This is a genomic window from Crossiella sp. NPDC003009, assembly GCF_053591555.1.
Genome location: NZ_JBSFUA010000061.1, coordinates 1 through 44432, shown reverse-complemented (window position 1 = coordinate 44432; position 44432 = coordinate 1). Strand labels below are relative to the sequence as shown.

The 44432-nt window shown below is 68.6% G+C and carries 53 protein-coding genes; 47 read left to right on the top strand and 6 right to left on the bottom strand.

Features of this window, described 5'->3' with window-relative positions:
* From ACWDY5_RS37380 to ACWDY5_RS37365, 4 genes are all read left to right on the top strand, one after another.
* The coding region (locus ACWDY5_RS37380) for a recombinase family protein (protein ID WP_449726860.1) at positions 1–1868 on the top strand (1868 nt) is incomplete at its 5' end.
* 265 nt (positions 1869–2133) lie between these two features.
* Complete coding sequence (locus ACWDY5_RS37375; RefSeq protein ID WP_449726859.1) at positions 2134–2448, top strand: HNH endonuclease; 315 nt, start codon at positions 2134–2136, stop codon at positions 2446–2448.
* 389 nt (positions 2449–2837) lie between these two features.
* A complete protein-coding gene (locus tag ACWDY5_RS37370) occupies positions 2838–3368 on the top strand; it encodes a VUT family protein (protein ID WP_449726858.1) in 531 nt (176 codons plus the stop codon).
* Positions 3328–3915 (top strand): hypothetical protein, encoded by a 588-nt coding sequence (locus ACWDY5_RS37365; RefSeq protein WP_449726857.1) that lies wholly within the window; start codon positions 3328–3330, stop codon positions 3913–3915. The genes ACWDY5_RS37370 and ACWDY5_RS37365 overlap by 41 nt, the downstream gene beginning before the upstream one ends.
* 74 nt (positions 3916–3989) lie before the next feature.
* Here the strand turns inward: ACWDY5_RS37365 and ACWDY5_RS37360 are convergent, their stop codons facing one another.
* The 3 genes from ACWDY5_RS37360 to ACWDY5_RS37350 all read right to left on the bottom strand — a co-directional run bounded on the left by ACWDY5_RS37360 (position 3990) and on the right by ACWDY5_RS37350 (position 5661).
* Entirely contained in the window at positions 3990–4508 is a 519-nt protein-coding gene (locus tag ACWDY5_RS37360) for a GntR family transcriptional regulator (RefSeq protein ID WP_449726856.1), read from the bottom strand.
* 125 nt (positions 4509–4633) lie between these two features.
* Positions 4634–5077 carry a hypothetical protein gene (locus tag ACWDY5_RS37355; protein ID WP_449726855.1) on the bottom strand — a complete coding sequence of 148 codons (444 nt, stop codon included), beginning with the start codon at positions 5075–5077 and terminating at the stop codon, positions 4634–4636.
* 59 nt (positions 5078–5136) lie between these two features.
* Positions 5137–5661, bottom strand: coding sequence for a GntR family transcriptional regulator (locus tag ACWDY5_RS37350; protein WP_449726854.1), 525 nt, complete (start codon positions 5659–5661; stop codon positions 5137–5139).
* 107 nt (positions 5662–5768) lie between these two features.
* Between ACWDY5_RS37350 and ACWDY5_RS37345 the strand changes: the two genes are divergently transcribed.
* The 33 genes from ACWDY5_RS37345 (at position 5769) to ACWDY5_RS37185 (ending at position 35992) form a co-directional block, all read left to right on the top strand.
* The gene (locus ACWDY5_RS37345) at positions 5769–6215 is read left to right on the top strand and encodes a phage terminase small subunit P27 family (RefSeq protein WP_449726853.1); all 447 of its coding nucleotides are present in this window, start codon (positions 5769–5771) and stop codon (positions 6213–6215) included.
* A gap of 98 nt (positions 6216–6313) precedes the next feature.
* Entirely contained in the window at positions 6314–7696 is a 1383-nt protein-coding gene (locus ACWDY5_RS37340) for a terminase large subunit domain-containing protein (protein ID WP_449726852.1), read from the top strand.
* Positions 7697–7704: 8 nt separating this feature from the next.
* Positions 7705–7932 carry a hypothetical protein gene (locus ACWDY5_RS37335; RefSeq protein ID WP_449726851.1) on the top strand — a complete coding sequence of 76 codons (228 nt, stop codon included), beginning with the start codon at positions 7705–7707 and terminating at the stop codon, positions 7930–7932.
* An 8-nt stretch (positions 7933–7940) separates the two neighbouring features.
* Positions 7941–9275 carry a phage portal protein gene (locus ACWDY5_RS37330; protein ID WP_449726850.1) on the top strand — a complete coding sequence of 445 codons (1335 nt, stop codon included), beginning with the start codon at positions 7941–7943 and terminating at the stop codon, positions 9273–9275.
* A 38-nt stretch (positions 9276–9313) separates the two neighbouring features.
* Positions 9314–11011, top strand: a complete 1698-nt coding sequence (locus ACWDY5_RS37325; RefSeq protein WP_449726849.1) for a phage major capsid protein — start codon at positions 9314–9316, stop codon at positions 11009–11011.
* 444 nt (positions 11012–11455) lie between these two features.
* Positions 11456–11890, top strand: a complete 435-nt coding sequence (locus tag ACWDY5_RS37320) for a hypothetical protein (protein ID WP_449726848.1) — start codon at positions 11456–11458, stop codon at positions 11888–11890.
* A 6-nt stretch (positions 11891–11896) separates the two neighbouring features.
* Positions 11897–12952 (top strand): phage tail tube protein, encoded by a 1056-nt coding sequence (locus tag ACWDY5_RS37315; RefSeq protein WP_449726861.1) that lies wholly within the window; start codon positions 11897–11899, stop codon positions 12950–12952.
* 42 nt (positions 12953–12994) lie between these two features.
* Positions 12995–13390, top strand: coding sequence for a hypothetical protein (locus tag ACWDY5_RS37310; protein ID WP_449726847.1), 396 nt, complete (start codon positions 12995–12997; stop codon positions 13388–13390).
* A gap of 20 nt (positions 13391–13410) precedes the next feature.
* On the top strand, positions 13411–13710 hold the full coding sequence (locus ACWDY5_RS37305; RefSeq protein WP_449726846.1) for a hypothetical protein: 300 nt from the start codon (positions 13411–13413) through the stop codon (positions 13708–13710).
* 160 nt (positions 13711–13870) lie between these two features.
* The gene (locus tag ACWDY5_RS37300) at positions 13871–16441 is read left to right on the top strand and encodes a phage tail tape measure protein (RefSeq protein WP_449726845.1); all 2571 of its coding nucleotides are present in this window, start codon (positions 13871–13873) and stop codon (positions 16439–16441) included.
* Between the two features lie 25 nt (positions 16442–16466).
* The gene (locus ACWDY5_RS37295) at positions 16467–17339 is read left to right on the top strand and encodes a hypothetical protein (RefSeq protein ID WP_449726844.1); all 873 of its coding nucleotides are present in this window, start codon (positions 16467–16469) and stop codon (positions 17337–17339) included.
* Positions 17318–18424, top strand: coding sequence for a hypothetical protein (locus ACWDY5_RS37290; protein ID WP_449726843.1), 1107 nt, complete (start codon positions 17318–17320; stop codon positions 18422–18424). Before ACWDY5_RS37295 ends, ACWDY5_RS37290 begins: the two co-directional genes overlap by 22 nt.
* Positions 18421–19488, top strand: coding sequence for a hypothetical protein (locus ACWDY5_RS37285; protein WP_449726842.1), 1068 nt, complete (start codon positions 18421–18423; stop codon positions 19486–19488). The genes ACWDY5_RS37290 and ACWDY5_RS37285 overlap by 4 nt, the downstream gene beginning before the upstream one ends.
* Positions 19481–20266, top strand: a complete 786-nt coding sequence (locus ACWDY5_RS37280) for a hypothetical protein (protein ID WP_449726841.1) — start codon at positions 19481–19483, stop codon at positions 20264–20266. Before ACWDY5_RS37285 ends, ACWDY5_RS37280 begins: the two co-directional genes overlap by 8 nt.
* On the top strand, positions 20259–20564 hold the full coding sequence (locus ACWDY5_RS37275; RefSeq protein ID WP_449726840.1) for a hypothetical protein: 306 nt from the start codon (positions 20259–20261) through the stop codon (positions 20562–20564). The genes ACWDY5_RS37280 and ACWDY5_RS37275 overlap by 8 nt, the downstream gene beginning before the upstream one ends.
* A gap of 50 nt (positions 20565–20614) precedes the next feature.
* Positions 20615–21385, top strand: coding sequence for a peptidoglycan recognition protein family protein (locus tag ACWDY5_RS37270; RefSeq protein ID WP_449726839.1), 771 nt, complete (start codon positions 20615–20617; stop codon positions 21383–21385).
* Complete coding sequence (locus ACWDY5_RS37265; RefSeq protein ID WP_449726838.1) at positions 21382–22026, top strand: deoxynucleotide monophosphate kinase family protein; 645 nt, start codon at positions 21382–21384, stop codon at positions 22024–22026. The genes ACWDY5_RS37270 and ACWDY5_RS37265 overlap by 4 nt, the downstream gene beginning before the upstream one ends.
* Positions 22027–22128: 102 nt before the next feature.
* Positions 22129–22896 (top strand): SprT-like domain-containing protein, encoded by a 768-nt coding sequence (locus tag ACWDY5_RS37260; protein ID WP_449726837.1) that lies wholly within the window; start codon positions 22129–22131, stop codon positions 22894–22896.
* Positions 22897–22999: 103 nt separating this feature from the next.
* Positions 23000–23674, top strand: a complete 675-nt coding sequence (locus ACWDY5_RS37255; protein WP_449726836.1) for a hypothetical protein — start codon at positions 23000–23002, stop codon at positions 23672–23674.
* A 49-nt stretch (positions 23675–23723) separates the two neighbouring features.
* Positions 23724–24077: a hypothetical protein gene (locus tag ACWDY5_RS37250; protein ID WP_449726835.1), complete on the top strand. Its 354-nt coding sequence runs from the start codon at positions 23724–23726 to the stop codon at positions 24075–24077.
* 99 nt (positions 24078–24176) lie between these two features.
* Positions 24177–24971 carry a hypothetical protein gene (locus ACWDY5_RS37245; RefSeq protein WP_449726834.1) on the top strand — a complete coding sequence of 265 codons (795 nt, stop codon included), beginning with the start codon at positions 24177–24179 and terminating at the stop codon, positions 24969–24971.
* A gap of 35 nt (positions 24972–25006) precedes the next feature.
* A complete protein-coding gene (locus ACWDY5_RS37240; protein WP_449726833.1) occupies positions 25007–25312 on the top strand; it encodes a hypothetical protein in 306 nt (101 codons plus the stop codon).
* A 70-nt stretch (positions 25313–25382) separates the two neighbouring features.
* The gene (locus ACWDY5_RS37235) at positions 25383–26078 is read left to right on the top strand and encodes a recombination directionality factor (protein WP_449726832.1); all 696 of its coding nucleotides are present in this window, start codon (positions 25383–25385) and stop codon (positions 26076–26078) included.
* 266 nt (positions 26079–26344) lie between these two features.
* The gene (locus ACWDY5_RS37230; RefSeq protein ID WP_449726831.1) at positions 26345–28564 is read left to right on the top strand and encodes a phage/plasmid primase, P4 family; all 2220 of its coding nucleotides are present in this window, start codon (positions 26345–26347) and stop codon (positions 28562–28564) included.
* 106 nt (positions 28565–28670) lie between these two features.
* Complete coding sequence (locus tag ACWDY5_RS37225; protein WP_449726830.1) at positions 28671–30509, top strand: DNA polymerase; 1839 nt, start codon at positions 28671–28673, stop codon at positions 30507–30509.
* A gap of 32 nt (positions 30510–30541) precedes the next feature.
* Complete coding sequence (locus tag ACWDY5_RS37220; RefSeq protein WP_449726829.1) at positions 30542–31159, top strand: HNH endonuclease; 618 nt, start codon at positions 30542–30544, stop codon at positions 31157–31159.
* A gap of 38 nt (positions 31160–31197) precedes the next feature.
* On the top strand, positions 31198–31590 hold the full coding sequence (locus ACWDY5_RS37215; protein ID WP_449726828.1) for an endonuclease domain-containing protein: 393 nt from the start codon (positions 31198–31200) through the stop codon (positions 31588–31590).
* The gene (locus ACWDY5_RS37210) at positions 31587–31934 is read left to right on the top strand and encodes a hypothetical protein (protein WP_449726827.1); all 348 of its coding nucleotides are present in this window, start codon (positions 31587–31589) and stop codon (positions 31932–31934) included. The genes ACWDY5_RS37215 and ACWDY5_RS37210 overlap by 4 nt, the downstream gene beginning before the upstream one ends.
* 689 nt (positions 31935–32623) lie before the next feature.
* Entirely contained in the window at positions 32624–33469 is an 846-nt protein-coding gene (locus ACWDY5_RS37205; RefSeq protein ID WP_449726826.1) for an RNA polymerase sigma factor, read from the top strand.
* A 25-nt stretch (positions 33470–33494) separates the two neighbouring features.
* Positions 33495–33956 carry a hypothetical protein gene (locus ACWDY5_RS37200; protein ID WP_449726825.1) on the top strand — a complete coding sequence of 154 codons (462 nt, stop codon included), beginning with the start codon at positions 33495–33497 and terminating at the stop codon, positions 33954–33956.
* A 721-nt stretch (positions 33957–34677) separates the two neighbouring features.
* Positions 34678–35100, top strand: a complete 423-nt coding sequence (locus tag ACWDY5_RS37195; RefSeq protein WP_449726824.1) for a hypothetical protein — start codon at positions 34678–34680, stop codon at positions 35098–35100.
* 95 nt (positions 35101–35195) lie between these two features.
* The gene (locus ACWDY5_RS37190; RefSeq protein WP_449726823.1) at positions 35196–35525 is read left to right on the top strand and encodes a hypothetical protein; all 330 of its coding nucleotides are present in this window, start codon (positions 35196–35198) and stop codon (positions 35523–35525) included.
* 35 nt (positions 35526–35560) lie between these two features.
* Positions 35561–35992 carry a hypothetical protein gene (locus tag ACWDY5_RS37185; RefSeq protein ID WP_449726822.1) on the top strand — a complete coding sequence of 144 codons (432 nt, stop codon included), beginning with the start codon at positions 35561–35563 and terminating at the stop codon, positions 35990–35992.
* A 31-nt stretch (positions 35993–36023) separates the two neighbouring features.
* Here the strand turns inward: ACWDY5_RS37185 and ACWDY5_RS37180 are convergent, their stop codons facing one another.
* Positions 36024–36497: a DUF397 domain-containing protein gene (locus ACWDY5_RS37180; RefSeq protein WP_449726821.1), complete on the bottom strand. Its 474-nt coding sequence runs from the start codon at positions 36495–36497 to the stop codon at positions 36024–36026.
* Positions 36494–37342, bottom strand: coding sequence for a helix-turn-helix domain-containing protein (locus ACWDY5_RS37175; protein WP_449726820.1), 849 nt, complete (start codon positions 37340–37342; stop codon positions 36494–36496). The genes ACWDY5_RS37180 and ACWDY5_RS37175 overlap by 4 nt, the downstream gene beginning before the upstream one ends.
* Positions 37343–38157: 815 nt before the next feature.
* Here ACWDY5_RS37175 and ACWDY5_RS37170 point away from each other — a divergent pair.
* Genes ACWDY5_RS37170 through ACWDY5_RS37150 form a run of 5 tightly spaced genes read left to right on the top strand, consistent with a single transcriptional unit; the run spans position 38158 to position 40012 of the window.
* Positions 38158–38577: a hypothetical protein gene (locus ACWDY5_RS37170; RefSeq protein WP_449726819.1), complete on the top strand. Its 420-nt coding sequence runs from the start codon at positions 38158–38160 to the stop codon at positions 38575–38577.
* On the top strand, positions 38567–39043 hold the full coding sequence (locus tag ACWDY5_RS37165; RefSeq protein ID WP_449726818.1) for a hypothetical protein: 477 nt from the start codon (positions 38567–38569) through the stop codon (positions 39041–39043). Before ACWDY5_RS37170 ends, ACWDY5_RS37165 begins: the two co-directional genes overlap by 11 nt.
* Positions 39040–39432, top strand: a complete 393-nt coding sequence (locus tag ACWDY5_RS37160; RefSeq protein WP_449726817.1) for a helix-turn-helix domain-containing protein — start codon at positions 39040–39042, stop codon at positions 39430–39432. The genes ACWDY5_RS37165 and ACWDY5_RS37160 overlap by 4 nt, the downstream gene beginning before the upstream one ends.
* Positions 39429–39815 carry a hypothetical protein gene (locus ACWDY5_RS37155; RefSeq protein WP_449726816.1) on the top strand — a complete coding sequence of 129 codons (387 nt, stop codon included), beginning with the start codon at positions 39429–39431 and terminating at the stop codon, positions 39813–39815. Before ACWDY5_RS37160 ends, ACWDY5_RS37155 begins: the two co-directional genes overlap by 4 nt.
* Positions 39812–40012 (top strand): hypothetical protein, encoded by a 201-nt coding sequence (locus tag ACWDY5_RS37150; RefSeq protein WP_449726815.1) that lies wholly within the window; start codon positions 39812–39814, stop codon positions 40010–40012. Before ACWDY5_RS37155 ends, ACWDY5_RS37150 begins: the two co-directional genes overlap by 4 nt.
* 955 nt (positions 40013–40967) lie before the next feature.
* Here ACWDY5_RS37150 and ACWDY5_RS37145 read toward each other — a convergent pair.
* On the bottom strand, positions 40968–41240 hold the full coding sequence (locus tag ACWDY5_RS37145; RefSeq protein ID WP_449726814.1) for a hypothetical protein: 273 nt from the start codon (positions 41238–41240) through the stop codon (positions 40968–40970).
* A 275-nt stretch (positions 41241–41515) separates the two neighbouring features.
* Here ACWDY5_RS37145 and ACWDY5_RS37140 point away from each other — a divergent pair, with 275 nt between their 5' ends.
* The 5 genes from ACWDY5_RS37140 (at position 41516) to ACWDY5_RS37120 (ending at position 44078) form a co-directional block, all read left to right on the top strand.
* Complete coding sequence (locus ACWDY5_RS37140; RefSeq protein WP_449726813.1) at positions 41516–41872, top strand: hypothetical protein; 357 nt, start codon at positions 41516–41518, stop codon at positions 41870–41872.
* An 81-nt stretch (positions 41873–41953) separates the two neighbouring features.
* The gene (locus tag ACWDY5_RS37135; RefSeq protein WP_449726812.1) at positions 41954–42205 is read left to right on the top strand and encodes a hypothetical protein; all 252 of its coding nucleotides are present in this window, start codon (positions 41954–41956) and stop codon (positions 42203–42205) included.
* Positions 42206–42973, top strand: a complete 768-nt coding sequence (locus ACWDY5_RS37130) for a DddA-like double-stranded DNA deaminase toxin (RefSeq protein WP_449726811.1) — start codon at positions 42206–42208, stop codon at positions 42971–42973. It abuts the gene before it with no gap.
* Positions 42970–43419 (top strand): Imm1 family immunity protein, encoded by a 450-nt coding sequence (locus ACWDY5_RS37125; RefSeq protein ID WP_449726810.1) that lies wholly within the window; start codon positions 42970–42972, stop codon positions 43417–43419. Before ACWDY5_RS37130 ends, ACWDY5_RS37125 begins: the two co-directional genes overlap by 4 nt.
* Positions 43420–43421: 2 nt before the next feature.
* A complete protein-coding gene (locus tag ACWDY5_RS37120; RefSeq protein ID WP_449726809.1) occupies positions 43422–44078 on the top strand; it encodes a hypothetical protein in 657 nt (218 codons plus the stop codon).
* Positions 44079–44432: the final 354 nt, after the last annotated feature.

The window sequence follows — 44432 nt, the reverse complement described above, 5'->3', positions numbered from 1 at the left end:
GTGAGCAAGTCAAAAAACCACACCACACCCGCTGCGACCAGCGACTATGCTGGTCACCGGGGGAAGGGGGAAGCACCATGCACTACGGGTCTGTCGCCGACACCACGCCTGAGGGCGGGTGGGTCGCCATCCGGTACCACCGGATCTCTGACCTGAAGGACTCGTCAACGTCGATCGAACGCCAGGAACCGAAGACCCTGGCCCGCATGCAGGCGCTGGGCGCGCGTGAGCACGCCGTGTACGCCGACGTCGATAAGTCCGCGTTCATCCCGGGCGTGTACCGGGATGACTGGGAAAAGGGGATGGAAGACCTTTACGCCAAACGCGCTAACCTGTTGATCGTGGTCAAGGTCGACCGCGCAACGCGACAGGGAATCTTGCAGGCTGCCGAGATCATCCGTGTTGTCGTCATGACGGGATGCCGTTTCGTTTCAATTGAAGACGGAATCGACTCCCTTAACGAAAACTGGGAGCTGAGCCTCGCATTCGCTGCACACATCGCGCAAAGGTCCTCGAAGGACACCTCCGGGCGCTACTCGGATGCCAGAAGCCACCTGCGAAACCAGGGCATTTGGATCGGAAAGCGTCCGTACGGCAACGTCGTGACGTCGGCCAAGAAGCTCCTGCTTGAGCCGTTTGAGTCCCAGATTCAGCGTAACTACGCTTTCGCCGTCCTCTACGGTAACAAATCGACCGGTTGGGTCGCAGACAGCTTGAACGACCGCGGGATTGACACACCTTCTTGGGCCAGCAGGAAGCGTGCCATCGCGAAAATGGAGCGCATCGGCGAACCCGAGAAAGCCGCTGCCCTGCGGGAAAAGCCCATGAAGTACCCGAATCACTGGAGTGAGTCCACCGTTCGCGCCATGCTCACATCACCCGTACTGGCCGGTTACCTGCCCCACAACGGCGACTTTTGGCACCACCCGACCACCGGGGAAAAGGTACGTTGCGGCGAGGGTGTCGTATCGCTCGGCGAACTGTTGCAACTGCGGGAACTGCTGGGGGGCCGCGTGGGGCACTGGGAGCGCGCTCAAGAGCTGCGGAACATCCCTGCAAGCCGCTCGCAGCGAACCGGCCAACCTGCATCCACGGAAGCGATGGGATACACCGCCTGCCGCGAATGTGGTGCCGAATCTACGCCGGACTGGAAAACTCCCGCAGCCAATAGGGCCGCGCAGTACCGCTGTATGCGGAAAGCGGCCCGGGGTGACTGTATCGGCTCGGGCATGGTCGAACATGCCGTGCACAAGTTCATCGGCAACGCCATTGTCAGCCACATCGCCACGCTTGACCCAAATGACCCGAAGGTGCTGGCGCTCGCCGAGCGGTGGGAAGCGATCAAGAACCCAGGGCTCAGCCTGCGGTTTCAGGAGATCGACGCCGAGCTAGCGACCGAACAGGCGTATATCGACAAGATCGACAACGAGAAGCTTCGGGGCGTCATGTTCTCCGGCCCGGACGGTGAGAAGAAGTACGACCGCCTTCACGGGCAGGCGACCGAGCGCGTCAGCCACCTGCACGCCGAGCGTGCGCGGCTCAAGGCGGAGGCGAAGGTACTCGGTACCGGGTTCATCAACCAGGTTGAAGCGGTCGCCGAGTACTGGGAGAGCGCTGGACTGACCGAGCGACGCGAGATGTATGCACTGCTGATCCACAAGGTGTGGATCAGCAAGGCACCTCGTCTTGGGGCGAAGCCGACGCCGGACAGGCTCACGTTCTGGTTCGTAGGCGAGCCTGAGCCGGAGTTCGCCAAGGCGTTCCGCAGCCAGCACCGGGTGACGGACATGCGGGGCAAGACCCGGAAGCCGAAGCGGCGGGGCAAGCGCAAGGCAGGCGCGCCGTCTGAGCACGGCAAGGTCGCCTGACGCGGCGGACGCGGGGAGCGGCCCCGATGTAGAGATGCACAGTTGGGGCCGCTCCCAGAACCTATATAAATTTTGGTTTTGGTTTCTATAGAGAAAGTAGGAACAGGGGGCAACTATGCATCTCTACATCGGCCCCCTGTCCCACTCCCCCGCGGTAGGTCACAGCTAGGTCACGGTCCTGCCGGACCCTGCGTTCTCCCTGGTCGATGGTTGACAAGCAGGGGGTGTAGTAGGTGGACGGACCTACACGGGTTGGGGGGTGGGGATGCGGCGAGCCTGCCTGACCTGCCCCCGTACCGCGGTCCCCGGTTCATCTCGGTGCGCTGCCTGCGGTGGTGCCCGGCAACCGGGCCGCGAGTCCGCGCGCCGAGCTGCCCGCCGGATCGTCAACCAGGCGGGCGGGGCGACGTGTGTGACCTGCCGAGGGTGGCACCCCGCGTTGGTGATCCGGATCGACCACGTGGTGCCGCTTGCTGATGGTGGCCGGGATGAGCCCGGCAACGTGCAGGTGCTCTGTATGGAGTGCCACGCCGACAAGACCAGCCGCGAGGCGGTTGAGCGCGCGCACCGGCGGCGCTGACGGGGAGGGCGGGGCGAAAGTCCGGCCGCCGGGGTGGCCAGACCACCCCGCCCCCTCTCTGGACGGTCCCTGAGTGCAGGGCCGATTTTTGTTGATCTTCCCGTGCGGCGCGAGCTGCGCGAACCAACTCTCAGCACCGCGTCATCCGCCACAGAACGGCCCCGTGAACGGGAGCCGAACGCCGATGAACCGGAGCTGAGTCCGCCCGGAACCGAGCGCTGTACGCCGGTTCGGGTTGCATCACCGGTCCGGTGGGGTCGAGCGCGAGGGGGACGCGCTCCCCCGCCGGACCGGTTCCATGGCCGCGCGCGCTCACCGCGAAGGAGACCCGTCCACCCGATCCGGTCGGCGGGGCGAGCGCGCGCGGCACCTTACATATGGGGGCTGCTGTGGGACGGGCGCGAAGCGCCGCCGCGGCGGGTGCGTTCCTGCTGGCGCTGGTCGCCGCGAACGCGCTCACCGCGCATCTTGGATTAATCCCCGCCGGGTTCGGGCTGACCGTGACGGCGGGGACGTACTGCGCGGGGCTGACGCTCGCCCTGCGGGATGTGCTGCACGAGGTTGCCGGGGCGCGCGCCGTGGTTGCGGTGGTCGCGGTCGGTGCCGGGGTCACGGCGTTGTTCGCGCCGGGCCTGGCTGCGGCGAGCGCGGCGGCGTTCGTGGTCGGCGAGCTGGTCGACCTGGCGGTGTTCGTGCGCCTGCGTGCCCGCGGCTGGCTGCCAGCGCTGGTCGGCTCCAACGCCGTCGGGGCGCTGGTGGACACGGCCGCGTTCGTGGCGTTCGCAGGGTTGCCGTTCACCGTGGCGACCGTCGTCGGGCAGTTCGTGGTCAAGGCGGTCTGGGTGACCGGGCTGTTCGTGCTCGGGGTGGTGGTGTGGCGTGCTGTATCTCGGCAACGCTTCAAGTCCCCGCATCCGTGAGGCCATGGCCGCTGGCGAGTTGGGGCAGATGTGTACTCCGGCGGAGGGTCGCGCGCCGCTGCTCGGCGTGACGTGGGCGGCCGACAACGGCTGTTATGGCCGTGGGTATCCCGGGGACGCGCGGTGGCTTCGGTGGCTGGATCGGCACGCCGAGCACGCCGACCGGTGCCTGTTCGCGACCGCGCCGGATGTGGTCGGCGACGCCGCGGCGACGTTGGCCCGGTCGGCTCCGTGGTTGGAGCCGATCCGCGAGCGCGGGTACCGGGCGGCGCTGGGCGCGCAGGACGGGATGACGGCGGCCGACGTGCCGTGGTCGGCGGTGGACGTGTTGTTCATCGGTGGCTCAACCGCGTGGAAACTCGGCGACCAGGCGGCGCGGCTGGCTGCCGACACGCTCGACCGCGGGCTGTCTGTCCACATGGGACGCGTCAACTCCGGCCGCCGCTGGCGGTACGCCTCCGGGCTCGGGTGCGCTTCCGCTGACGGGACGTTCTTGGCGTTCGCGCCGGATGTGAACCTGACCCGCCTTCGAGGCTGGGCAGCGTAGGGCCGCCCCGGACATGGCTGCGCGCCCGGACGGATCGACCTTCCAGGCGCGCACAGCAGCAGGAGAGCGGGTGTTCAGTTCTCCGCGTCGCGTTCCGCGTCGAGAAAGTCGCGGTGCCACCAGACGAGGAAGTAGTTGCCCTCCTCGACTGCGCAATAGTCCTCTACGGCGAGAGGCAGCACGTTGTGGGCGCAGTGTCGGGTGGCCGTGGTCTCTCCGCGACGGATGTTGTCGAACAGGGCCATGTGGGCTTTGTCGATCCGATGGCGGAGGTGCGCCATAAGCCGTCCCCGATGCCCGATCACGTCATCCATATCGAAGACGACGTAGGTCCCTAGACCTTGCTGGCCCTGGATTACTCCGAGGTCGTTGAGCCGAGACAGCACGTCCTGGGCGGTGTACTTCGAGCAACTGTAGGCAGCAGCAAGCGCTGTGGCGCTCGGCACCCGGTCGCCCTTCTTGTACCGGCTGTCCTGGTAACAGATGTCCAAGATCAGGTCATGGAAGATGCGCGACTGGATCGTGTTGTCTTTGGGCAGGTACGCGGCGGGAATGGTCCAGTCGGGGGCGGTGTCGGGGCGCTTGGTGTCCATACCAAGAAGCTACTTGCATGGTCTCGACCATGCAAGTGGATCGTTGGTGTGTAACCGAATCGGCGTACATGGCTGCGCGCCTGGACGGTCAAGCCATCCAGGCGCGCGGGCAGGGGCTCTGCGGGCTAGGGCATCAGCGTGTCGGCGAGTGCGTCACCGTGGGCGCGGTACTCCGCTTCAACCGCGTCCACCTCAGCGGGATCAACATCCTCGTGGATCATCCTCTTTGCGGTGGCCGTGATCCGGTCCACGCTCTGGTCGATCGCAGCCACGATCGCGCGCTGAGCCTCCGTGAAGGACGCCAGGAGCATCGCGCGGGTCGGCAAGTGTGCGTCCGGGTAGTACCGGTTTGGCGGCACCAGCAAAGCGCCGTGTGCGGCGAGGATGTCGCAGGCGGCGTTAACGGTCTCTACGGTGCATCCGAACTCGCCCATGGTCCCCTCGAACGGAAACTTCGTCGGGCGATCACGACGGCCTTGCAGCACAAGCAAGAGCGTGCCTGCAACGATCGGCTTCACCTTGGTGTGGTTGACCCGTCCGGTGCCAGTGAGCTTGCGGTAGCGGTTCATGGGTGGTTCCCCCTTGTGGTTGTCAGGCGCGGAGTTCGTTGAGGCGCGGTCTGATCCGATCATGATTCGCGGTGTTCCCGGTCGAACGCCTCTCGGTGCTGCCACGCCAAGCTGAGGTCACCGTTCACCGTGGCAGCGGCGTAGTCCTCAACGAGTGCTGGCAGGCTCCCCGACGCAATGTCCATGGTCGCCGAAAGGTCATTGCGGTCAAGGGCGTCGAGCAGTCGGGCACTCTCGGCCTGGATGGCTTCACGCAGCAACCCGACCAGGCGCTCACGGTGGTGAGCGACCGCGCCCACGTCGAAGGTCACGTAGTTGCCGCGGCCCTGCTGCCCCTCGATCACCCCCGCGTCTTGGAGCCGCGCGAGTGCCTTTTGAGCTGTGCCTTTGGAGCAGTCCCACATCTCGCACAGTTCGGCCGCACTGGGCAACCTGTCGCCGACGCGGTATCCGGCGGCGTCCTGTGTGATCTCACCCAACAGGTAGAGGCAGATGTTGCTGAGCTTGTCGCCGTCGCGGGCGAGCGTGGCGCGGATCGATCGGGCGGAGAGGAGTTCGGTCAGTAGTGGGGTGGCAGTCGGCATGCGTCCAAGCTACTTACATAAACCGGTTTATGCAAGCTGGGCTGTTGGGGCACAGGGAGAACTGCGCGCCTTGCTGGTGTGCACACCACAACTTGAGGGGGTGACCGATGTCCCGCGCCGCGGCGAACCCGTCCGGCAACCCCCGCTCCGGTGCGACCCCCGACGCCCCCGTTGTCCACACCGGCCGCGCCCCGCGCGTGCCCGCCGGGCTCGGCGACGCCGGGCGCGAGGTGTGGCGGGCGGTGTGGGCGGCCGGAGACGGTGCCTACCACCCGCAGACCGACCGGTGGGTGATCGCGCGGTACTGCGAACTGCATGACCGCCGCGCCGCGCTGGTCGCCCTGGTGGAGCGCGACGGCCTGACCGCGGTCGGCTCCACCGGCCAGATGATCATGCACCCGGCGTTGCGGCATATCGAGAACACCGAGCGCGAGTTGCGCGCGATCGAGTCCGTTCTTGGGCTCTCCCTTGAGGCCCGGCTACGTCTGGGGATCGCCGCGAACACGGTCAAGCGGACCACGCTGGATGACCTGCTCGGGGGCCTGGACGACTGAACCGGGGGTGATGCCGTCTGCGCACGGAGGGACGGCGGGTCGCCCGGTTCATCAGTCACCTGACGCTCGGCGGCTCCTACCTCGGACAGCGATTCCGTTTGCTGCCATGGCAGAACGACTTCATCAACCGTGCATACCGCATCCGGCCGGACGGGCGGCGACAGCACCGAACGGTGGTGCTCGGCGTCGCCCGCAAGAACGGCAAGACCCAACTAGCGGCGGCGATCGCGCTGTACCACCTCTGCGCCGACACCCGGGACTCCGCACCGGAGGTCATCTGTGCGGCGAACACCCGCGACCAAGCCAAGATCTTGTTCGGCGAGGCGTCGCGCATGGTGCGCATGTCGCCGATCCTGTCGCAGATGTGCACGGTCCTGCGGGACCGGATCACCTGCCACACCACCGGCGGCACCTTCCGCGCGGTCTCGGCTGATGCGGGGTTACAGCAGGGACTGAACCCCACGTGTGTGGTGATGGACGAGTACGCGCAGGCCAAGACAAGCGACTTGTTCGACGCGCTCACCTTGGGCAGCGCGCAGCGGAACGAGCCGCTGTTTCTCGTGATCTCCACCGCCGGGCCGTACCCGGACGGGCCGTTTGCCGAGCTGGTCGACTACGGCCACCGGATCAACTCCGGCGAGGTGGACGACCCGTCGCTTTTCCTTCTGTGGCACGGAGTTCAGCCTGGCGAGGATGTCGACCATTCCGACCCGGTGGTGTGGGAGCGCTGCAATCCGTCGTGGTCGATCATGAACCGGGAGGACTTCGAGTCGGCTTTCCGGCGCACCCCAGAGGCGAACTGGCGGATGTACCGGCTCAACCAGTTTGTCCGTGGCGGCTCAACGTGGCTGCCGCACAACGCATGGGTGGCGCTTGCCGCCCCGCACAAGCGCTTCCAGCATGGTGACGAGATCGTGGTTGGGCTGGATGCCGCGTGGCGCAACGATTCCACCGCGATCGTTGGTGTTCGGCTGAGCGACCTGCACAGCGAAGTGCTTGGGCACTGGGAAGCGCCGCGGGATGACCCGCACTGGCGGACCCCGGTGGCCGAGGTCATGGACCGGGTGCGCACGATCTGCCGCCGCTACGTGGTGCGCGAAGTCGCCGCGGACCCGGCGTGGTTTTCCGTGCAGCTCCAGATGCTCAGTGATGACGGCCTGCCCATGGTCGAGTTCCCGAACAGCGTGGCGCGCATGGTGCCTGCGACGCAGGCCGCCTACGCCGCGGTGGTCGACGGGCTGGTGTCGCACTCCGGGCAACCCGCGCTGGCCCGGCACCTGGGCAACTGTGTCCTCAAACAGGACTCCCGGGGCGAGCGGATCACCAAGGAATCGCCGACCAGCCGCAGGCATATCGACCTGGCGGTGGCGTGGGTCATGGCGCTGCACCGCGCCCAGCTCTACCGCGACGCACAGCGCCGCTCCGACGGGTTCCTGATCGATGGCGACCCGTGGCGTGACGAACCTGATGACGACTGGTGAGGGGGGCAATGACCGAGACCGACAGGCCCATGCCGAAGTTCGCGGCGCAGGTCGCGGGGTGGGCCAGGCGGGTCCGCGCGTGGGCAGGCGAGTACGTCGCCGAGCTGGTCGCGCTCGCGGGCGGCTGGCAGCTCGCCGACGGCGCGGCCGAGCTGCACCCGGCGGCCGGACCGCTCACCCGCGGGGCGCTGCTGGTCGCGGGCGCGGTCTGCCTCGTGCGGGCACGGGGCCGCTGATGGGGTTCATGTCCGCATTCGCCCCGGAGCGCCGGGCAGCGCCGGTCGAGCCCGCCGACGCGACCACCAACGCCGAGCTGATCGGCTGGACCGGCCGCGAGCACGGCGGCGACGGGCCGATGCCCGCACGGGATGCGCTGACCATCTCCGCGGTCTACGCCTGCGTGAACCTGCTGGCGCACACGCTGGCGACGACGCCGTTGGAGACCTACCGCCGGACCGGCGGGCGGCGCGAGTCCTACCCGCGTCCACAGTGGATCGACCAGCCGAACGAGGACACCCGCCGTATCCGTTTCGTAGCAACGGTCATGACCTCACTGTTGTTGGACGGTAACGCCTACATCCTGGTGACACGCTCCGGCGGCGAGGTGGTCGCGCTGGACGTCATCCCCGCCGCGGCCGTGGAACCTATGTACGTGCCGATGCGCAACGGGGTGCGCCGCCTGGTCTACCAGTTGACCACCGGGGACGATCAAGGGCGCGTGCAGGTGGTCGGTGCGCTCGACCGTGCGGACGTGCTGCACATCGTCGGTCTGCCGCTCACTGGTCAGATCAAGGGCGTGAGCCCGTTGCAGGCAGCCAAAAGGACCTTCGAGCTGTCCATTGGGGCCGAGACCTACGGGGCCGAGTTCTTCACCAACGGGGCGGTACCCGGCGCGGTCATCTCCGTGCCCGGAACCATGACGCCCCAAGGTCTCAAAGCTGCGCGGCAGACGTGGCGCACGATCCACGGAGGCCGAGGCAACCGCCACGGGCTCGCGATCCTCACCGAGGACGCCAAGTTCGAGAAGATCAGCATCGCGCCGGATGAAGCCCAGTTCCTACAGACAAGGCAATTCGCGGTCCCTGACATCGCGCGTATCTACGGCGTGCCGCCGCACCTGATCGCCGATGCCTCCGGCTCCACGTCGTGGGGTTCCGGGTTGGCGGTGCAGTCCTCGGCGTTCGTGCAGTTCTCGGTTCGCGCGTGGGCTGAGCGGATCGAGGAAGCGCTAACCACCCTGCTCGGCGAGCGGGCGCGGGCGGCAGGAGCATTCGTCCGCTTCAGTCTGGACGCGCTCACCCGCGGCGCGCTGACCGAGCGCCTTGAGGCGTATCGGACCGGGCTGCAAATCGGGGTCTACACCATCAACGAGGTTCGGGCGCTTGAGGATCTGCCGCCGGACGCCACCGGGTATGGCGATTTCGCCATGGTGCCAACGAATCTGGCGATGCTGACGCCGGAGGGGCCGGTGCCGCTGGCCTCACCGCCTGCGCCTGCCGATGACGGCGACCAGGTGGCCGAGGGCGAGCCCGTGGAGGGCGGCGCGGTGCCGCCGGAGAACGGAGAGGGGGACGGCTGAGTACAACCGAACGCCGGGATTACGCGCTACCCGTTGAGGTGCGCGACCGGGGGGACGGCAGTTCGGGTGGCAAGACGATCCGGGGCTATGCCTACGTGTTCGACAAGCTCAGCGAGAACCTTGGCGGGTTTCGCGAGCGGATCGACCGGGGGGCCGGAGCCGATAGCATGTCCGGCGCGGATCTCTACGCCACCTACAACCACAACGACTCAGCGGTGCTGGCGCGCTCCGGCGCGGGTCTGCGGACCGGTGAGGATGAGCGCGGCGGGTGGTACGAGATTGACCTACCCGACACCAGCGCCGGGCGCGACGTCGCCGAGCTGGTCGAGCGCGGCGTACTGCGCGGCTCGTCCTTTGCGTTCACAGTGGACAACGCCGATGCCGATCAGCAGTACACCCGCGACGAGAAGTCCGGCGAGCTGATCAGGACACTGCGGCGCTTCACCGTGCACGAACTGGGGCCGGTGACGCGGCCCGCCTATCCAGACACCACCGTGGCCAAGCGGTCCATTCCGGACCGTCTCACCGCGGCACGCACTACACCCAGGGGGGTCGCATTGACGGAGACCGCGGAGACGGTGGCCGAGGAACGCGCACATGTGGAACACCAGCTACAGCAGGCATCCGACGACGGTCAGGCGGATCGCGTTGACCGCCTGCTGACCGCCCTGGACCGGCTGGACTCGCGGTTCGCCGAGCTGGATACGGCCGCCGATCGGCAGGCCGAGCAGCACGCCGCGCAGATGCGCGAGGTGGTCAAGTCCATGCGCACGCCCGGCTACGCGGAGCGGGCAGCACAGGATGACGGCGCAGTCCTGCGGGCACTGCGCGAGGGGGAAGCGGCCGAGTTCCGCGCCACCATGGGTATCACGGTGGACGATGCGAACAAGCAAGCTAGCAAGGCGGTGCCCGCGCGCACGTTGCACTCGCGCCTGACTCAGATGATCGCGGAGCGCTCGACCTACATCGCCAATGGCGCAACGGTTCTGGAGACCACCGCAGGCGAGATCATCGATTACCCGCGGGTGCGGCCGACCCGCCCGACGGCTCGGCCGACCGAGGGTCAGCCGCTGCCGGAGAACTATCCGACCACCGACACGGTGCCGCTCGGGGTGATCAAGTACGGCTACGTCTCGCACGTGACGAACGAGCTGATCCAGGACGATTACGTTGACCTGGTGGGGTTCCTGTCCCGTGACATGGCACCGAACCTGGCCGACCAGATGGGCCGCGATTTCGCCGCGGCGCTGCTCTCGCCGACCACCGGCGTCGCGCCGGAGATGCGGGTCACCCTCGGCACGGCGGCGCGGGATACCGCGATCACCGATGCCGTGATCGACCTGTACTACCTGCTGCCGTCGGCGCAGGCCGAGCGCGCCCAGTGGATCATGGGTCGAAAGACCGTGGCCCGTATCCGCAAGTTGAAGGACGCGGAGGGCCGCTACCTGCTCAAGTCGGCCACGGACGGGTCTTCGCTGACCCTGATGGGGCGGCCGGTCGCCGTCGATCCGGCCTTCACCGACCACGCGGAACCGGTGCTGTACCTGGGAGACCTGTCGGGCTTCACGGTCAGGTTCGCGGGCGGGTACCGGATCGCCCGCAGTACCGAAGTCAAGTTCCTTGAGGACATGACGTCGTTCAAGATCGTCCGCAGGGCTGGCGCGGTGCTGGTCGACACCACCGGGTCGGCGCTGCTGACGCTGCCCGCGGCCAGTGCAGGCGCAGCGAGCAAGTAGCCACCAGGCACGCCCCGGTTGCGGTCCACAGGACCGTGCCGGGGCGTGCCCGTCCCTCCACAAGGGAGGCAAGACCCTGGACCTGTACGCGACTCTGCCTGAGCTGCGCCGCCTGGACGGCATCGGTGACGCCGAGCTGTTCCCGGATACAGACCTGTTGCAGGCGCGGGGATTCGCTGTCGAGGCGGTCGAGTCCTACACCGGACGCCGATGGACCATCGACGAACCGCCACCGGTGGCAATCCGTTGGGCGGTCAGGACAATCGCTCGACAGTGGCTGGTCGACCTGCATTCACGGGTGCCAGACCGCATGCTGTCCATGACCACGGAGTTCGGCACTACGTCGCTGGCGCAGGCGGGCGGGGCGTGGCGACCGACCAGCCTGCCGGAGTGCAACGCGGTGCTCAACCGCTACCGCGACCGGCCGCCGTTCTAGGGGGCCGCGTGGTGATCTATGACGCCAAACAGGCGCTGTTTGCGTTGCTGCGCAGCCGGTTCGGCTCTCGCGCACAGGTCACCTGGGCCGACCCGGGCAGAGACGCTCGCCGCGTCTCGGTGTGGTTCGGCGAGACCGTCGAACCCACGATCGAGCCCACGGCCATGGTCGCCGGTCGGCGCAAGCCGAGCAGGCTCACGGCCGAGTTAACCGTCCGGGCGGTAGCCGTGGTGCCCGGTGACCCGCAACGCGCAGAGCGCGCGGTGTACGGCCTGCGCGCCGAGATCGACGCCGTGGTGCTGGATGGGTTCGACCCTGCCACGGTGCCGGGTCTGATCGACCTGCGCCCGGTCCGGGCCACGGTCACCAACGGCGAGACCACCGCGGGCTCGGCCGCGCAGATCGACTACGTGGTGCGCGTTCGCGCACACCTGATGTCCTAGGGGGCGATCACGCTGGCACTGGATGCCGCGATTTCCATTGGTACAGAGCCACAGTTCGGCCAGTCCGCGACCACCACCGTGGGATACGAAGGACAGGCCGACTCATGGAAGACCACCCGGGAGTTTGTGGAAGCCAAGGGTTTCCGGTCCGGTCTACAGACGGTCCGCGCCGACCGGCGGCGCATTGTCGACATGGGCGGGGAGGGTGAGATTGAGTGCGCGGTGCTCGACTCCGGTGCGGGGATGCTGCTGGCCGCGGCCTTCGACGCCACCACGGTCACGCCCGGTGCCGACGGGGCACCGGCCACCATCCGGTGCCGAACCGCGCCGGTGCCGACCAACGCCAGCTTGACCGCGCAGATGATCCGGCCGTTCGCCGACGGCGGCAGGGTGGCCTACCGGCATCTCGGGTGTGCGGTCACTGAATGGGAGCTGACCCAAGAGGTTGAAGAAGCTCTCATTCTCAAGGCGTCCTTTGACTTCCGCACGGTGACGCACTCGGTCACCGAGTCGGAGTTTCTGCCGATCACCGATCCGCCTGCGGCAGTGGCCTACGACTGGACACGCGGCGCGGTCTACCTGACCCGCAACGGCACCGAAACCCTTGTGCCCGTGAAGCAGTGGTCTCTCAAGGGCCAGCGTGGTCTCAAGACCGACCGCCGGTCCGTGCAGGCGGATGCGTTGAAGCGCAGGCAGGTTCGCGCCGAGCTGCCGGAGTACGAGGGTGAGTTCGAGCTTGAGTTCGACCGTGCTGCGCTGCCGCTGTACGAGGCGTTCGTAGCCGGAGTCATTCTCGGTCTGCGCATCTCCTACACCGGCATCACGAAGTCCGGCAACGGCACTGCCGCCCGATTCGACATCTCGGTGCCAGCCATCCAGTTCACCGGCGAGAGCCCGAAAGCGGCACTGGACGACCTGACGGAGATGTCCTTGCCTTTCCGCGCTCTGGACCCGGGCACCGGCGACACGGTGACCGTGACCTATCTGGACCCGGCGGGCGCACTCGGCATGTCCACATCGGACAGTGAGTCGCGTCCGGCAGGCCGGAGCCGGGCCGCGTGAGCGGGGTTGGTGTGCACACCACAACATCGGAGGGCGGGCGGTGTGACGGGTGAGCCGTGGCGGGTCGCCGTTGAGGGACACCGCGAGCTACGCCGCAGTATCCGGCAACTGAAAGACAAGGCCGTCACTCAGGAACTGAAGGGAGCGCACAAGGACGCGGCGGACCTGGTGGTGCCGCCCGCACGGGTGGAGGCACCGGAGCGCTCGGGCAGCCTCGCGGCGTCGATCCGTCCGGCGTCCAACGTCAAGGGCGCGATCGTGCGGGCCGGTTCCGCACGTGTGGTGCCGTACGCCGGTCCCGTCCATTGGGGCTGGAAAGCGCGCAATATCCCGGAAAACTTGTTCCTGATCCGTGCCGCCGCGGCCCGCATCAAACAGGTCGCCGAGCTGTTCGAGGCGCGCATGCGCGCCCTGATTGATCGCTACATCGGCTCTTGAACACAGTGGGGGGTAACAACATGACCGGTTTGAACATCCGTCTGGATGATTTGACCGTGGGTGAGATCGACACGATCGAGGAAGTCACTGAGGCTCCGATCGACGCGGTAGGCCAGCCCGGTGCCCGCAAGGGCAAGTTTCTGTTGGCCGTCGCCCTGGTCGTCCTGCGGCGCACCAACCCCGCGGCCACGCTCGCCGACGCGGCCAGCGTCAAGCTCAACCTGGCGGGGACGCCGACGCCGGACCCTTCCGCCGGGGACGTGGCCGCGCCCGTCCCCACTCCGGCCGCGCCGCCCGCGCCGTCACCCATGCACGCCTGATCGGCCACTTCCGGGGCCTCACGCTCGCCGATGTCCGCGGGCTGCACCTGGATGAGTACCGCGCGCTCGTGGATGCCATGACGGCCGATCTCAAAGCCCGGCAGGGCAATCCGGGCGGCGAGCGGCGCGTTCCGGTCATGCGCTGAGAAAGGGGTGAGGCATGGCAAAACCCATCCAGGTCAGCATTCTGGGCGACGTCAACGACCTGATGCGCAGCCTCGGCACGGCCGAGGGTGGCATTGCGGGGTTCGTCGGCAAGCTCGGCGGAGCGGCAAGCTCGGCCGCGGTGAGCGCGGCGAAGTTCGCTGCCGCCGGGCTCGCCGCGGGCGGCATCGGAGCCAGCATCACAGAAAGCCTGGACCGGGCGAAGATCAGCGCGAAACTGGGCGCACAGCTTGGCGCGACGGCGGAGCAGGCCGCGGAGTACGGCAAGCTCGCCGGAACGATGTACGGCAAGGGATACGGCGAGAGCTTCGGCGGAGTCGCCAACGCCCTCAAGACCGTTTCGCAGGGCATGACCGGACTCGGCGTCACCAGCACGGCCGAACTGGAGAAGATCACCGGCAAGGCCCTGACCGTGGCCGAGACGTTCGACGTCGACATTGGTGGAGTGACCAACGCTGTCGCGCAGATGATGCGCAACGGACTGGCACCCAACGCCGATGCCGCCTTTGACGTGATCGTCCGTGGGATGCAGCTCGGCGCTAACAAAAGCGGTGATCTTCTGGACTCACTGGAGGAGTACCCGACTCAGTTCCGTGACCTTGGCTTGTCCGGTCAGCAGGCCATGGGCCTTATCTCACAAGGGCTTCAAGCTGGCGCTCGCAACGCCGACGTAGTGTCCGACGCCCTCAAGGAATTTGCGATCAGGTCCAAGGACGGTTCCAAGTCCACCGCCGAAGGCTTCAAAGCTCTGGGACTCTCGGCGGCACAGATGGCACGGACGTTCGCTGTGGGCGGCCCCAAGGCCGCAGAGGCATTGGACGTCGTGCTGGACCGGCTACGCGCCATCCCGGACCCGGTGAAGCGCAGCACCGCCGCTGTGCAGTTGTTCGGAACCAAGTCCGAGGACGTTCAGCAGGCCCTGTACAAGTTGGACCCGTCGACCGCGGTCAGCGCCCTGGGGCAGGTAGCCGGAGCGGCCGACCGCGCCGGGCAGGCCCTGCACGGCTCGGCGGCATCGAAGCTGGAAACCTTTATCCGCCAGTTGCAAAACGGGTTCGTCACCGCCATGGGGAGCTACGTCATCCCGGCGGTGGAGCGGCTGACCCAGCTCCTGACCACCTACCTCGGCCCAGCGCTGCGGGTGGCGGGCTCGGTGCTGACGGGGACCGTGATCCCTGCCCTGTCCGGGCTGGCAACCTGGCTCGGGGACAACCACGAGTGGCTGTCCATTGTGGCCGGTGCGATCACCGCGCTGTTCGTGCCTGCCATGGTGTCGATGGGGGTTGCGGCCACCGTTGCGCGCGCCAAACTCGTTGCCACGTGGGTGACCGCGCGGTACGAAGCCGTTGCCGCCGCGACGAAAACCGCGTGGGTCACCACCACGATCATTGCCAGGTTCGTTGCCATGGGTGCCGTCGCGGTGTTCGAAGGCGCGAAGGTTGCAGGAGCGTGGGCCATGGTGGCGGCACGCGCGGTGTGGGGTGCCGCAACGACGGCCGGTGCGTGGGCGCTGACGGCGGCCCGGGTTGTCGGCGCGTGGGCGCTGATGGCAGGGAGCGCCGTGATGCATGGCGCGTCGGTCGCCGGGGCCTGGGCGCTGACGGCGGCGCGGGCGGTCGGCTCTGCCGCGGTCATGGTTGGCAGCATGGCCGCAACGGCGGCATCGGTGGTGGCCGGATGGGTTGCCATGGGCGCGGCGGCCCTGGTTCGCGGCGCGCAGATGGCAGCGGGCTGGATTCTGGCCATGGGGCCGGTCGGCTGGATCACCGCGGCGGTGATCGGCCTGGTTGCGCTGATCGTGTCCAACTGGGACACCGTGAAGCAGTGGACCTCGGATGCTTGGAATGCGGTCTGGGGCACGATCAAGTGGGTCGGCCAGAAGATTGTCGACGGCGTGCAGTGGTGCATTGACGAAGTCCTGAGCGTATTCGACGGACTCACCGAGTTGGCTACGCAGGCGCTGCTGTGGTTCGGCCGGGTTCGCGAGGCTGCCTTGCTCAGGATGAACGCGCTCCTTGACTGGCTGTCCGGGCTTCCTGGACGGATTCTGTCCGGGCTCGGCGACATCGGAAACTTGCTGTGGGACTTGGGGCGCGATCTGCTTTCCGGGCTCTGGGAGGGCATCCAGGAGCGAGTGAGCTGGCTCAAGAACAAGATCTTCAACTTCTTCAGGGGCATCATGCCCGACTGGGTGCGGGACGCCCTGGGGATCGCCTCACCGTCGCGGGTGATGTTGGAGATCGGCCGATGGGTGCCGCTCGGGCTCGCGGCGGGGATCGACCAGACCAGCCGGGCCGCGCTGGATGCAGCGGGCGCGCTGGCGGCCGGGATCACCGACTCCATGACCATCACCGCGCCGCGGCCGGAGGTCGCACCGGCTCAGGTCGGCGCGCGTGCGCCAGCTGGCGGCCCGGAGGCATCGGCTGCCTGGTCGGGGTGGCCGTCGACGGCGGCCGGTGCCGCACCGCCTGCCCGCACCGACATCACGGTGCACGTGGCCACCGGCGCAGACCCGCATGAGATCGGGCGCGAGATCGCGTGGTCTCTGCGCACGCAGGGGAGGTGACCCACTGACCGCACCGACTGAGCCCGTGGCCCTGGCGACGGAGTGGACTGCGGAGTACTGCGGTCTGCGCGTCGGAGAGCCGGGCTCGCCGATGGCGTTCACCGAGTTGGGCGGGCTGCTGGACATGCCGCCGGTGCGCACCGCCGACCGGGCCGTGCTGGGCCGCCACGGCGAGATCACCGCGGCCGACTGGCTCGGCCCGCGCACCATCACCGCCACGGTGGAGATCACCGCGGCCGACCGCGCCGAGTTCGAGCAGGTGCTAAACCAGGTCGCCGACGCGCTCGTCCCCGGCGTGCTCGCGCCGCTGTCGCTGCGCCTGCCCGGGGTGGCCGGTGGCGGGCCACGGTTCGTACTGGCCAAGGTCCGCAAGCGGTCCGGCCCGCTGGACATCGCCTACACCCACTACCGGGCAGAGATCGCGGTCGAGTGGTACTGCCCGAACCCGTTCCTGTTGGACGTGGACCGGCAGTACGCCAGTGCGCGCCTGCCCTCCGGCCAGCCGGGCAGCGGCATCCGGTTCCCGCGGGCGTTCCCGGTGGCGTTCGGGTCCGCGCCGGACCCCGGGGTGCTGCGCCTGCACAACGCGGGCAACGGCGTGGCCTACCCGCGGCTGAGGGTGACCGGACCGGTGGCCATGCCGCGGATCGTCAACCTGGCCACCGGCGGCGAGCTGGCGTTGCGGTACGTGCTGCTGGCCGGGCAGTGGCTGGACATCGACACCGGGACGCGGGAGGTGCTGCTCAACGGAGCCGCCCCGCGGTGGGTCACACCGGGGCGTGACACCTGGTGGCCGGTCGCCGAGCCCGGCGTAACCGCGCTGGCGTTTCGGGGTGAGCGCCTGCCCGACGGCGGCGAGCCGGAGCTGACCGCGGAGTGGCGCTCCGCCTGGATCTGAACGAGGGGGACCTGTTGGCAGAACAGAAAATGCCGCTGCCTCCGCTGCTGCTCGACGGCGCGGAGTATCACGCTGACCCGATCCGTCGCGCGCTGTCCGCGCTGGCCGGTGACCGCCCCGGACGCGTCGCGCCCGCGGACCTGACGGCGACGCTGGGCAGCGACTACACGCTGACCGTCACCCCGGGTCGGGCGAGCGTGCCCGCACCGGCCGACGGCACCGGCGGGGTGTACCTGGTGGAGTCGGCCGGACCGGTCACGCTGGCGGTCACGCCGCCGCACGCCACCCGCGATCGCATCGACCGCTTGGTGGCCCGGGTCATGCCGGGGCAGGCGGGCACGCCGGGGGCGTGGTACCTCACGGTCCGGGAGGGCGAGCCTGCCGCGTCCCCGGTGCCGCCCGCGGCCGGTGCGGCGCTGGTGCTCTACGACCTGTGGGTGCACTCTGCGGCGTCCGGCCGCCCGATCGAGCTGGCGGACCTGCGCCTGTCCCACGGTCAGCAGCTTCTCGCCGGGGTCACGCTTGCGGGTGCTGAACGGCCCGCTACGGCCCCGGCAGGCACGGTGTGGACGTCGACCACCACAGGGCAGTCCTGGGCCACCACGGGGCAGTCCTGGCGGCTGCTCGGACCGGACGACGCCACCCTGGCCTCGCACGCGCTCTCCGGCTCGCGAGCGTGGGGACCCGGCATCAACGAAAGCCAAGTCGACAACCTCGTGTTCGCGCCGGGCCGCAACGGCGGGCTGATCGAGCTGGCCAGCGGCGGCACCCTGTACCTGTCTCGCCCGGGGCGGTGGGCGCTGACTGTGCAGGCGCACTCCGACGAAGGGACCGCCGGATCGTCGAAGATCTATCTCGACTGGCCGTCCGGCGCGTGGCTCACGCGGGACCTGGCCGACACCCGCTTGCGGGGCTCGGGGTTTGCAGGTGCCGGGATTCTGCACCAGTCGGTGAGCTGGACCGGGGTCGTCACCAACGACCAGAGCCTGAACCCGATCACCGTGCGGGGAGCGTTCACACCGTCGTCAGGCTTTGTCCGGCCGACCTACCAGGTGTGGCTGTACGCCGACTACCTCGGGAGGTGACAGGCACGTACCGGGTGCTGTTTCAAGACGTGCTCTCCGGCTACATCCACGGCGAGCTACCGACCGAAAAACTGAGCTACACCAACACGTTGAACGCCCCGGGGTCGGCGTCACTGACTATCCCGCTGGACCCCGGGGTGTCCACTGTGACCGAACAGACCATCGTTGCGGGGGCGGCCACGGCGGTCTATATCGAGCGCTCCGGCCGCATGGTGTGGTCCGGGCTGTACTGGGACGGCAATCCCGACTACGCCGCGGGCACCCTCACCATGCAGTGCGAAGGCTGGCTGTCGTACTACCGGCTTCGCGCCATCCTGACCACGTTGCAGTACAACCAGGTGGACCAGGCCGACATCGCGCGGAACCTGCTGCGCCACGCCGGAACCTACGGGCCAGGCTCGCTGCTGGGCATGATCCGCTACGGCACGGAGACCACCGGCGTGCGCCGGGATCGCGTGTACAAGGACAGCGAACGTAAGTCCGTCGGCGAGGCGGTCGAAGAACTGGGCGCGGTGCTCGGTGGGTTCGATCACGCGTTTGAGTCCACTTGGGACGGTGACGACATCGTGACCACGTTCCGGGTGCACTACCCGCGCACCGGCCGCCGCAGGGAGTACGCGCTCACCGAGGGCACCAACTGCGAGATCACCAGCGCGACCGTCGGCGGTAAGAGCGTGCGAACCTTCGCTGTGGCAACGGGTTCCGGCGACGGACCGGACCAGGTGTGGGCAAGCGCTGAGCGGTTCTCCACCGTGCATCCGCGGCTGGACCAGGTGGACAGCTACAGCGACGTCAAGGAGTACCACACCCTCAAGACCAAGGCCGATGCGCGGCTACGAGTCGGAGCCGCGCCGGTGGTGCTGCCGACGGTACGGCTACATCCCGGTGTCATCGGGCTGGACGCAATCAGCCTTGGCGACCAGGTGCCGGTGAGCGGTGGCGGAGGGCTGGTGCCGATCCGGGGTGACTGGCGTGTAACGGAAATCGCCGTCTCCGTCGAGTCGAACGGCGACGAGGCCACCGATCTCACGGTGGCACCGGTGGAGGTGTTCGAGGATGCCTAACCCGATCCTGCCGCCGAGCCTGGGCTCCGAGTTCGCCGGGGTGGACCGGCGGCTGTCGGCGTTGGAGCGCGGCGACCGCCAGCTCACCTACCGGCAGGCGCTCACGACCAATGACGCCAGCTACGCCCGGGAACGCAGAGGCACCGACGGCGGCTTCGGTGACATGTACTCCGCCGCGCTGGTCAACCCGCGGTATCCGGTGATGGTGGCGCGCTGGCTGGTCTACGTGATGCACCCGGCGCGCGCCCGCATCCAACTGCACGCGGGCATGTCCGGACACGAGCGCGTATCCCGGGTGTGGGACCTCGCGCCGCCGTCCACCAGCACCGGGTTCCATATCTATGTGATGACCGTGGCGTGGCTGCACGGCATGCCGGTGGAGCAGTGGAGCGAGACCACGGAGCAGACGCGACTCAGGCAGGGCAACATCCAGTTCCGTTGCCAGGTAACACACGACGCCGTTGCCTACCCGCGCGAGGACCTGACCGCGGGCGGGGTGTTCACCGGTGAGCAGGCCAACCGCCTGCTCGATTGGTTCGACCCCAAAAGCAACCTGTACCCGGTCTTCTTCAGGGAGCCGGAGTACGTGTTTCTGGCTCCCCGCAATGCTTTTCCCATGGCCTCGCCGGAGGGAACGGAGATCGACCCGGGTGCTGTCGCGGCGTTCCTGGCGGACTCGGCCGACGGGCCGGAGCGCTCGCTGTGGCCGAACGAACCCGGCGTGTGGCCCCTGCCGCCGCGCGATTTCGGCTACCAGACAAGGGGTTCTAGTGAGTGATGCCATCTTGGTCGCGCTGATCGCGCTGGCCGGTACGACCGTGGCCGCGGTTCCGGCCTACCTCAGTGCGCGCCGGTCGCGCCGCATGGTCTCAGAACAGGGGACGGCGATCACGGGCGCGGTCACCAGCCTGGAAAGTGCGCTTGCGCCGCTGAGTGCGCGTCTGGACGGGATCTCGACCCGGCTGGACGCCGTGGCCGAGGACGTGACGGGTCTGCGGATTTCCGTTGCGGTGCATGACGATCGGTGGTCCCGAGACCGGCGACCGGTCGAAGTACGACACGAGGGGGAACGCTGACCTATTCGTTGACGTGGCTGGCGGATGTGCTCCGCGCGGCCGGACTGCGTGTGCACGAGGTGCCCGGCTGGCGCACCCGCGGACACGGCACCATGCGCGCCGTCCGCGGCGTACTGGTCCACCACACCGGAACCGAGGCAGGCGGTGTCTACCCGTCGCTCGGTGTTGTCCGGGATGGACGGACCGGCCTGCCGGGGCCGCTGGCACAGCTCGGACTCGGCCGCGACGGAACCTGGTACGTCATCGCCGCCGGACTGGCCTACCACGCCGGGAAGGGCGTTGCCGCGAACATCCCGACCGACGCGGGAAACGACTATCTCATTGGCGTGGAAGCAGAATCGACCGGGCGCGGGGACTGGACCGCGCAGCAGCGAGAGAGCTACCCGCGTGGTGTGGCCGCGATCCTGCGGCATGTGGGGCTGGGTGCCGACCGGTGCATTGCGCACAAGGAATACGCGCGACCCGTTGGGCGGAAGCCAGATCCGCACGGGTGGCCGGGCGACATGAACGGATTCCGCGCGTCGGTGAACGCGTGGATCAAGGGAACTACACAGGGGGACGATTTGGCGAATGTGCCGCAGTGGCAGTGGGATCGGTTGCTTGACCGGGTTCTCAGCAACAGCAAGGGCGTAGCCGGACAGAACCATGACGGTGCGCAGTACGCGGAGCTGCGCAGGGAGGTCTACGACCGGCTGGCCCGTGTGGAGGGTGCCGTTGCCGAGATCGCGCGCAAGGTCGACGCCATCCAGGTCGGCGGGGTGAACGAGGCGGAGCTTGCCGCCCGGCTCGGTGAGGATCTGGCCCGCCGGATGGCGGCGTGATCCTGCCGAGTATCGGCTTGGTGGGGCCGCCAGGTGCAGGCAAAGACACCCTGGCGGCCCTGCTCGCCCCGCACGGGTACGTGCGCGTCGCGCTGGCGGACCCGCTCCGGGCGCTGGCGCTGGCGCTGGACCCGATCGTGACCGTGACCGGCGGCGAGCCCGTGCGCCTGTTCGACGTGCTCGCCCGCTACGGGTGGGAAGACGCCAAGCGCCGGGTCCCGGAGGTCCGGCGGACCCTGCAACGGCTAGGCACCGAGGTAGGGCGCGAGCTAGCCGGGCCGGACGTGTGGCTGAACCGGGCAGTGGCCCGCATCGCCGAGCTGCGCGCCGCCGGAACGCCCGCGGTGATCACTGACGTGCGGTTTGCCAACGAAGCGGAGTCGCTCCGGCGGCTCGGCGTGGTGCTGGTGCGGGTGCGCCGGGACGTCGGCCGGATCGACGCCGACGCCCACGAGTCCGAGCGGCAGTCCGCGGCGATCCCCACTGATGTGGAGATCGACAACCGGGGATCGCTGGCCGAGCTGGGCGGGCGAGCACGGGGACTGGTCGACCTGGTGCGGGCAGGGGCCAGCCTGTTCGGCGGGCACCGGCGGACCCCTGCCGGTACGGACGGTTCTGCTGGTCAGAGGCTTGCTGGCTGAGTACTGGGTTGTGGTGTGCACGCCAACGTGGGGGTTGTGGTGTGCACACCACCCCGTGCTACATTACGGACATAATGTCTGTAACTGTCGTAGGGGGCTGGGATGGCAAAGGTCGGATCGCGGATCATCAAGGCACTTGAGCAGGCTTGGCAGGACATCCAGGGGTACCACCCGGAACTGCCCGGCGTCGTCATCGTCACCGGCTCGGGGCTCGGCGGCCGAAAGATCAAATGGGGGCACTTCTGGGCCGGACGGTGGGAGACCCCGACCGATGCTGACCAGGCCACGCAGGCGGACCCCCTGCCCGAGTTGTTCGTCAGCGGCCAACTGCTGGATGAGGCAGCGCACAAGATCATGGAGACTCTGCTCCATGAGGCGGCGCATGCGGTGGCGCATGTGCGCAAGGTCGATGACACCAACGTCAACGGCCGCCACAACCGCAAGTTCGCCGCCATCGCTGCGGAGCTGGGCTGCGAGTGGCCCGAGGGCGTCAAGCCTCACCCCACGCAGGGGTACTCGGCGGTGGTCATCTCCGAGTCGGCCTGTGAGCGCTACGCCGCCACCATCGCCGCCCTGGAGGCTGCCCGCCTTGCCCGCCTGACAGACCTGCGTTTGCTCCGCGCCATCGGTCTTGGAGAGGGAGACGGCGAGTCCGGCGGCGAAGAGGGGGACGAAGGGCAGCGCCGGGGCCGGGGTAGCCGGGGCGGCAAGGGCGGAGGCAGACGGCCCAACGCGGTGTGCGGATGCCCTGATCCGGACGGCTTCCCGATCAGCCGGGCTCGCTTGCTACGGACCCCGATCATGTGCGGGAAGTGCGAACAGCGGTTCTACCACCCCGATGAGGATGAGACCGCCGAGAACGTGGCCTGACCGCCTGGCCGACGCCGCCGGAGCCCGCGGGGTTCCGGCGGCGTTCTGCTGCCCGGAGCGGTTAGGGTCGGCAGACCGACCGCCGACCAGGGAGCGTGCCGACGTGGTGCCCCGCAAGCCGCCCTCACGCGCCCGTGGCGCTGAGTTCATCGCCGCGACGGACCGGGCGAAGCAGTACCTCAACACGGCCACCAGGACCGACCTGGACGCGCTTGCTGTGGCGTTGCTGCGCCTGCGCGCCACGTTCACCCGGGAAGACGGCGAGCCGGACCTCACTGCGACCACCAAGGCGTGCAAGCTCGCCATTGGCGAAGTGCTGCACGCCGCCGGGATTGCCGGGAAGGACCACGCGGCGCAGGCGGTGCAAGCCCGCATCAGACGACGCGTGCAGGTTGCACTGCGGGACGAACTGCGCGCGCAGGCAGGCGGGGACGAAGGCCGGTTCGCCGAACTATGCGCGGTCTACCGCATCGCAGAACAGACGCCGGTTCAGGCGACCAACGCCAGGGTCACGCGCGCAGTCAAGGAGGCCAGAGCGGCAGAAGCTGCCATCCAGCAGGCAAATCCAGCCGCCACTCTCATCGCTCGCGCTGAGGCAGTGGCGGATAACCTCAGCCTTCTCGCCGACCAGCTCGACAGCCACGGCAAGCGAGCCGCCGGAGTGACCGAGGAACAACTCGCCGCGCTGACGACCACGCTGGGACGGATCGCGAAGACGGCGCAGAAGGCTCGCGACATCGCTGAAAACCTAAGCCCTGCAACGGAAATGATAGAATAGTGCTGGTGCCGCCCGGGGCGGCACATCCGGCGACGCGAGGGGACAGGGTATGGACCAGCGCGGCAGGTTCATTGCAGCACAACAGGATCAGCTCCGGCACCTGCGGGAGGCGACCGCGGACAGGCCCGCGCACGCGCGCTACCTGGCTGCGCTGGAACAGGTCTCGGCCGACCGGATCGACGACGTAGAGCCGGGGGCGGGCGTATCCGCGCGGATCGCGCAGGCGCTGCGAGACGACGTGGCCTGGTGCCGCATGGTGCCGCCCGCGCGGGGTGGCTTCACGTCGCCGTTCCCGGGCAGCTATGCCGCGCTGCGCCTGCGTGCGGCCCGCGCGGTGGCAGAACGTGCGCGGACGACGAAGGAGGCGGGGACGCTGAGTGGACTGCTCCGCCTGCGCGACTAACCTACCTCCACTTATGTGACCGCGGTCACACCTGGTTGCCGATCGGTCCGCCACGGGGGGTGTCGGTGGTGTCAGACACCAAAGACCACCGGAGGCCACATGACCGGACTCACCACCATCAAACGCGGCGGCTCGCGCTACTACGTCCACCCGGAGACCCGGGAGAAGTTCCCCGGCGTCACCTCCGTGATCGACCAGCTTCCCAAGCCCTTCTTGAAATTTTGGGCCGCGAAGGTCGTGGCGGAGTCCGCGGCCGACCGCATCGGCGCGGTCGTTCAGTTGCTTGTGGACGGTGACCGCACCGGCGCGGTCGACTACCTCAAGCGGTCCCCGCACCGGGTCACCTCCGATGCGGCGGACGTCGGTACCGAGGTACACGGCCTGTTCGAGCGCCGCGCCCGCGGCGAGACCGTCGGCCGCCAGCACCCGGACATGGGGCTGTATCTGGGGCATATCAACGATTTCCTGAACACCTGCCGCCCGCGGTTCCTCCACCTGGAGGACACTGTGTGGTGCGACACCCACCGCTATGCCGGGTCGTTCGACGCCATTGCCTGCATGGACGGCGAAACGGTGATGCTGGACGTCAAGACAAGCCGTAGCGGCGTGCACGATTCTGTTGCGCTGCAACTCGCCGCCTACGCCAACGCCGATCACATCATCACGCAGGCCGGTGACACGGTGCCGATTCCAGAGATCACCGCACACGCCGTGCTGCACCTGCGGCCGGAGGGCTGGCGGCTGGTGCCGGTCCGCGCCGACGATGAGGTTTTCGCGACGTTCTTGCACCTGCGTGCGGTGTTCGACTGGATGACCGAGACGTCCAAGAGCGTGCTCGGCACGCCCGTTCATGACACGACCGCCAGCACCGGCGCTGAGCGCCGCGCAGCCTAGAACGCAAGGGGGACAAGCACATGCCGACTTGGGACGTGACCTACACGACCACCGACAAGCCCGACGGATCTGCATTGCCGAAGGGCGCGACGGTGCAGCAGACATCCAACTACCCGCTGGTGTTGGACGCCACTGGCGTGCGGGTGGAACTGCACAGGGTGCCACCTCGACCGTCGGGGTTCAGGCCGCGAGAGGCCCTGCGCCTGGAGATGCAGGTGGGTGACAGGCGACTGACCTGGTTCCCGCGGCTGGATGAGGCGCAGACCCTGGCATCGGAACTGAGTGCTCTGGTGCAGGAACAGAACCGGGCGATCCTGCGCAGCCGTGTCTCTGGGCTCTGACGACCGGATGCACCGGCTCTCATGGGGGTGAGAGCCGGTGCACCGCAACACAACTCTAGGGGGAGATCGTTTGTCGCTGCGGATCTTTGAGACCGATCCGGATGCAAAGCCCAAGCCGCGCAACACGTTTATCGACGACGTGGTGGGTCGCTTCCGCGGGGGGATGCTGGTCGGCCGTCGGCCGGTCGCGTTGTCGGAGTGGCGCGTGACCACCGATGACCCGGACGTGGCCGACCGGATCGCCGAGTTGTTCGGTGGTACGGCGGAGGAGTGGGAGACCGACCGGGCCGACAACCGCCAGGTGATGACCGAGGTCCAGACGGTGCCGATCGTGATCGAGCAGGCCGATCACCTGCGGGCGCGGATGGTGCTGCTCGGCCTGCAAGGTCCTGTTCACCAGTGTGACGGCATGTACAGCCTGGCCGAGGATGACCGCGGCGAGCCGTGTGGTTGCCCGCGCTCGCTGACCGAGCGCAAGGAAAAGGCGAAGGCGGGCAAGGGGCCGCGCCCGGACATCAGCCTGAAGTTCCGGCTCGCCGCTGATCAGGATCTCGGCTACTTCCTGTTCAGCTCGGGCTCCTGGTCCCTGGTCAACGACCTGCCCGAGTTGGAGAGCCAGCTCACGCAGGCGGGCGGCCCGGTGCAGGCGGAGCTACGGATTGTGCACGTCGCTTACACCACCAAGTCCGGCCGGGATGTGGAGTACCACCGGCCGGAGATTGTGCTCAAGGGCGCGGCGGAGGCACCGATGGCGGCTGCTGCCTGATCGCGCCATGCCCGGGGGGATGGGGCCGGTGACTGTCTGGGGGAGACAGTCACCGGCCCCGATTTGTGTTGTGGGACAGGGGGACTGTGCACATAGACCAACTGCTGAACCGGCTCGGTGGTGACGGCGGCGTTGTGGCCGAGCCGGGCGGGGTGCTCCTACGGTGCCCCGCCCACACCGACGGCCGCCCAAGCCTGTACGTCTCGCTCACCGCAGACGGGCGCGCGCTGGTCTACTGCCGCGCCGGGTGCCCCACCGATGCCGTGTTGAGGGCAGCCGAGGTGGCCGCGGCCGAGCTGTTCAACGTGACCGGGGAGCCTACGTTGACCGGCGGCCCGGTCGCCGAGCTGGACGCCGCCGCGGTGGCCGCGCTCGGCGTCTACGTCCACGCCTGCACGCAGCGCTACCCGGACAGCCCGGCGGCCGAGTACGCCCAGCGGCGGTTCGGGCTCTCGGCCGATGCGGCTGCTCAGCTCGCGCTCGGGTTCGACGACGGCACGGTGTCGGTCGGGCAGGCGCGTGACTACCGGCCCGCCGGGTACCTGGCCCACCCGCGGCTGGTGGTCCCGTTCGCCGATGCCGATGGCGTGCCCCGCGGGCTACAGGGCCGTGACATCGGCACAGGCTGTCCGGCCCGCTGGATGAACCTGGCCAGCCCGCACGGGCAGCAGTGGGACGCCTGCGCGGTGTTCCGCCTGGACGGCGCATTCACCACGGTGGTGGTGACCGAGGGACCCGGGGACGGGCTGACCGCGGCCGGTGCCGGATACACCGCCGTGGCGGTGCGGGGTGCCGGGGTTGCCCGCGCCGAGCGCGCCGCGCGCGAGATTGCCCGGGTGGCCGGACAGGGCGGTGACGTTGTGCTGTGCGGGGACAACGACCCTGCCGGGCTCGCGTTCGTCGCTGCGCTGGCCGCCGGGCTGACCGCGCTCGGGATCACTCCGCGCGTGCTGGCCGTCCCCGACGACGCTGACGACCTGACCGCGTGGCGGGCGCAGACCGGCGAGGGTTTCGCCCGCGAGCTGCACCGGGCGGTGGGCGCGGCGGCCCCGTGGTCGGCCGAGCCGACCAGGGTCACCGCGCCGTCCAAGCCCGCGGGCACCATGCAGGGCACCGACATTGAGAACGCACGGCTGGCACTGACCATCGTCGGCCCGGACACGTCCTATGTGGATGGCGTCGGTTTCCTGAGCTGGAACGGCAAAGTGTGGCTGCCGATGAGCAGCACCCGCGAACGGGCCATTGGTCACCGGGTCGCCGACGCCATGCGCCGCCAGTTGGAGGAGATGCCCCGCGGTGACGCCGATGGGTCGCGGGAACAGCAGCGGCAAGCCGAGGAGTACGCCCACGCGGTCCGGCGCACCCGGCGGATGCACATGGACGCGGGGATCCGCGCGTGCCTGGATCACCTGCGCACGATCACCGCGGCCGAGGTCAGTGAGTTCGACCAGGCGGAGAATCTGTTGTCGTTCAACAACGGCACGGTCGATCTCCAGTCGGGCACGCTGCGCGAGCACCGGCGAGAGGACCGGCTCACCCGCCGCGTCCACCTGGACTACGACCCGGACGCCGAGTGTCCACGGTGGACACGGTTCCTGGCCGAGGTGTTCGAGCATGATCCGGACCTGCCGGACTACCTGCGCCGCTTGATCGGCTACGGCATCACCGGCTCCACCCGAGAGCACGTGTTCGCGGTGCTGTATGGCAGTGGTGCCAACGGAAAATCGGTGTTCGTCAACACCCTGGCCCGGGTGTTCGCCGGGATCACCGGGCACCTGTCGCAGGCCGCGATCGGCTACACCCGCTCGTTCGACCCGTCCGCGCCGAACCCGGCGCTCGCGGCGCTACGCGGGGTGCGGCTAGCCATGCTGTCCGAGCTGTCGGACGGCCTGCGGCTCAACGAAGCGCTGTTGAAGCAGGTGACGGCGGGCGATCCGGTGGTGGCGCGCGAGCTGTACCGGGGGCAGTTCGTGTTCACGCCGACGGCGCTGTTGTTGTTGGCCACCAACTACAAGCCCGATGTGCGTGGGCAGGATGATGGGTTCTGGCGGCGCACCAGGCTGATCCCGTTCCGGCGCGAGTTCGCTGGGCCGCAACGTGATCCTGGGTTGCTGGGTCGGCTGCTGGATGAGACACCGGGTATCGCGGCGTGGGCGGTGCGCGGGGCGGTGGAGTGGTACCGCGACGGGCTCGGCGAGCCGGAGTCCGTGCGGGCCGCGGTCGCGGAGTACCGGCGTGCCTCCGATCAGTTGGATGGGTACCTGCCCGGCGTGCTAGTGCGCGACCCGGACGGCGAGATTCCACTAGATGAAGCGTATTCGTCCTATGTGGACTGGGTGGACGTCGAACAGGGAGGCGGTCAGCGGCCCTGGGGGAAGATCACGTTTCGGCGGGCGATGGAGTCGCGCAAGGTCGGCACCACCCGCCGCGCCCGCGGAGTGATCCTGCGCGGAGTGCGCCGCGCCCGCACAGACGAAATGGCGTAGCAGCACCGAATGTGGCCGGACCGGGGCAACCGGGTCCGGCCCGTTCGCGCTGTCCGGGGGAAGGGGGACTGTGCGGGAACAGAGCTACCGCGTTGCCGGGGAGTCGGTGAGCGTGCGCGTGCCGGAGACGCGCGACGACGTTGAGGCGTTCACGCGTTGGTGCGCGGCTCAGGGGTCTCGGCCGCTGGCACTGGACACGGAGACGACCGGGCTGAACGCCTTCACGCCGGGATTCCGGGTGCGATTGGTACAACTCGGCTCCGCATGCGAGGCGTGGGTGTTGCCGGTCGATGAGCAGGGAGTTTGCCCCGACCTGCGGGCAGCTGCACGCGCGGCGCTCCGGTCGGAGCTCACGGGCCCGAGACCGCTATTGGTTCACAATGCGACGTTCGATGCGCTCGTGCTCGACCGGCACGCCGGGGTCGAGCTGGACCTCCTGTGGCCACGGCTGACCGATACCGCGATCCTGGCGCATCTGTGCGACCCGCGCGGCCCGGAGGACGGTGGCCCGGGGCTCACGCTCAAAGGGCTCGCAGCGCTGCACGTCGACCCGGGCGCGCCCGACACCTCCGCCGGGCTTCACGAGGTGTTCCGCAAGCTCGGCCACACCAGGGAAACTGGCTGGGCCGCGATCCCGCTGGACCACCCGACCTACACCCTCTACGCCGGGCTGGACGTCATCCTGACTGCCCGGCTGCACGCGGTGTTGGCCGACCACGTGGCCGCGCGAGGTTTCGCCCGGCTCGCGGAGTTCGAGCACGCGGTTGCCCTGGTGTGCGCGAAGATCGAGCGTCGCGGCGTCCGAGTTGATCCGGAGTACCTGACCGAGTTGCGAGCCGATCTGCTCGCCGACGCCGCCAAGTGGACGGCCGTGGCCGCCGGGTTCGGGGTGCGGTCGATCAACGCTCCTAGGCAGGTGTCCAGCGCGCTGCTGGGCATGGGCGAGACGCTGACCGAGACCACCGAGAGCGGCGCGCTCAAGGTGGACAAGCAGTTGCTGATGAGTCTCGCCGATCTGGACCGGGAGTGGGAACGCATCGGCGCGCGGGCTCCGAACCCATTGGCTGATGCGGTGATTCGTGGCAAACGGTCGGCGAAGTGGGCCACGTCGTACGCGAGCGCGATGCTCGATTACCGCGACGCACACGACCGCATCCACCCGTCGATTGCCTCCCTGCGGGCGCGCACGGCACGAATGTCGATCTCCCGCCCTGCGCTACAACAACTGCCCAGCAAGGAGGCCAGGGTTCGGCGGGGCATGCTGGCCGACGACGAGCGGGCGGCGTGGGGCTCGGTGGACTACCAGGCCGTAGAGATGCGCGTCATTGCGGCCCTGTCCGGCGACCCGGTGATGATCGAGGCGATCCGCGCCGGGCGGGACCTGCACGGCTACACGGCGGAGCTGGTCTACGGGCCGGGATACACGCTGCGGCAACGCAATCTGATGAAGGCGGTCGGGCTCGGAAAGCTGTTCGGGGGCGGCCCGGACACCCTCGCCCGGCAGACCGGTGCCCCGGTGGACCAGGTGCGCCACGCCACCCGCCAGTACGACCGGGTGTATCGGGGCATCACGCGCTACTCGGCCCGGCTGGTGCGGCGCGCGGAGTACGGGCTCCGGCAAGTCACCACGCCGACCGGGCGCGTGATCCCGTTGGACCGCAACAGGTTGTATGCCGCGACCAACTACATCGTTCAGTCGACGGCGCGCGATGTGCTCGCCGATGCACTGTTACGCCTGGACGAACGCGGCTTGCTCGACTTCGTGCGCCTGCCGGTTCACGACGAAGTGGTGTTCTCCGCGCCCGCTGACATCGCGCACGAGGTGGGCAGGGAGATCGCCGACACCATGGCCGTGACCGACTTCCTCGGCACCGGCGTACCGCTGGCGACGGATCTGGAGATTGGGGGGCGCTCGTGGGGGAGCCTGTACGAACTGGCGTCGTGATCCGCTGTTCGGGTTGCGGCACAACGGAATCGGTGCGCATCTACCCGATGGGGAAGCGTCAGTTGCGGCTGTGCAAGGCGCACGCAACGGAGTTCTTCAAACGGGCGCGGCGGGTCGAGTGTGCTCGAACCCTTGCCGTGTACGGGGATCTCGCTCGGCGAGTCCGGCAGGCGGAGGCCCATCACGCTGCGTTGCGTGATGTCACCGTGCCCTACATGGTGTGCACACCACAACAGCTAGAGGATGTCTGCACGCTGCTGGCTGCCGCCGAGCGCCTGAGTGTGCGGTACTTCGAGCAGTTCGAGGCGCAGGCGTACCGGGCGTTCCCGTCGCGCCGGGATCGGTCGCGGGCACGCGGGCATCAGGTGCGGGCGGCCGAGCGCGGCGCGTACCGCCTGGTGGTGGATGTGCCGTGGCTGCGCAGGCTCTACCGGGATCTGTGCCTGTACTGCGGGGCGCGCTCGGCGCACCTGGACCATCTGTGGCCGCTGGTGCACGGCGGCGACGATGCCGCGTGGAACCTCTCGCCCGCGTGCGCGGCGTGCAACTTGAGCAAAGGCAGCAGGTCGCTGGGCCGGTGGCTGCCGGGCCGTCTGGACGCCGTGCCTGCCGAGCACCGAGCCCGGTGGGTGGCGTGGGCACAGAGCTGAGACGGTGCCCGCGGTGCTGGTCGGCGAAACCGGCCGCGATGTTCCCCAGGGATGCCACCCGTCGAAGCGGGCGGCATCCGCACTGTTCGGCCTGCCGCCGGGCGTACCGGCCGAGGCAGCGCGACGCCGCCCGCGATCGGCGGTACCGGGCGCGCTACGGGCTCGGTGCCGACCAGGTGGACCAGCTCCGGGCCGACCAGCACTACAGGTGCGCGATCTGCGGGCGGCACGAAGACCAGCTACCCGGCGGGCTGGTGGTCGATCACGACCATGGGACCGGGTTCGTGCGCGGGGTGCTGTGCCCAGCCTGTAACAGCTTGCTCGGGCTGGCCGGGGACTCCGCGGCGGTGCTGGCCGCGGCACAGCACTACCTGCACCGGGCGGCCGAGATCGCCGCGACTGTCGACATTGACCACAGGGGGACCAGATGAGCATGCGCGCGGAGACATTCACGGTGATCGCGAGGCGCTTGTGCGCCGCGGCAGACCGGCTGAGGGACTGGGCGGCCGTGGCGGACGCGACCGCCGACCAGCACCCGGAGGTGGTGCCGCCGGTGGTGGTCGGCGGGGTGCTCCGGCCCACGGAGGCGCTGGCGATGGCTCGGGCGGAACAGGGCGTGACGAACGGCCTGAACGCCGCGCGCGCCCACGCGATTCAGGCCGTGCTCGCCGCGGAGGCCGTGCCCGCGTTCGTCAGTGCGGCCGAACGGGCGTTGTCACAGGGACGTCAGTCGGCTGATAGCCGCAGGTCAGAGACCCCTACGTCATTCGGGTGATACACCGGTGTCTCACGACCGAGCGTGACATATGTCACGTTCACTGTCGTTCAATCAGACGTCACCCGAAAGGCGTAATCACCGGCGTGACCAGTGCCGGGATTTCGGTACTGCGCGACCTTGGATAGTGCTCTCGGTAGCAATCTGTTTATGCCTGAGTCACCTTCTGGACACGGAGCGCGATCGTTTGCGCGTTACAGGCCAGCGGCGATCAGGGCAGACCGGCCGGTCTGTTTGCACAGCCCGTTGCGGAAGGCTGGCCGCCGTGTTTGGGTCGAGCAACCTAGACAAGACGGACGGACAACGCCGGGGGGCAACTGTGGATGGGGCAGGGAACACACGGGATAGACGCGCAACCTGTTGCGTGCCTTGAGTTCCCGCCTGCCATGGGCTAGCCCGTCACTGACGGGATAGGAATCGTCCACTGTAGACAGATCGGCTGTTGAGCCGAGAAACCCGCCGGGGCATCCCCCGGCGCGGAGGCATCAGGCGCGTGCGGGGGCGCGCGCAGAGTGCCGCGGAACCGCCCGCGCTGCCGACTATCCCTAGTAGACGGCCGCGCTGGACGCTGCGCGCACGCAAGAGGGGGGCGGACAAACTTGTGCAACTTCTGCGCGGCTACCGCGCGGGACCTGAGTACCGACATCCGGACGGGGCTGGATGTCGGCAAACCGGCCGAGCACCGGGGCGTGGCTCTGCCGCGCCTGCTGCGCAGGCTGGCCACCAGCTCCACTGCGGCGGCCGAGTACGCCGACCCGCGAGGCACGCCCGAACTGGTCGCGGCGGTCGCGGACGGGGACCGCGCCGCCGAAACCGCCCTGTACCTGCGGGCCGCGCCGGAGCTGGATCGGATCGCCGCCGGGTCGGTGGGCAGCTCGGCCCTGGACCGGGACGACCTGCACCAGGAAGGCGCTGAGCGGCTGCTCACCGACGCGCGTAGCGGGAAGATCCGCCACGACTTCGGCGGGCATCTCGGGCCGTACCTCGGCAGGGTCGTCCGCGGCCACCTGGTCAACGTCGCGGGCACGCAGGTGTGGGGCAAACCGTCGGACCCCGGTCGGCTAACGCAGAAGTTGCGGCAGTCCCTGCGTGCCACGATGAGTCCCGATGGGGAGTACGACATGGTGGCCGCCGCGGCGCATGCCCGCGAGCACCACAGTTGGACGCTGACCACGTTTTGGCAGGTCCGTGACCTGATGTTGGGCACGCCGGAGGCGCTGCACGCCGCTGCCGCGGGCGGGGTGAGCCTGGCCGAGACCGTCGCCGACACCGCCTCAGCCGTCGCGCTGGCTCGGGTTGAGACCGTCGACCAGGTGCGCGCGCTGCGCGAGGTGGCGCGGCTGAGCCCGCGCGAGCGCGAGGTAGTTGACGCCCTCTACGGCTGGTCCGGCCCTCAGCTCAGCGCCGGGGACACCGCCACCGTGTTGGGGATCAGCCGCCAGGCAGTCAGCAAGGCCCATCTCGGCGCGCTGGCGAAGCTGCGCGCACACACAGAAAGCATTGGGGGACAACACATTGAGGACGTGGCCGTGTAGCGCGACGCCGGGAGACCACCTTGCGGTGGCCCGCACCGCGGAGGGGGTTGTGGTGGTGGTGCGGGAGACCGCACAGCAGGGGGCCGCGGAGGTCACGCTCACCGCGGCCGAGGCACGCGCGGCGGCCAGCTGGCTGCGCGAGCTGGCCGACGGAGCCGACGGTGCCGAACGGGAGTTCAGCGGGCTGGCCATCGTCGGCGGTGCGCGGCCGGAGACGGTGCTCGTGTCCGGTCCGGCCGCGGAGTCGGCGCACTCGGTGATCCTGGGTCACCCGGCGGCCAGGGAGGTTGCTGCCGCGCTGTGGGTGGCCGCGGCCGATGCCGAGATGGACGAGCCCGCGCCCCGCTCCGCCCCCGAGACGGAGGCCGTGGGGCTGGATGCCGAGAGGACGCGGAGGGCGCTGGCCGTGGCCGCCGCGCACGCCGCGCTCGGCCAGCAGCGCGCCGACGTCGTGGCCGCGGCCCGGTTCATCCACACCGGGACCTGAGCGGTGCCGTGGCGCAGGCGCACCCACCCGTGCCGACGGCCGACCGCGCACGAGGTGGCCGCGGCAGGGGCGGGGATCGGCTCGGAGTGGGCCTGCCGGGAGTGCGGGGCGGTGCACGTGGTGGCCGACGTTGACGTGCGCGAGTACGCCGGAATGGTGCACCAGGTAGTGCAATGGCGCAGGAATGAGGGGACGAATGAGCGGAAATAGTGTTGTGCTTCACGTCGTCAATCCATGTGAGCACGGGGTAGTACATGATATTTGTGAGCTGACTCCAAACGCGGAGTTCACGGTCAGCACCTGCGTAAACACACGCGGGCGACGCCGGGTCCACAAAGTTACTCCAGATAAATATCCGCGCACCGTGCGCCGCACCTGACCGGCAGGCTGCCCGCCGACGCCGCACGTGGACGGGCCGGTGCCGCCCTGAGGTGCGCTCGGCCCCTGCCCCGGTGCCGCCTGCGTCAGCGATCTGTAAGACTGTTCGACAACAATCTGATCCGTGCTGTTGGCGCGCATTTAGGGCGTGCTAACCTCCGGTTCTGGGGTGGACGTAATAGCCAGCCCCAGAGTGCCCCCACTCGGTTTTACCGGGTGGGGGCCTTTTTTGTGGTGTGCACATCAGCCGATGGTGTGCACACCACAACGTAATGATTCCGATCGGTCGGACGACGTAACACAGGGCGCGCTACCTGAGCGCGACACAGAGGGGATCTGGATCATGCACCGAATCACCGGGCTCGCCGCCGCTGCCGCCGTCGCGTTGCTGGGGCTGGCCGGATGTGGCGGAGGGGACGCCGCACCGCAGAACACCGCGCCGACGTCAGCACCTACCTCGGCCCGGATCGGCGACGCCGCCGACCCGCAGGCCGAGACCGCGTTTCAGAAGCAGTTCGGCAAGGACAACCCCAACGCGAAGTGGTTCGACAAGGTGCAGCAGACCGCCTTGGACGGCCAGGCTGTGATCATCACAGCCGACCTGCCGAAGAAGTCGCCGGAGGCGCTGACCATCTGCGAGGCGGCGCACGCGGCGGCGAAGGCCGCCAAGATCGAGTTCGTCTCCGTGGCGGTCCGCACGCCCAACAACGGCACCACCCTGGCCTCCCGCAACGAGGCGAGCGGGGACACCGCCTGCAAGGCGTGAGCAGCACGGCAAGCCCTGGGGCACCCGGATGACCGGGTGCCCCTTTTGCATGATCGGGTTGGACGTCAACCGCTCTAGGCATCATTATCGAACGTATGTTCGACGCGACTGAGTGGGTCGGTGCGCACCGGCTGGTTGCCCTGGTGCGCGATCCGGCCGTACCGGTCGAGATCGACCTAGCCGAGCTGTACCGGCACCTGGACCCGGGGCCGCAGAGCGAGGCGCGGCGGATGATCGTGCAGGCGCAAGGGCTGGATCTCCCGACGCGCGCGGCGGGCGAGCTGCACCTGTGGCGGCGCACGATCACCGGGGCACACATGGGCTGGGTCACCTACGAGATCCCCGGGCCGGTCAGCCTGCCGACATTGCGCGCGGCGCACTTCGTCCCGCTGCCCTTGCTCCGCCCGCAGGGCCGAACGCCCTGACCTTCGCGGCGCGCGGCTACGGATAGCATCCGGCCGTGGCCGACCGTGACGACGTAGAGCTGATGGCCCGCCGGGAGGCGCGCTCCGCCCTGGTCCGGGCGGCCGTGCTTGCCCAGGCCGGAGTGGAGTGGACCGTGGTGGAGACCTGCCCGCCGGACGTACTCCGCGACGCCGACACCACCACCGCGGCCTACGGCGGCACGGCCACGCCGGAGGCGGTGCGGGATGCCGTCATGGGCTACCTGATCGAGCGCGCCGACTACGAGGTGCACGGCGTGGCCGAAGCGTGCAGGGCCGACGGAGCGCGGATCGTCATCGGCTGGGAGTGGGACGGCGCACCGAACCCGGCGGAGCGAGCCGAGGCGGAGGCCGCCAAAGCGGAGGCGGAGCGCGAGAAGCGCCGGAATGCGGTGCGGGTCGGGCGGATGCGGCGAGCGGCGACTGACCGCAACGGGGCACCCGGCTGACCGGGTGCCCCGTTTCGTTGTGCGGCAACAGCTACGCGGGTGCGAGCGCCGGGGTGAATTCGCCGTTGAGCACGCCGAGCACGAAGGCCGCCCACTCCGGCGCGTCGAAGACCAGCACGGGGAGCGAGTCGCGCTGCCGCATGCCGACGTAGGTGAGGTCACCGAGCGGAAGGAAAGCGAACTCGACCCGCTCGCCGTCCATGTCAGCGCCGCGCCACTGGGCGCGGCCGAAGTCCAGCGCGCCACGATCGGCGAACTTGTCGCCGCGCTCGCTGGGGGAATAGATGTCGAGCGGCCAGGTAGCTCGTTCAGCGGAGCTAGCAAGCCGCTCTGTGAACGCGATCCACGCCTGTAGGGGGAACCTCAGTTCGCCGCCGTGGGGAGTCTTGCTGTCGCGGACAAAGATCCCTTTTGGAGTGAACGCGACTTCGACACAGTCGTCGGTCTTGTTAGGGCCACCGGGGCCGCTGTAGCTGCTCCTGAACCATATGAGCGTTGTCGTCATCCTCGAAGTTCCCTCGCCCGATCCTTGATCAGCTTGACGGACTTCGACGCCGAGAGCGACATCCGCAACGCGTCGTCGAACCAAGCTGAGTAGTGCTGCACGTCAGCTTCATTCTCCACTAGGTCGCTGCCGCCGTCGTGTTCGATGTACGCAACCCGTGAACCTGGCGGGTAGTGGAAGTGATAGATCGACAGGGTGGACATCATGCCCTGGAACGGTCCCGCCCTCTCGGCAAGGACATTGATCTTGACGTTGGGCCACTCACTCATCTCGATCACGCGATCCAACTGATCAGCCATCTCGGCGGGAGTGCCAACGACGCGGCGAATGACGCCTTCCGTGATCACGGCCGCGAGGTGCAACGGCCGCGTACCTGACAGTTGCTCTTGGCGTGTTCGTCGCAGCGCAACCGCGCGTTCGATCGCCTCATCACTTCGCTTGCCGACTCTGTGCAGTGCCAGGGAGTAAGCGTCGGTCTGCAACCTTGCCGGGAAGACTGACGGCGCGAGGTGCTGCACGAGGTGCGCGTCACCCTCCGATGACACCAGTTCCCTAAACGCGAGCGAGGTACCTTCCGGCAGGCTTGGCAGCTTCGCCCTCTTGGCGGTGAGTGCCCAGAGTTCGTGCGCCAAGGCGCGCTGCTCGGCCGTGGCCTTGTACAGGTCGAGTAGGTGCTCCAGGCCGACGCGCATCTGAATGCGGTTCTCACCGCTCTCGTACCTGCTGACGGTGCTCACCTCTACGCCCAGGCTTCTCGCAACGTGCGCGATGGTCAGCCCGGCGTGTTCGCGTAGGTCTGCCAGCAGCTTGCCGAGTACGCGCTTGAGGCGAGTCGTCGATGCCATGCGCGAAGCGTAGCCCCGCAGGACAATCGACAACTTGTCCACTAACGGGGGTTTGCCGACAAGTTGTCGACTGCTAGTTTGTCGATACTGAAGAGTGGCCAGGTGGGGAGTAGCGCCCGCGCTGCACGTCAACCCCGTTTGGTGACCTTCGGTGGTGGTGGGCAGGGTCGAAGCTCGGAGCCGCGGCCCTGTCCACCCCGCAGACGAGCACCACCATCCGCGTGCACCCCCCGGCGCACGCGATCGCGGCGGACCCCTCCCCCGTCGGTCCGCGGCGGTGGTGCTCGGCGGGCGGGGCCGCCCATCCCACCCCCGGGAACGGCCCCGTCCGCTTGTAAGCGGGCATCCGCGCTGCATCCGCGGGTGCCGAGCACGGCCGCGCGCCCGGCGTTTCGTGGCCGGACGCCTGGTCGCTGACGCGGCCGTGCTCACCGGGCGGACGGGACGGCAGGGGTCACACCGACGCCGTCCCGTCCACCCGCCGAAGCAGCGGCGGGGCACGGGAGGCACGGCGCGGACCGTGTCCCGCCGCACCCAACGGTGAACAGGGGTAGGGGCATGGCTAGTTCGATCATCAACGCGTGGGCGGGGTTCGTCCTCACGCTCGCGCTGGCCGACGCGGCAAGGCGGAATCGGTGAACCGGCCGCCCGAGCCGTACCGGTGCGGCCAGTGCCGGAGAAACCGGCACACAGTGGACTTTGGGCGGCCAGACCCGCCCACTGGTTTCCACCTGGCCAAATGTGTCTGTCTCGTGTGTGACTGCGAAGCGGCCATGTGGGCGTTCGTCGGACCGCCGCTTCCGGATGCCTACCCCGTGGACACGCTGACCACGCCGTCCCCCGCGGTCGGTGTCGCCGACATGCTCAACATCTTTCGCGGCCTTCCGGCACCGGTTCAACGGCAGTTCGACCGCCACGTACGAGACGAATCCGTTGACGCGCATCGGAATGCACGCCGCATGCGGATCACGGCTGTTCTCCACTTCGTGCTGTTCGTCCTGCTCGCCGTCGCCGTCGCCGCCTACGGCCAACTCATCCCGACCCCGTTGGCGATCATCCTCGGCGTGGCGACGGCCGTCGCGGTCGCCGCGGGCAGCGCGAGCTACGCCCGCCGGGAGGACACCGCCGAGCTGTACGCCGGGCTCGCTGCCGCGGTGTTCGTGACCAACAACCGCCCTGCGCAACAGGAATCGCCTGATCCCGCTGACGATGAGAGGACCGACGATGAGCAGTGACTACTGGTACGGGATCGGGCACGGGTTCGCCGCCGTGGTCGGCATCGTGTTGTTGGTCGGGGCGGTGCTGGTGTTCCGGGCCTGCCGGATGGAGGGCGAGGCCGCAGGGTTCGACGCGCGGACGCTCCTCCAGGAAGAAGACGACCAAGGTACCGGTGCACCGAAGGCGGTGGCCGATCCCGTTGCGGTAGCCGAGGAAGCTCTTGCCGCCCAACGGAAACAGCGTGATCGTTACGCGGAGCTGATGGAAGGCACGTCCCAGCATGCCCCGGAGCCGCGCGCCGAATTGATCGAGCAGACAGGGCCGAGGCGCATTCCCGCGCTCGCCATGGTCGGCGACGCCGAGCCGTTCCCGGTGCCCGTGCCGCGCGTCGTCCAGGTCAGAGGCGGACGCCACCACCGGATTCCGGAAGACGACGCGCCCACCGAGCAGTTCGCCTGCGTGCGCATGGGTCGAGCGTCATGAGCAGCGCGACGAACGCGAAGAAGAGGAGGAAGTACCGCCCGACCCTGGTCGGCGCTGCGCGGGAATCGGTAGCGGACAGGATCGCCATCTTGATGGGGCACCAAGGCAAGACGCTCAGGGAAGCCGCCGCGATGTGCGGCATCGGCTACACGGTCGCGCACAACCTCGCACGAGAACGCGGTTTGGCTAAGCCTCGCCTGACCTCGGCCGAACGCGCGAAGGTCGCCGCGGACTGCAAGCGGCTGTACCTGAGCGGGCTCACCCTCGCAGAAGTGGTAGCGCGGGTCCCGGTCGGCTACGGCACCGTACGCGGGATGCTGTCGGAACTGGGCATCGCAATGCGGCCACGCAACTACCTGGGCGGCCGTGCGAGAGGTGAGCGGCTGTGACCGTGGGAAAGTCCTTGTGGGCTAACGATCTCCTGTCCGCCTCCGACGACGAACTGACGATCGAGCTGTACGCGCGCCACCACGGCCGCGGTGAGGCGGTGGGAGACGCTGCACGTGCCCTGGGACTCACCGCGGAGCGCGCCGCAACCCTGCTCCGGGCCTACGCGGAATCGGCGTGGGACCGGCCTGAACGGACGCCCGACGACATGGCGGTGATTCGCGACCGGTGCGTCCGCATGTACGAGCAAGGGTGGGATCGCGCGGGGATCGCCGTAACGCAGAGGATCAAGAGGGACGACGTTCCCCGCCTGCTCAGGCAAGCCGGTGTGCCGCTTCGTGGTTGGCGGCCCGCGCTCGCGATCGACAGGACCGTGTTCCTATGACCGTCGATGCCGCCGACGCACACAACCCCGCCGTCTGCCACCACGGCGCGAACGCCGGGCAGGCGCACCTTTTCATTCGCGTCTTTGAACGCACGGTCGAATGCGTGTGGTGCAGCACGATCAAGCCGCTGCACCCGGTGCTTTGGACCGGGCACATCCCCACCGCCGACCAGTCCGAGCCCAGGGAAGGCCCATGAACACCACACCCGACATAACGGCCCTCGCTCTAGCCGCCCACGCGGCGGGGGATGCCGCAGCCAAATCGGCCCATGCTGCCGACGCCGCCGCTAGAGCCGTCTCCGCAACCGTCGCCTTGGCTGGCCTGGCAGGTAGGCCCGCGGTCGACTTTCCGCCACTGGACCACATCCCGGCGGTGCACATCGCTGGGGCGGCTGAGGTTCTGCAATGTGACCGCCTCCGGTACGGGTTCGCTGACGCCCTGCACAGCGTTGTCACCGCCGCTGAGGACCTGCGCTGGTGGTGGGATGACAGCGGGCGTCCCGACCCCGTGGCCCCCGTTGATCACGGACGGGCGATCCGAACAATCTTGCGCCGTATCAAGGCGCTTGGGGATTCTGCGAACACGTTCGAGAAGGCCCTCGCGGCCATGGCGGCCAGACGGAGCGCGGGACCCACCGCCAGCACGCCAGCCCCGGAACCCGCCAACCCCGGCGCACAAGCCACAGCGGGTGCGCGCCCCGCTGACGAACCTCTACAGGAAGGAGACCTATAGGCAGAGGACACGCGCACCGCCGGATCTGAAGTATCCATTGAGTCCGGCACCGGCGGTGAGGCACTAGCCGGACAAGCGGGACCGGTCGAGCCTCTGTCCCCAGTAGGCGACCGGTCCCGCCGCACGTACCCACCACGAAAGGAACGCCATGGACTGCAAGAAGTGCCATGACAAGGGCGTGCTGATCAGCCGGACAACCACGACGGTGCTCCGGGATGACGGGGAGCGTACGGAGGTTGACCGGATTAACCGCGGCGAGATCCAGTTCCCGTGCCCGGAGCCCGGCTGTGCGGCTGGCGAGTACGAACGCAACAGGGCGAACGGCGCATAGCCCGGTCCGGCCGCGACCGCCACGCACACGGCCCCCGACGCCACCACGAGGTGAGTGGCGCATCGGGGGCCGTCGTGTGTCTGCCGGGCTACTGCTCGCCCTCCGCCGCATCACGTGCGATACCGAACGCAGACGAGATCGGCGCGAGTTTCTCCTTGGTGCGCAACAGTTCGCGCATGGCGATCTCGATCTTCATGCACCGCTCGTTGTGCTCGTCCAGGCTCAAGTCACCGCCGAGTCCTCCCGCGATCTCGTCCAGGTCTTCCGCCAGCCCGCGCAGGTCCTCGGCCGCCGCGGTCAGCACGCCGGACATGTCCTCGGCCGACGCCGTGGCGGTCGGGCCTGATGCGCCGTTCGTCATGCGGTCAGCCTATCCACGCGCGGGGTTCCGGAAGTCGCAGTACGCCAGGTAGGCGACCGAAATACTGAGTTATCCAACTGTGACGTCTCAGCCGCTACGTGCCCTCGCCAACGTCACGCCGCCTGGAACGCGCGGGCGAACCCCACGCGGCGAACGAGACGGCAGGCCCGCGGAGCGTGGCACCAGCCGGAAGCCGCCCCGCACGGTGGATCAGCCCTCGCGCAGCGCCACTCGGCCCGGTTGACCAGCCGCAACGTCCGCGCGAGCCTGGATACATGCAAGCCACGATGCACCTGTACCCCAACGACCCCACCACTGCCGAGTACGTCAGCGAAGGGGGACACGGCTCCTGGAAGCTGCCCGGCGGGCGAGACGTCGCCGACGACATGGACGCGTGGCGCGGCCTCGCCGAACAGGTCGCGGAGGCAAACGGGTTCCGCGTCGTCGAATGGCGCACCAAGCCCGGCACCGGGTGGCCCAGCGCGACCATGCGCCGCATGGTGGTGCCCTACGAACACGAGCTGGTTGCCGCGCTCGCCCCGGTCGCCGCCCGGCACGGACTCACGGTCGCCGCCCTGACCGCCAGCGCCACCGACGGCGGCGTGCTCGTAGAGCTTGCCCCCGTGCGGTAGTCCGCGCCGTTGTGGTGCACACCCCAACCCTGTCGGCCCCCGATGCCACCATGAGCAGAGTCGAGCATCGGGGGTCGCCGCATGTCTGCCGGAGAGCTAGCCGCCCTGTACCTGCACCTCGCCGACGCGGTGGAGAGCATGCCCCTGCTGAGCTACGCCGAGACCACCGAACGCGTCCAGGTCGAGTGCGCCGCCGCGGTCCGCGACTCCAACCGCCCCGGCGGCACCACGATCCCCGCCACGCTCGCAGGGATGGCAGGTGACCTCCGGGAGGCTGCCGCCGTCGCCGCGAACGCCGTAGAGGCGCTGCGAGCCGCCGCGACGGGCGTCTGAGTGGCCACCGAGGCCCAGGTTGCCGACACCCTGCGGGACGCTCTCGCCCGCCTGCCTGTGCAGGCCGTGCACGGTTGCCTGCGCGAGCTGGACGACCTCCGCGGTCAGCTCGCCCGCGCGACCGAAGTCAGCTCGTCCACTGCCGCGGCCGACGCGGTGGGGCTGCTGAACCGGTTGGACGAACTGCTGAACGACGCGTTGCGGGGCGCGGAGGGTGCCGGGCGCGAAGTGGACCAGTGGGCGGGCGGAGCCCAGCCATCCGCGCCGAGTGCAACACCATCGGCGACCACGCCCTCTGCCGCCTCGCCGCCGGACCGCGCCGCGAGGCGGGCCACCGATCCCCGCCCGCCCGAACAGGTCATGACAGACGCCATCAACGAACTGCCCGACCGACCCAACAACACCGGAGCCACCCGGGGCGTGTGGATCGACCCGCACACGCGAACCGCCCGCGAGGTGGTCTCCGGCGAGTTCGACGAAGCCGAGGCCGTCGCGGTACTGGAGAGGATCGGCATCAAGCCCGCCAAAGGCTCACTGGCCATCACGTCGCACGTCGAAATCAAGGTCGCCGCCCAGATGCACCAAACCCCAGAAATGCGCGAGATCCACCTAGCGATCAACAACGCTGACGGCCCATGCAAGGGCGCTCTAGGCTGCGATCGCATCACCGCGCGCGTCCTGCACCCCGGGCAGTCCCTCACCGTCTACTGGCGCAACGGCGATACCATGCGGCAGAAGACGTTCAAGGGCAAGGAGACGACGACGTGACCGAGCACCGCGTAGAGGCCACCGTTGTCCCCGACGACAACCCGTTCTTGATCAACAGCGCGGAGGACGTCAGTCGGCTGTTCGACTACGTGCACCAGCGCATCCGCGAACGCGGCGGAAACCCGCTGTTCGTCGAACTGGCCTACATGACGGGCGTGGGGGAAGACGAATTGCCGACGGCCGAATTCCGGCTTGGGCTCAACCCGACCAACGGGCGGGGCGTGCTCAGCTATTCAGACTCCGAGGGACATTGGCTCAGCGTCGACACCCAGACGCCGCCCCCCGGCAGAGACGGCACGGTGACCTACCAAGAATGGGGAGGCGAGCGCGCCGTACCGGTCAGCAGTGAAATTTCCGAGCCGGACCTACGGCACGCCGTGACGGAGTTTTTGACCTCGGGTGGCGGGCGACCTACGGTGATCGAATTTACGGCCAGGGAGGTCTGACGGTGCCAAGTACTCAGAACTTCGCGCAAGCCGTTTCTCGTCGCCTCAAGAAGGCCGGTCATACCCTCGTTTTTCCCGACCGTCGACGAGAAGGCATATCCGTACGCCGAGCCGGGCCGGGTGAGGCGACGGTGACAGTATCGATCGATCATCCGGAAGCGGCTGAAGTATCCGTTGCAGAGCTTGTCGCCGATTTGTCGGAAACCCTGACTGAATGCGGGTACGCGTTCACGGTCACCGCTTCGCAGGATGATTATGCGAGCATCAGGGTTTTCCAGGGATCACATGCTGAGGGGAACGCTGCAACCTTGCGCCCAAAGCGCAGCCGAGTGGGCAGCCAGGCTCACAAGGAAGGGGACAAGTCACGTGTTCATGTGCAGAATCTTTCTCGGCGGCTCAAACTGGCCGGTCATCCCATCGCTTCCAGTGCTGGCGGTCGGGGGATAAAAATTTCGAAGTCTATGCACTACGCGGTTTTGAGGTTCACCTATGTCGACACGAGGGAAGCCCTTCAAAAAGAGGTCGACGACGTTCGGAAAACTCTGCACGAATTCGGCTTTGTCACAGCGCATTTCATCCCGAGTGACACGTTTGCGGAGATCCACGTTTACCAGCCCGGCACGCCAGGTGCCCCGGTGGCACCTGAGCAAGAGGCTTAGCCCCAACGGGTGAGCGTCCGTTGCCTGCCGCGGCCAGGCTCGGTATCGTCTCCGCCGTCCCGCTCTGGTGGGACAGTCCCCGCTCTGGCGGGGTTGTTCCGGCACCGGTGCAGTAACAGGCCGATGCAGGATGTTCGTCCCCGCGCTAGCGGGGGTGACCCGGGTGCTTTGAGCACCAGGGAGTTGTCCCCGCGCAAGCGGGGTTGAGCGTGAGGCCCCTTCCGCCCCCCTGGAAGGGGCTTTTCGCGTATCAGGGGCCGCTGAGCGCGCGTGGTGGGTGAAGCGAGCGCAGGGCGAGCAGGTACGCCGACATCAGTGCAGGTCATCCATGGTGTGTGGTTTATACTTGTTCGT

Excerpts from the sequence above, each read along its gene's own strand:
- ACWDY5_RS37375 (WP_449726859.1), top strand. The coding sequence starts at position 2,134 with ATGCGGCGAGCCTGCCTGACCTGCCCCCGTACCGCGGTCCCCGGTTCA.
- ACWDY5_RS37360 (WP_449726856.1), bottom strand. The coding sequence starts at position 4,508 with ATGGACACCAAGCGCCCCGACACCGCCCCCGACTGGACCATTCCCGCC.
- ACWDY5_RS37355 (WP_449726855.1), bottom strand. The coding sequence starts at position 5,077 with ATGAACCGCTACCGCAAGCTCACTGGCACCGGACGGGTCAACCACACC.
- ACWDY5_RS37350 (WP_449726854.1), bottom strand. The coding sequence starts at position 5,661 with ATGCCGACTGCCACCCCACTACTGACCGAACTCCTCTCCGCCCGATCG.
- ACWDY5_RS37345 (WP_449726853.1), top strand. The coding sequence starts at position 5,769 with ATGTCCCGCGCCGCGGCGAACCCGTCCGGCAACCCCCGCTCCGGTGCG.
- ACWDY5_RS37335 (WP_449726851.1), top strand. The coding sequence starts at position 7,705 with ATGACCGAGACCGACAGGCCCATGCCGAAGTTCGCGGCGCAGGTCGCG.
- ACWDY5_RS37330 (WP_449726850.1), top strand. The coding sequence starts at position 7,941 with ATGTCCGCATTCGCCCCGGAGCGCCGGGCAGCGCCGGTCGAGCCCGCC.
- ACWDY5_RS37305 (WP_449726846.1), top strand. The coding sequence starts at position 13,411 with ATGACCGGTTTGAACATCCGTCTGGATGATTTGACCGTGGGTGAGATC.
- ACWDY5_RS37300 (WP_449726845.1), top strand. The coding sequence starts at position 13,871 with ATGGCAAAACCCATCCAGGTCAGCATTCTGGGCGACGTCAACGACCTG.
- ACWDY5_RS37280 (WP_449726841.1), top strand. The coding sequence starts at position 19,481 with ATGCCTAACCCGATCCTGCCGCCGAGCCTGGGCTCCGAGTTCGCCGGG.
- ACWDY5_RS37260 (WP_449726837.1), top strand. The coding sequence starts at position 22,129 with ATGGCAAAGGTCGGATCGCGGATCATCAAGGCACTTGAGCAGGCTTGG.
- ACWDY5_RS37250 (WP_449726835.1), top strand. The coding sequence starts at position 23,724 with ATGGACCAGCGCGGCAGGTTCATTGCAGCACAACAGGATCAGCTCCGG.
- ACWDY5_RS37245 (WP_449726834.1), top strand. The coding sequence starts at position 24,177 with ATGACCGGACTCACCACCATCAAACGCGGCGGCTCGCGCTACTACGTC.
- ACWDY5_RS37215 (WP_449726828.1), top strand. The coding sequence starts at position 31,198 with ATGTTCCCCAGGGATGCCACCCGTCGAAGCGGGCGGCATCCGCACTGT.
- ACWDY5_RS37210 (WP_449726827.1), top strand. The coding sequence starts at position 31,587 with ATGAGCATGCGCGCGGAGACATTCACGGTGATCGCGAGGCGCTTGTGC.
- ACWDY5_RS37195 (WP_449726824.1), top strand. The coding sequence starts at position 34,678 with ATGCACCGAATCACCGGGCTCGCCGCCGCTGCCGCCGTCGCGTTGCTG.
- ACWDY5_RS37190 (WP_449726823.1), top strand. The coding sequence starts at position 35,196 with ATGTTCGACGCGACTGAGTGGGTCGGTGCGCACCGGCTGGTTGCCCTG.
- ACWDY5_RS37180 (WP_449726821.1), bottom strand. The coding sequence starts at position 36,497 with ATGACGACAACGCTCATATGGTTCAGGAGCAGCTACAGCGGCCCCGGT.
- ACWDY5_RS37175 (WP_449726820.1), bottom strand. The coding sequence starts at position 37,342 with ATGGCATCGACGACTCGCCTCAAGCGCGTACTCGGCAAGCTGCTGGCA.
- ACWDY5_RS37165 (WP_449726818.1), top strand. The coding sequence starts at position 38,567 with ATGAGCAGTGACTACTGGTACGGGATCGGGCACGGGTTCGCCGCCGTG.
- ACWDY5_RS37160 (WP_449726817.1), top strand. The coding sequence starts at position 39,040 with ATGAGCAGCGCGACGAACGCGAAGAAGAGGAGGAAGTACCGCCCGACC.
- ACWDY5_RS37150 (WP_449726815.1), top strand. The coding sequence starts at position 39,812 with ATGACCGTCGATGCCGCCGACGCACACAACCCCGCCGTCTGCCACCAC.
- ACWDY5_RS37145 (WP_449726814.1), bottom strand. The coding sequence starts at position 41,240 with ATGACGAACGGCGCATCAGGCCCGACCGCCACGGCGTCGGCCGAGGAC.
- ACWDY5_RS37140 (WP_449726813.1), top strand. The coding sequence starts at position 41,516 with ATGCAAGCCACGATGCACCTGTACCCCAACGACCCCACCACTGCCGAG.
- ACWDY5_RS37135 (WP_449726812.1), top strand. The coding sequence starts at position 41,954 with ATGTCTGCCGGAGAGCTAGCCGCCCTGTACCTGCACCTCGCCGACGCG.